This is a genomic window from Streptomyces camelliae (assembly GCF_027625935.1).
Classification (GTDB): Bacteria; Actinomycetota; Actinomycetes; order Streptomycetales; family Streptomycetaceae; genus Streptomyces; species Streptomyces camelliae.
This window is the reverse complement of the sequence record NZ_CP115300.1, coordinates 9,099,017-9,154,741: the sequence shown is the minus strand read 5'-3', so window position 1 is coordinate 9,154,741 and position 55,725 is coordinate 9,099,017. Positions and strand designations below refer to the sequence as shown.

Annotated in this window: 55 protein-coding genes and 9 pseudogenes (1 of these 64 running past the window's edge); 38 read left to right on the top strand and 26 right to left on the bottom strand. The window is 68.7% G+C overall.

Annotated features, from left to right (window positions below):
• Both O1G22_RS42155 and O1G22_RS42150 read right to left on the bottom strand, forming a co-directional pair.
• On the bottom strand, positions 1-231 hold the start of the coding sequence (locus O1G22_RS42155; RefSeq protein ID WP_270086140.1) for a response regulator. Its footprint begins 480 nt before the window's first position; 231 of the gene's 711 nt are visible here — the first part of the coding sequence; its start codon is at positions 229-231; its stop codon lies beyond the left edge, outside the window.
• Positions 228-1,382, bottom strand: a complete 1,155-nt coding sequence (locus O1G22_RS42150; protein WP_270086139.1) for a sensor histidine kinase — start codon at positions 1,380-1,382, stop codon at positions 228-230. The genes O1G22_RS42155 and O1G22_RS42150 overlap by 4 nt, the downstream gene beginning before the upstream one ends.
• A 162-nt stretch (positions 1,383-1,544) precedes the next feature.
• On the opposite strand from O1G22_RS42150, the gene O1G22_RS42145 reads away from it, so the two are divergent.
• The 4 genes and pseudogenes from O1G22_RS42145 to O1G22_RS42130 form a co-directional block, all read left to right on the top strand.
• Positions 1,545-2,267 (top strand): ABC transporter ATP-binding protein, encoded by a 723-nt coding sequence (locus tag O1G22_RS42145; RefSeq protein WP_270086138.1) that lies wholly within the window; start codon positions 1,545-1,547, stop codon positions 2,265-2,267.
• Positions 2,264-4,591, top strand: a complete 2,328-nt coding sequence (locus O1G22_RS42140; protein ID WP_270086137.1) for an ABC transporter permease — start codon at positions 2,264-2,266, stop codon at positions 4,589-4,591. The genes O1G22_RS42145 and O1G22_RS42140 overlap by 4 nt, the downstream gene beginning before the upstream one ends.
• A 303-nt stretch (positions 4,592-4,894) precedes the next feature.
• Positions 4,895-7,306 (top strand): ADP-ribosyltransferase domain-containing protein, encoded by a 2,412-nt coding sequence (locus O1G22_RS42135; protein ID WP_270086136.1) that lies wholly within the window; start codon positions 4,895-4,897, stop codon positions 7,304-7,306.
• Between the two features lie 460 nt (positions 7,307-7,766).
• Positions 7,767-8,279, top strand: a pseudogene (locus O1G22_RS42130) (Mu transposase domain-containing protein); the annotation flags it as partial.
• Between the two features lie 171 nt (positions 8,280-8,450).
• Here O1G22_RS42130 and O1G22_RS42125 read toward each other — a convergent pair.
• From O1G22_RS42125 to O1G22_RS42115, 3 genes are all read right to left on the bottom strand, one after another.
• Positions 8,451-8,603, bottom strand: coding sequence for a hypothetical protein (locus O1G22_RS42125; RefSeq protein WP_270086135.1), 153 nt, complete (start codon positions 8,601-8,603; stop codon positions 8,451-8,453).
• Positions 8,604-8,885: 282 nt separating this feature from the next.
• Positions 8,886-9,326, bottom strand: a complete 441-nt coding sequence (locus O1G22_RS42120) for a hypothetical protein (protein WP_270086134.1) — start codon at positions 9,324-9,326, stop codon at positions 8,886-8,888.
• Positions 9,320-10,237: an IS701 family transposase gene (locus O1G22_RS42115; protein WP_270086133.1), complete on the bottom strand. Its 918-nt coding sequence runs from the start codon at positions 10,235-10,237 to the stop codon at positions 9,320-9,322. The genes O1G22_RS42120 and O1G22_RS42115 overlap by 7 nt, the downstream gene beginning before the upstream one ends.
• Before the next feature lie 52 nt (positions 10,238-10,289).
• Between O1G22_RS42115 and O1G22_RS42110 the strand changes: the two genes are divergently transcribed.
• The 3 genes from O1G22_RS42110 to O1G22_RS45065 all read left to right on the top strand — a co-directional run bounded on the left by O1G22_RS42110 (position 10,290) and on the right by O1G22_RS45065 (position 12,591).
• Positions 10,290-10,694, top strand: coding sequence for a putative type II toxin-antitoxin system PemK/MazF family toxin (locus O1G22_RS42110; protein ID WP_023547126.1), 405 nt, complete (start codon positions 10,290-10,292; stop codon positions 10,692-10,694).
• 236 nt (positions 10,695-10,930) lie between these two features.
• Positions 10,931-12,055: an outer membrane protein assembly factor BamB family protein gene (locus O1G22_RS42105; RefSeq protein ID WP_270086132.1), complete on the top strand. Its 1,125-nt coding sequence runs from the start codon at positions 10,931-10,933 to the stop codon at positions 12,053-12,055.
• Between the two features lie 158 nt (positions 12,056-12,213).
• Positions 12,214-12,591, top strand: coding sequence for a transposase (locus tag O1G22_RS45065; RefSeq protein ID WP_428986463.1), 378 nt, complete (start codon positions 12,214-12,216; stop codon positions 12,589-12,591).
• Here O1G22_RS45065 and O1G22_RS42100 read toward each other — a convergent pair.
• Positions 12,489-13,640: pseudogene (locus tag O1G22_RS42100) on the bottom strand (IS30 family transposase). The gene O1G22_RS45065 and the pseudogene O1G22_RS42100 sit on opposite strands and share 103 nt — an antisense overlap.
• A gap of 86 nt (positions 13,641-13,726) precedes the next feature.
• On the opposite strand from O1G22_RS42100, the pseudogene O1G22_RS45060 reads away from it, so the two are divergent.
• Positions 13,727-14,341 (top strand): annotated as a pseudogene (locus tag O1G22_RS45060) (IS3 family transposase); the annotation flags it as partial.
• Positions 14,342-14,364: 23 nt separating this feature from the next.
• Positions 14,365-14,613 carry an integrase core domain-containing protein gene (locus tag O1G22_RS42095; RefSeq protein WP_270086131.1) on the top strand — a complete coding sequence of 83 codons (249 nt, stop codon included), beginning with the start codon at positions 14,365-14,367 and terminating at the stop codon, positions 14,611-14,613.
• Positions 14,614-14,630: 17 nt separating this feature from the next.
• On the opposite strand, the gene O1G22_RS42090 is transcribed toward O1G22_RS42095, so the two are convergent.
• Positions 14,631-15,116, bottom strand: coding sequence for a hypothetical protein (locus tag O1G22_RS42090; RefSeq protein WP_270086130.1), 486 nt, complete (start codon positions 15,114-15,116; stop codon positions 14,631-14,633).
• Positions 15,117-15,320: 204 nt separating this feature from the next.
• On the opposite strand from O1G22_RS42090, the pseudogene O1G22_RS44620 reads away from it, so the two are divergent.
• A pseudogene (locus tag O1G22_RS44620) lies at positions 15,321-16,871 on the top strand (tyrosine-type recombinase/integrase); the annotation flags it as partial.
• Positions 16,872-16,998: 127 nt separating this feature from the next.
• The gene (locus O1G22_RS42080; RefSeq protein WP_270086129.1) at positions 16,999-18,828 is read left to right on the top strand and encodes a tyrosine-type recombinase/integrase; all 1,830 of its coding nucleotides are present in this window, start codon (positions 16,999-17,001) and stop codon (positions 18,826-18,828) included.
• Positions 18,829-18,850: 22 nt separating this feature from the next.
• Here the strand turns inward: O1G22_RS42080 and O1G22_RS42075 are convergent, their stop codons facing one another.
• Entirely contained in the window at positions 18,851-19,600 is a 750-nt protein-coding gene (locus O1G22_RS42075) for a DUF6193 family natural product biosynthesis protein (protein WP_270086128.1), read from the bottom strand.
• 134 nt (positions 19,601-19,734) lie between these two features.
• On the opposite strand from O1G22_RS42075, the gene O1G22_RS42070 reads away from it, so the two are divergent.
• Positions 19,735-20,760, top strand: a complete 1,026-nt coding sequence (locus tag O1G22_RS42070; RefSeq protein ID WP_270086127.1) for a Mu transposase domain-containing protein — start codon at positions 19,735-19,737, stop codon at positions 20,758-20,760.
• On the top strand, positions 20,757-21,551 hold the full coding sequence (gene istB / locus O1G22_RS42065; RefSeq protein WP_270086126.1) for an IS21-like element helper ATPase IstB: 795 nt from the start codon (positions 20,757-20,759) through the stop codon (positions 21,549-21,551). Before O1G22_RS42070 ends, istB begins: the two co-directional genes overlap by 4 nt.
• A 55-nt stretch (positions 21,552-21,606) precedes the next feature.
• Here the strand turns inward: istB and O1G22_RS42060 are convergent, their stop codons facing one another.
• Positions 21,607-22,437, bottom strand: a complete 831-nt coding sequence (locus O1G22_RS42060) for a transglutaminase-like domain-containing protein (RefSeq protein ID WP_270086125.1) — start codon at positions 22,435-22,437, stop codon at positions 21,607-21,609.
• A 255-nt stretch (positions 22,438-22,692) separates the two neighbouring features.
• Between O1G22_RS42060 and O1G22_RS42055 the strand changes: the two genes are divergently transcribed.
• The 6 genes from O1G22_RS42055 to O1G22_RS42030 all read left to right on the top strand — a co-directional run bounded on the left by O1G22_RS42055 (position 22,693) and on the right by O1G22_RS42030 (position 27,338).
• Positions 22,693-22,968, top strand: coding sequence for a Ku family protein (locus O1G22_RS42055; RefSeq protein WP_270086124.1), 276 nt, complete (start codon positions 22,693-22,695; stop codon positions 22,966-22,968).
• 149 nt (positions 22,969-23,117) lie between these two features.
• Entirely contained in the window at positions 23,118-23,801 is a 684-nt protein-coding gene (locus O1G22_RS42050) for an ISAs1 family transposase (protein WP_428986462.1), read from the top strand.
• A gap of 68 nt (positions 23,802-23,869) precedes the next feature.
• Complete coding sequence (locus tag O1G22_RS42045) at positions 23,870-24,277, top strand: hypothetical protein (RefSeq protein WP_270086122.1); 408 nt, start codon at positions 23,870-23,872, stop codon at positions 24,275-24,277.
• Entirely contained in the window at positions 24,250-24,849 is a 600-nt protein-coding gene (locus O1G22_RS42040) for a thiol-disulfide oxidoreductase DCC family protein (protein WP_270086121.1), read from the top strand. The genes O1G22_RS42045 and O1G22_RS42040 overlap by 28 nt, the downstream gene beginning before the upstream one ends.
• Before the next feature lie 10 nt (positions 24,850-24,859).
• Positions 24,860-25,645: a TetR family transcriptional regulator gene (locus O1G22_RS42035; protein ID WP_270086120.1), complete on the top strand. Its 786-nt coding sequence runs from the start codon at positions 24,860-24,862 to the stop codon at positions 25,643-25,645.
• A gap of 454 nt (positions 25,646-26,099) precedes the next feature.
• Entirely contained in the window at positions 26,100-27,338 is a 1,239-nt protein-coding gene (locus O1G22_RS42030) for an undecaprenyl-diphosphate phosphatase (RefSeq protein ID WP_270086119.1), read from the top strand.
• A 101-nt stretch (positions 27,339-27,439) separates the two neighbouring features.
• Here the strand turns inward: O1G22_RS42030 and O1G22_RS42025 are convergent, their stop codons facing one another.
• Together O1G22_RS42025 and O1G22_RS44615 are read right to left on the bottom strand one after the other, a co-directional pair.
• Entirely contained in the window at positions 27,440-27,832 is a 393-nt protein-coding gene (locus O1G22_RS42025; RefSeq protein ID WP_270086118.1) for a nuclear transport factor 2 family protein, read from the bottom strand.
• A gap of 100 nt (positions 27,833-27,932) precedes the next feature.
• Positions 27,933-29,126 (bottom strand): FAD-dependent monooxygenase, encoded by a 1,194-nt coding sequence (locus O1G22_RS44615; protein ID WP_333492469.1) that lies wholly within the window; start codon positions 29,124-29,126, stop codon positions 27,933-27,935.
• A 429-nt stretch (positions 29,127-29,555) separates the two neighbouring features.
• Between O1G22_RS44615 and O1G22_RS42010 the strand changes: the two genes are divergently transcribed.
• Entirely contained in the window at positions 29,556-31,235 is a 1,680-nt protein-coding gene (locus O1G22_RS42010; RefSeq protein WP_270086682.1) for a chloride channel protein, read from the top strand.
• Between the two features lie 147 nt (positions 31,236-31,382).
• Positions 31,383-31,535, top strand: a complete 153-nt coding sequence (locus tag O1G22_RS42005) for a hypothetical protein (protein WP_270086117.1) — start codon at positions 31,383-31,385, stop codon at positions 31,533-31,535.
• 316 nt (positions 31,536-31,851) lie between these two features.
• Here the strand turns inward: O1G22_RS42005 and O1G22_RS42000 are convergent, their stop codons facing one another.
• From O1G22_RS42000 to O1G22_RS41985, 4 genes are all read right to left on the bottom strand, one after another.
• A complete protein-coding gene (locus O1G22_RS42000) occupies positions 31,852-32,388 on the bottom strand; it encodes a MarR family winged helix-turn-helix transcriptional regulator (RefSeq protein ID WP_270086116.1) in 537 nt (178 codons plus the stop codon).
• Between the two features lie 98 nt (positions 32,389-32,486).
• A complete protein-coding gene (locus tag O1G22_RS41995; protein ID WP_270086115.1) occupies positions 32,487-33,215 on the bottom strand; it encodes a class I SAM-dependent methyltransferase in 729 nt (242 codons plus the stop codon).
• Positions 33,212-33,715, bottom strand: coding sequence for a hypothetical protein (locus O1G22_RS41990; RefSeq protein ID WP_270086681.1), 504 nt, complete (start codon positions 33,713-33,715; stop codon positions 33,212-33,214). Before O1G22_RS41990 ends, O1G22_RS41995 begins: the two co-directional genes overlap by 4 nt.
• Before the next feature lie 2 nt (positions 33,716-33,717).
• Positions 33,718-34,911 carry a molybdopterin-dependent oxidoreductase gene (locus tag O1G22_RS41985; RefSeq protein ID WP_428986461.1) on the bottom strand — a complete coding sequence of 398 codons (1,194 nt, stop codon included), beginning with the start codon at positions 34,909-34,911 and terminating at the stop codon, positions 33,718-33,720.
• A 560-nt stretch (positions 34,912-35,471) separates the two neighbouring features.
• On the opposite strand from O1G22_RS41985, the pseudogene O1G22_RS41980 reads away from it, so the two are divergent.
• Positions 35,472-36,301, top strand: a pseudogene (locus O1G22_RS41980) (IS5 family transposase).
• Positions 36,298-36,726 (top strand): hypothetical protein, encoded by a 429-nt coding sequence (locus tag O1G22_RS41975; protein ID WP_270086113.1) that lies wholly within the window; start codon positions 36,298-36,300, stop codon positions 36,724-36,726. The pseudogene O1G22_RS41980 and the gene O1G22_RS41975 overlap by 4 nt, the downstream one beginning before the upstream one ends.
• Positions 36,727-36,744: 18 nt before the next feature.
• Here O1G22_RS41975 and O1G22_RS41970 read toward each other — a convergent pair.
• A pseudogene (locus tag O1G22_RS41970) lies at positions 36,745-37,056 on the bottom strand (IS110 family transposase); the annotation flags it as partial.
• Positions 37,057-37,414: 358 nt separating this feature from the next.
• Between O1G22_RS41970 and O1G22_RS41965 the strand changes: the two are divergent.
• The 4 genes from O1G22_RS41965 to O1G22_RS41950 all read left to right on the top strand — a co-directional run bounded on the left by O1G22_RS41965 (position 37,415) and on the right by O1G22_RS41950 (position 40,808).
• Complete coding sequence (locus tag O1G22_RS41965) at positions 37,415-38,341, top strand: alpha/beta hydrolase (protein ID WP_270086112.1); 927 nt, start codon at positions 37,415-37,417, stop codon at positions 38,339-38,341.
• A 12-nt stretch (positions 38,342-38,353) separates the two neighbouring features.
• Positions 38,354-39,238 (top strand): short-chain dehydrogenase/reductase, encoded by an 885-nt coding sequence (locus tag O1G22_RS41960; protein WP_270086111.1) that lies wholly within the window; start codon positions 38,354-38,356, stop codon positions 39,236-39,238.
• A gap of 6 nt (positions 39,239-39,244) precedes the next feature.
• Positions 39,245-40,126: an SDR family NAD(P)-dependent oxidoreductase gene (locus O1G22_RS41955; RefSeq protein WP_270086110.1), complete on the top strand. Its 882-nt coding sequence runs from the start codon at positions 39,245-39,247 to the stop codon at positions 40,124-40,126.
• 67 nt (positions 40,127-40,193) lie between these two features.
• Entirely contained in the window at positions 40,194-40,808 is a 615-nt protein-coding gene (locus O1G22_RS41950; protein ID WP_270086109.1) for a TetR/AcrR family transcriptional regulator, read from the top strand.
• A gap of 34 nt (positions 40,809-40,842) precedes the next feature.
• Here O1G22_RS41950 and O1G22_RS41945 read toward each other — a convergent pair whose 3' ends face one another.
• Complete coding sequence (locus tag O1G22_RS41945; RefSeq protein WP_270086108.1) at positions 40,843-41,028, bottom strand: DMT family transporter; 186 nt, start codon at positions 41,026-41,028, stop codon at positions 40,843-40,845.
• Positions 41,029-41,436: 408 nt separating this feature from the next.
• Positions 41,437-42,051 carry a TetR/AcrR family transcriptional regulator gene (locus O1G22_RS41940; RefSeq protein WP_270086107.1) on the bottom strand — a complete coding sequence of 205 codons (615 nt, stop codon included), beginning with the start codon at positions 42,049-42,051 and terminating at the stop codon, positions 41,437-41,439.
• Between the two features lie 88 nt (positions 42,052-42,139).
• Here O1G22_RS41940 and O1G22_RS41935 point away from each other — a divergent pair, with 88 nt between their 5' ends.
• From O1G22_RS41935 to O1G22_RS41925, 3 genes are all read left to right on the top strand, one after another.
• The gene (locus O1G22_RS41935) at positions 42,140-42,541 is read left to right on the top strand and encodes a nuclear transport factor 2 family protein (RefSeq protein ID WP_270086106.1); all 402 of its coding nucleotides are present in this window, start codon (positions 42,140-42,142) and stop codon (positions 42,539-42,541) included.
• 8 nt (positions 42,542-42,549) lie between these two features.
• A complete protein-coding gene (locus O1G22_RS41930; RefSeq protein WP_270086105.1) occupies positions 42,550-42,756 on the top strand; it encodes a heavy-metal-associated domain-containing protein in 207 nt (68 codons plus the stop codon).
• Between the two features lie 641 nt (positions 42,757-43,397).
• Complete coding sequence (locus tag O1G22_RS41925) at positions 43,398-44,192, top strand: NADP-dependent oxidoreductase (RefSeq protein ID WP_270086104.1); 795 nt, start codon at positions 43,398-43,400, stop codon at positions 44,190-44,192.
• A gap of 51 nt (positions 44,193-44,243) precedes the next feature.
• On the opposite strand, the pseudogene O1G22_RS41920 reads toward O1G22_RS41925, so the two are convergent.
• The 5 genes and pseudogenes from O1G22_RS41920 to O1G22_RS41900 all read right to left on the bottom strand — a co-directional run.
• Positions 44,244-44,530: pseudogene (locus O1G22_RS41920) on the bottom strand (transposase); the annotation flags it as partial.
• 159 nt (positions 44,531-44,689) lie between these two features.
• Positions 44,690-45,070 (bottom strand): NUDIX hydrolase, encoded by a 381-nt coding sequence (locus O1G22_RS41915; protein ID WP_270086103.1) that lies wholly within the window; start codon positions 45,068-45,070, stop codon positions 44,690-44,692.
• Positions 45,071-45,217: 147 nt separating this feature from the next.
• Positions 45,218-45,955: a flavodoxin family protein gene (locus O1G22_RS41910; RefSeq protein ID WP_270086102.1), complete on the bottom strand. Its 738-nt coding sequence runs from the start codon at positions 45,953-45,955 to the stop codon at positions 45,218-45,220.
• Between the two features lie 556 nt (positions 45,956-46,511).
• On the bottom strand, positions 46,512-47,939 hold the full coding sequence (locus O1G22_RS41905; RefSeq protein WP_428986460.1) for an IS1182 family transposase: 1,428 nt from the start codon (positions 47,937-47,939) through the stop codon (positions 46,512-46,514).
• Positions 47,940-48,079: 140 nt separating this feature from the next.
• Positions 48,080-48,643 carry a GNAT family N-acetyltransferase gene (locus tag O1G22_RS41900; RefSeq protein WP_270086101.1) on the bottom strand — a complete coding sequence of 188 codons (564 nt, stop codon included), beginning with the start codon at positions 48,641-48,643 and terminating at the stop codon, positions 48,080-48,082.
• Positions 48,644-48,758: 115 nt separating this feature from the next.
• On the opposite strand from O1G22_RS41900, the gene O1G22_RS41895 reads away from it, so the two are divergent.
• From O1G22_RS41895 to O1G22_RS45055, 3 genes and pseudogenes are all read left to right on the top strand, one after another.
• Positions 48,759-49,334: a DinB family protein gene (locus O1G22_RS41895; protein WP_270086100.1), complete on the top strand. Its 576-nt coding sequence runs from the start codon at positions 48,759-48,761 to the stop codon at positions 49,332-49,334.
• Between the two features lie 55 nt (positions 49,335-49,389).
• The gene (locus tag O1G22_RS41890) at positions 49,390-50,628 is read left to right on the top strand and encodes an IS256 family transposase (protein ID WP_270079380.1); all 1,239 of its coding nucleotides are present in this window, start codon (positions 49,390-49,392) and stop codon (positions 50,626-50,628) included.
• 53 nt (positions 50,629-50,681) lie between these two features.
• Positions 50,682-50,759: pseudogene (locus tag O1G22_RS45055) on the top strand (DinB family protein); the annotation flags it as partial.
• Positions 50,760-51,138: 379 nt separating this feature from the next.
• Here the strand turns inward: O1G22_RS45055 and O1G22_RS41885 are convergent.
• Positions 51,139-51,495, bottom strand: a pseudogene (locus O1G22_RS41885) (transposase); the annotation flags it as partial.
• Between the two features lie 226 nt (positions 51,496-51,721).
• On the opposite strand from O1G22_RS41885, the gene O1G22_RS41880 reads away from it, so the two are divergent.
• Both O1G22_RS41880 and O1G22_RS41870 read left to right on the top strand, forming a co-directional pair.
• Positions 51,722-52,114: a hypothetical protein gene (locus O1G22_RS41880; protein WP_270086099.1), complete on the top strand. Its 393-nt coding sequence runs from the start codon at positions 51,722-51,724 to the stop codon at positions 52,112-52,114.
• Between the two features lie 301 nt (positions 52,115-52,415).
• Positions 52,416-53,129, top strand: coding sequence for a transposase (locus O1G22_RS41870; RefSeq protein WP_270086718.1), 714 nt, complete (start codon positions 52,416-52,418; stop codon positions 53,127-53,129).
• A gap of 175 nt (positions 53,130-53,304) precedes the next feature.
• On the opposite strand, the gene O1G22_RS41865 is transcribed toward O1G22_RS41870, so the two are convergent.
• Both O1G22_RS41865 and coaD read right to left on the bottom strand, forming a co-directional pair.
• On the bottom strand, positions 53,305-53,490 hold the full coding sequence (locus tag O1G22_RS41865) for a hypothetical protein (RefSeq protein WP_270086098.1): 186 nt from the start codon (positions 53,488-53,490) through the stop codon (positions 53,305-53,307).
• Between the two features lie 96 nt (positions 53,491-53,586).
• Positions 53,587-54,006, bottom strand: coding sequence for a pantetheine-phosphate adenylyltransferase (coaD, locus tag O1G22_RS41860; RefSeq protein ID WP_270086097.1), 420 nt, complete (start codon positions 54,004-54,006; stop codon positions 53,587-53,589).
• 209 nt (positions 54,007-54,215) lie between these two features.
• Between coaD and O1G22_RS41855 the strand changes: the two genes are divergently transcribed.
• Genes O1G22_RS41855 through O1G22_RS41845 form a run of 3 tightly spaced genes read left to right on the top strand, consistent with a single transcriptional unit; the run spans position 54,216 to position 55,450 of the window.
• A complete protein-coding gene (locus O1G22_RS41855) occupies positions 54,216-54,461 on the top strand; it encodes a hypothetical protein (RefSeq protein WP_270086096.1) in 246 nt (81 codons plus the stop codon).
• Entirely contained in the window at positions 54,448-55,050 is a 603-nt protein-coding gene (locus O1G22_RS41850) for a hypothetical protein (RefSeq protein WP_270086095.1), read from the top strand. The genes O1G22_RS41855 and O1G22_RS41850 overlap by 14 nt, the downstream gene beginning before the upstream one ends.
• The gene (locus O1G22_RS41845) at positions 55,040-55,450 is read left to right on the top strand and encodes a hypothetical protein (RefSeq protein ID WP_270086094.1); all 411 of its coding nucleotides are present in this window, start codon (positions 55,040-55,042) and stop codon (positions 55,448-55,450) included. The genes O1G22_RS41850 and O1G22_RS41845 overlap by 11 nt, the downstream gene beginning before the upstream one ends.
• Positions 55,451-55,725 lie beyond the last annotated feature (275 nt).

Sequence of the window (55,725 nt, the reverse complement as noted above, 5' to 3'; positions counted from 1 at the left end):
GTCGCCGGGCCCGCCCGGGTTGTGCGCCAGGATGCGGCGGGTGGCCTCGATCCCGTCCACTTCGGGCATGCGGATGTCCATCAACGCCACGTCCGGCCGGTGTTCGGCGACGGCGGCGACCGCCTCCGCTCCGTCGGCCGCCTCCGCCACGACGTCGATTCCCGCCTCCCGCAGGATCAGCCGGAACCCGCCGCGGACCAGCGCCTGATCATCGGCGATGACGACCTTCATGCCGGCAGAACCGCCCGCACCCGCCAGCCGCCTTCCGCGCGCGGCCCCGCATCGAACTGTCCGCCGTACAGCGCCAGCCGCTCCCGCAGCCCGAGCAGCCCCCGGCCCCAGTTGCCGCCCGTGCCCGGACCGTTGTCGCTGACCGTGATCACGAGTTCGTCTCCCCAGTGGATCGTGACGGCGGTGGCCGCGTTCGCAGTATGTCGCAGAACGTTCGTCAAGGCTTCCTGAACCACCCGGTAGGCGGCGAGGTCCGCGCCCGGCGGCAGCGGCCGCGGGGTGCCGCTGACATCCAGCTCGACCGGAAGCCCCGCGGCGGACACCCGCTCGATCAGGGCAGGCAGCTTGTGCAGGCCCGGTTGCGGGTGCAGAGCGGCGCTCTCGCCGTCCCGCTGCGTCGGGCTGAGCAGCCCGAGCAGGTTCCGCAGCTCGGCCATAGCGACCCGGCCGCCGGCCTCCGCGGCCAGCAGCGCCTCCTCGGCCTCGCCCGGGGAGGTCTTCAGCATCTTGCGTGCCGCTCCGGTCTGGATCACCATCACGCTGACGTTGTGCGTCACCACGTCGTGCAGCTCGGCCGAAATCCGGGCCCGCTCGGTCTCGATCGCCTGCAGCGTGGCGGTCTCCTGCTCGTCCGCGGCGCGCCGTAGCCGCGCGGCGGAGTCGTTGAGCCGCCGGCGCAGTTCGCGAATACCGAGCCCGGCGATCACTGTGGGCGCGATGGTCAGCACCGCGGTGAGCCGGCCGGGGAACCTGGGCAGGGGGGAGTACGCGGTGGCGGCCAGCGTGACGACCACCACGCCGGCAATGGCCAGGTTCCGGTACTTGCTGTAGGCGATGGCACTGTAGGCGGCGAACACCGCCGCACCGAGGGCCACCGGCGGCACCGTCGCCTGCTGTACGACCATGATGGCGGCGATGATCACCAGCCAGGCCGCGATGGGGAACACCCGCCGCAGCGCGAGCGGCAGCGCGGTCAGCGCCACGAGGCCCAGAACCGGCCCATGGCTGGTGGTCTGCGCTGCTTCGAACACAGCGGCGACGGCCGCACCCACCGCGATCGCTCCGTCCAGCGCGATTCCCCAGCCGGACGGGGCGGTGCGAGGCTCGGCCTGCCGAAAGAACGCGAGCAGCGCCTTCATTGCCCCCGCCATAGGAATCATTGTTGCCGCCTCCCCCCTGCTGGGCATCATCCAGTAGGGGTAGCTTGCTTACATCCAGGGGATGACAGCGGTCCATGGTCAGCCGATTACGGTAGGCGATTTCGCCATCGCGAGCGACGTGCGAGGCGGCCCGGGCGACTTACCGTGCCCGGCATGGAGCCACTTGTTCACCTGCGGAACGTATCGAAGCAGTACAACGGGGCCGGGACGCCTGCGGTGACAGGAGTGAACCTGGCGATCGCGCAGGGCGAGGCGGTCGCGATCATGGGTCCGTCCGGGAGCGGGAAGTCGACGCTGCTCAACCTGATTGCGGCGATGGACCGGCCGACCACCGGCACGGTGCGGGTCGGCCGGGACCGCGTGGACAAGATGAACGAGACCGCCGCCGCCAAGTACCGGCGGCGCCAGGTCGGCATGATCTTCCAGTTCTTCAACCTGCTCGACGACATGACCGTCATGGACAACATCCTGCTGCCCGCCCAGCTCGCCAGGGGCCGGTCGGACTGCGCGCGACAGCGGGCCGACGAGCTGCTGGACAGGCTCCGGATGAGCCACCGCCGCGACGCCTATCCGGCGCGGCTGTCCGGCGGTGAGCGGCAGCGGGTGGCGATCGCCCGGGCCCTGGTCAACCGGCCCGCGCTGCTGCTCGCCGACGAGCCGACCGGTGCGGTGGACACCAGGGCCGGCGAGGAGATCGGTGCACTGCTGCTGGATCTGAACTCGGCCGGGCAGACGCTGATCCTGGTCACCCACAACCCGGAGCTGGCCGCCATGTACGCGAGCCGGGTGATCTCTGTCGCCGACGGCCGGATCAGGTCGGACTCGGCCAACCCGGCAGGTTCCGCGGGCGCACCGGGCATGGGGGTCCAGCGATGACCGCGGTCCTCCGCGCGGCCCTCAGCGGCCTGCGCGGACGCCGCCTGCAGGCGCTGATCATCGTCGTGGTCATGCTGTCGGCCACCGCGACCTCGACGGTCGCGCTGGGTCTGCTCGCCAACTCCCACGGCGCGTTCGACCGCGCGTTCGCGAAACAGAACGGCGCCCACCTCACCGTCACCGTGAACACCTCGGTCGCCGACGCCCACCAGCTTGCCGCGATGTCGCGGCTTTCCGGCGTGACGGCTGCGTCCGGCCCGTTCGGCGAGGTCGAGGTGAACGCGCGGGTCAGGGTTCCCGGAGTGCCCGGCTCGTCGACGAGGCCGCTCCGGATCGCCGGTCGGTCCACACCTGACGGTCCGGTGGACGACATCACGCTGCTCGACGGCCACTGGCCGGACCGCGGCGGGCAGATCGTGGTCGACCGAGGCAACGGGGTGTTCACCGGGTCGACTCTCGCCATCGGCTCAAAGACGCTGACCGTGGTCGGTACCGCTGACTCGATCACCCACACCGCCGCCGGCTGGGTGACGCCGTCCCAGATCGCCTCGCTCCGGAGTCAGGGGGGAACCGGGGAGGCTCAGATGCTCTACCGGTTCACCCACGCCGAGTCGCAGTCCGCGGTCGCCGCCGACATCGCCTCGGTACGGTCGGCGCTGCCGAGCGGCGCGGTGCTCGGCAGCGCGTCCTATCTGGACGTTCGGCAGGCGGAACAGGGCGGAATCCAGCCGTGGGTGCCGTTCATCATCGCGTTCGGCGTGATCGCGCTGGTGATCTCGGTGCTGATCGTGGTGAACGTGGTGGCCGGCGCGGTGATCGCCGGAACCACCCGGATCGGTGTGCTCAAGGCGATCGGTTTCAGCCCGGTGCAGGTCGTCGCCTCGTACGCACTGCTGGTGCTGGTTCCCGCCCTGGTCGGCTGCGCCGTCGGGGTCGTGGTCGGGAACCTGCTGGCGATTCCCATGCTCGCGGTGAACGCGCACGTCTTCCAGGTGGGGACGCTGAGCGTCCCGCTGTGGGTCGACGTCCTGGTTCCGCTGGCGGCACTCGCGCTGACCTCGGCCGGCGGGGTCCTTCCCGCGCTGCGGGCGGGAAGGATGAGCGCCGTCCAGGCGATCGCCACCGGCCGTGCCCCCCGGCCGGTCCACGGCTTCTTCGCGCACCGGGCCGCGGCGCGGCTGCGCTCACTCCCCCGGTCGATCACGCTCGGCCTGGCCGCGCCGGCCGCCCGGCCTGCCCGGACGGTGACGACCTGGGTGGTCATCGTCTTCGGAGCCGCGGCCGTGACGTTCGGCATCGGGCTGGGGTCGACACTCAACCGGGTCGGCGACGACTCGCCCTCCTCGCGTATGCCCGTGCAGGTGTCGGGCGGCACAGGCGGCCAGGCCCCCTCCCTGAACGACGCGCAGCAGCACACGGTCGAGTCGGTACTCAAAGCACAGGCCGGAACGCGGCACTACATGACCGAGACCGACGCCCAGTTCAGCGTGCCCGGCGCGGCACAGAAGGCGTCCGCCGTCGCTTACGGCGACACCCCGTCCTTGAGCGGGATTCCGCTGATCTCCGGCCGCTGGTACTCCGCCTCCTCGGGAGCCGCGGAGGCGGACGTGAACACTCGGTTCCTCACCGACACCGGCACCTCGGTCGGGTCGACGTACACACTGATCTCCGGCCGGCACCGGCTGACGGTCCGCATCGTGGGCGAGGTGTTCAAGACTGGCAGTCAGGCCAGCCTGTACCTGAGCCCGGCCACGCTCTCCCGCTTGGACCCGGGCGCGCAGCCGCAGTACTTCGACGTGGCCCTCAAGTCCGGCACCAGCACGCAGGCGTACACCAACAAAGTGTCCGCGGCGCTCGGCCATTCCTACCGGGCCACCTCGTCCCAGGCTTCGACCACCCAGTTCCTCGCCGTACTCACCTTGATCACGATGCTCACGGTCCTGATCACCGTGGTCGCCGGTCTCGGTGTGCTGAACACCGTGGCGCTGCAGATCCGCGAGCGAGCTCACGACATCGGCGTGTACAAGGCGATCGGCATGACGCCGCGCCAGACCCTCCTCATGGTGGTGTGCTCGGTCGCCGGCGTGGGCCTGGTCGCCGGAGTCGTCGGAGTCTCCGCCGGAGTCTTCCTGCACCATGCCGTGGTGCCGGTGATGGCGCACGCCGCGAGCTCCGGGTACCCGCAGTCCCTGCTGTCGGTGTACTCCCCGTGGGAGCTGATCCTGCTGGGACTCGCCGGGTTGGTCATCGCGATCGTCGGCGCGCTCGGCCCCGCCGGCTGGGCGGCGAAGGCCGGAACGGCAAACGCCCTGCGCGCCGAATAGACGGCCGGGGGCACATGCTGTCCACAGGGCGCCCGTCCCCCGGCCTCGACCCCTGGACGTGAGCCGAAGAAGGCGGGTGGGAGTAGCTCAGGACATGGCGACCAGCACCCGGCGTCACCACTCGGCCTCACCTGACGAAACCGGACAGAACGCAATCATGCAAAGACCCTGCGCCGGCACCCGGACGGTGCGGGCTCACTGGAGCATGACGGCAGGTCACCGGCCCCTTGTCGGGGCTGCGTTGTCAGTGGTGGGAGATACGTTCGAGGTCTTGGAACCGCTGTTGCACGACAGGAGTGGACGATGACCGAGAGCAGTGTGCTGCCCGCGCTCAGGGTGGTGCTGACGGACGTCAACGAGCGTGTGGTGGAGGCGTGGCGCGCCGCGTTCGCCGACACCCCCGGCATCGAGATCCGCAAGGGCTCGATCCTCGACGAGGACGTCGACGCCTGGGTCACCCCCACGAACTCCCGGGGCCGGATGGACGGCGGGGTCGACGCCGTCATCAAGCGTTACCTGGGGTCCGGCATTCAGGTGCGCGTCCAGCGGGCGATCCGCGACCGGTTCGCCGGACCCATGCCGGTGGGCAGCGCGGTCTGCGTCCCGTCCGGCGCGACCGTCCCGCGGTACCTGATATCGACGCCGACGATGGTGCGGTCCTCGCAGAACGTGAGTGCCACGCTGAACGTGGCGCTGGCGTGCGCGGCCGCTTTCCAGGCTGTCCACCGGCAGAACCGGAAGAAGCCGGGCAGCATCCGGTCCGTGGCGCTGGTCGGGATGGGGGCGCAGACCGGCCAGGTGCCGGCCCGGGTGTGCGCCAATCTGATGTGGACCGGCTACACGCTCTTCCACGACCACTGGTTCGAGGACGACGACGAGCTGCGGTCCACGATCATCTCCCAGCTTCACGGGATCGAGAACGTGCCCGTCGACCAACGGGTGCGCATCGTGCCGCCGGCGGCCATCACGCCCGTCGCCCCCGCGCCGGCGCCCGAAACTCCCGCTCCCGCTCCCTCCGCCGTCCCCTCCTCTCCTTCTGCCACGACGAGCGAAAGCGCCTCCGCCATGACCGGATGGACGACCGGCGTCCCCGCTCCGGGCCAGCCGCCGCAGCCCCAGCCCGATGCGAACGACCCTCTCGCCCTGACCGAGCTCTTCGTCGGCGGCGGGGAGGCCTGGCTCCCGCTGCTGAAGCCGGTCATCGAGGCGCAGCCGGACGCCGCACGGTTCATCGGGAAGGGCCGCAGCCACGAGGTGGTCCCGGTCCGCGAGCTGACGTTCCAGGCGCTCAAGCCGAACCCGCCGCACAAGTGGAAGGTCGTGGTCTTCGGTCAGAACCCGTACCCGCGGCCGGAGAGCGCCACCGGCATAGCCATGTTCGACAACACCTTCAGCGACTGGAAGGACAGCCAGTTCGGCCGGGTCGTCAGCATCCGGTGCCTCATCAAGGCGGCGGCGATGTGGAAGTACGGCATCGCCAAGAAGACCCCGATCGCCGACGTGCGGGCGCTGCTCAAGGAGCGGGACACGGTCCAGCCGCCGGAGTGGTTCCAGGCGATGCTGACGCAGGGCGTGCTCCTGCTGAACGCGTCGCTGACCGCGAGCGGCGACGGGGCAATGGGTACCGACCAGCACACGGCGTTCTGGCGGCCGGTCGCCGAGCGGATCGTCGAGGAGATCCTCAAGGCCAAGCAGGACGCGACCGAGGAGAACCGCGGGGTCGTGTTCGCGTGGTGGGGGGCGCACGCCCGCAGCCTGAAGCGGGTCGTCCTGCGGCTCCAGCAGAAGTACCCGGACGTCGAGGTCCGGCACCTCGACCACGCGAACCCGGCGGCACAGGGCGACATCTTCTGCGAGGGCGACCACTTCGCCCAGGTCAACGACGCCCTGTCCTCGCTGGGCGCGGACCCCATCGACTGGCTGCCGAGCAAGGGGTGGAACGGGCCGGCGGCCGGCACGGGCGGTGCGGACGGGGGTGTCGCGGCGCGCATGGGTGCTTTCATCGAGTCGACCATGAACCTGCACCAGCTGTACCTGGAACGCCTCACCAGCGTCAAGGACGAGGGCCTGGTCCTGCCCGCGATCACCGGTGTCTTCGGCACCCCGCTGATGGACTTCCAGGACGCCGTCGCCCCGGTCTCCGCAGCGCTGTCCGGGCTCGCCGGGCACATCCGGCGCTCCCGCGACTTCGGCAAGCGGCGTGCGGACCAGGCGGCCGGCGGCGGCCTGTCCGCCGACGCGATCGCCGCGCTCCACCTCTACACCTGTGAGTCAGCCTTCTACCGTGAGGTCAACAGCGTTCTACGCTCCCCCGACCGCACCAGAATCACGCCCTACCTGCCGTACCTGCGGCTGCTGTTCTCGGCGGTCTCGGAGCTGCCGGCCTACACGCAGCCGTTGTGGCGCGGGGTGTCGCTGGACCTTCGGGCGCAGTACCCGGTGGGCCGGACGGTGACCTGGTGGGGCGTCTCCTCGTGTACCTCCGAGTTGAAGGTGGCCAGGGCGTTCTTGGGCAGTCGCGGCAAGCGGACCCTCTTCGAGGTGACGCCGGCCCGGGCGGTCGGGATCAAGAGCTTCTCCGCCTTCACCGGCGAGCAGGAATACATCCTTACACCGGGTACCCAGCTCAAGGTGACGGAGGTGAAGAGCGAGCCCCGCGGGCTGTGCACGGTCCGGCTGAGCGAGGTCACGGACGCCGCTCCCGTGGTGTCCTGAACCACCCCCCGTTCCACGGTGGCCACGGTCGTGGTTGCCGGACGCTCGCGCCCGGCAACCACGTGGCACAAGCCAATACCGGTCCCGCCGCTGCCCCTGCTGCAACCTGGGGTTTCCAAATCCTGAGCGAGCGGCACGAGTGTGCGCGTGCCCCGAAGACGGCGTCTGCCTCGACGGCGGTGACGCATCTGCTGCTGGCCCATCGTCACCAATGGTCGCGGGCACGTTCCTCGGCCTTCTCGCCGTCGTGCCCGAACTCTGACCACCGCACGTGCCGAGCGCGGTGCAGCAGCTGTGAACGGGTGCGTTGGTGGCACTGGGCAGGCGTCAGCCAGGTTCAGGGGAGTAGTCCCTGTTCGCGCGCCGCCGCGGTTTTGATCACGGCTGTCAGGGAGAGACCAGGCCGCTGCCGCGACGCGCTCTCCCGGAGGTCGGCCGGCTGCCATGGATTCGACTCTTCAAAATCGCGAAGGCCGATCTCGTGCCGAAGGACGTCAACCTGCGCGACCACTACCAGACCTTCGGCGAACTGGAGGCGACCTGCCGCCAGTTCGGCGAGGAGGTCAACTCCCGCGTCCACAAGGCAACCAGGCGCCCATCGAGCGGCTCGCTGAGGATCAGCAGCCGCTGCACCCGCTGCCGAAGAGCCCGTTCGCCGCGGCGTTCGGCACCACCCGCCGGGTCGCCAGGGAGTCGACGATCTCCGTCGAGGCGGTCCGCTACTCGGTCCCGCACGAGCTGATCGACACACCCGGGTCTGGGCCCGTTTCCACGGGCTGATCGTGACCGCCGTCCACGAGCACGGACCGGCCCGCGAGGTCGCCGGCCACCAGCGCGGACAGCCCGGTTCCCCGGTCCTAAACGACACCCACGACCCACCCCGCGAGGACAAAACCGCCGACCGGCCCCGCGCACGACCAGCGCGGAGGAAGCCGCCTTCCTCGCCCTCGGACCCGGGGCCGCGTCCTTCATGCAGTGGGCCCCGCCGCCCGTCGTGGGCAGCGGGGCCTGTCGCTTGTGCCTCAGTCAGCTTCGGTCGGCTCGGGCTGCTCCTCGCCGCCCACCGCAGTGGTATTCGTGGCTTCCGTAGGCTCCTCGGGCGTGGTCGTGCTGTTGGCGCCCTCACCCACACAGCTCTGACTGCTTACCTGATGTAAGTGACTGGGCTCTCGACGTCGCCGTAGTAGTGGCCGTTCAGCCAGAACCCGGCGGAGATCACATACGCCCCCGCGGGCGCAGTGAAGTCGTAATAGCTCTGGCCGTGGGGGGCCAGCCCCGCCCATACACTCCCGTTCACGCTGTCAGAAGATGTGCATCCGAAGTCGTGGGCCCACACGTCGGAGCCGTAGTAGAGGGCGTGGGCGCAGTACGTCACGCTGTAGCCAGAGAGGTTCTGGAACGGGATATTTACCGAGATCGTGTGGCCGTCGGGCCCAACCGAGTAGTACGAGTCAATGAAGATACCGTCAGTGACATAATGATAGCTCCCCGTATCTCATGAGCGGCACGCGTACGCGCCGCCGTCGGCGTGGGCGCTTCCGGTGCCGGTGACTAGTACTCCAGCCGTAAATCGTGATCTTCACGTTCGAGCGGCTTGCCGCCGGTAGTGGCTGGTCTGGGATCGGGCCTGGTGGCGGCGTCGCCAGTCGGACCAGCCGAGCCGGTGGACCGGGTCAAAGGCGGGCCGGATGACGAGCGTGATGAACAGCCGTTGGATCTCGTTGCAGGTGAGCGGTATGAGGGCGTCTGGTGCGGGATCGCGGTCGTGTTCGTTCGCACGGACGACGGCGAGGAAGGCGTGCGCGGGCATGGCCAGGGTGACCCAGCGGGACCAGGACGGGTAGCGGCGGACCTGGTGCTCGTCCAAGGCCGCCAGGCCCTTGCCGGACTGGAAAAACTCCTCGACCCGCCACCTTGATCCAGCGACGCGCACCAGGGTGGTTAGCGGCACTGCGGCGGCCGGCGAGTAGCAGCGGTAGTACGCGAGTTCGCCGGTACTGCGGCTGCCGCGGATCAGCAACCGCCGGCTCCCGGGCCGGAGGTCGGTGAGGTCGATGACGGCCCAGTCGTAGAAGCGGAGGCCCTTGGCTCCGCTCCCTGCGGACAGCTTCCGCCAGGCCCTCTTGGGCACCTTCCTGGCCAGCGTGTCCGCGCGGAACTTCCCGGCGCCTGTGGTGGCTTCGTGCGAGCAGGCCGCCGCGAGGACGTAGCCGGTGCCGCGTTCTTCCAGCGCGGCGGTAGCGTCGGGTTGCCGCCGTAGACCTCGTCTCCCGCGACCCAGGCGGCCCGGTGGCCGGCGTCCAGGAATCGGGTGACCATGCGGGCGGCAAGCTGCGGTTTGGTCGCGAATTCGGTCTTGTCACCGAGTCCGGCGGCCCGGCAGCGGTCGGGGTCCGAGGTCCAGGAACGCGGAACGTACAGTTCCCGGTTTACCGCGGCGTGTCCGCGGCGGCCGGCGTAGACGAGATAGACGGCGACCTGCGCGTTCTCGATCCTGCCCGCGGTGCCGGTGTACTGGCGCTGGACACCGACGATGTCGGTGCCCTTCTTCACGTCGCCGGTCTCGTCGACCACCAGAACCGCCTGGTCGTCCCGCAGATGCTCCACCACGTAGGCCCGCACGTCGTCGCGGACCTGGTCGGCGTCCGACTTGGCCCGTCCGAGCAGGTGCTGCATGCCGTCCGGGGTGCTCTCTCCGGCCCACTCTGCGATGGTCCAGCAGTTTTTGCGCGGCAGGTCCGACAGCAGCCCGAGCATCAACCGCCCGACCCGACGTCGGGGTTCGACCCGTGCGAACCGGCCCGCGATCTGGGCCATCAGGCCCTCGAACGCCTCCTGCCAGCGGGCAGGGTCTATGCTGTGACCTGCGGCCACCGCATGATCTTCAGTCTTCACGCACCGATGATCAACGGTGGCCGCACCCGTCTCCACAGCGCGTCAGGGTCGCGCAGCGTCTGTCTGCCGTCATGTGTCTGGAGGACTTGTGCAACGTGGCGAAGTCTGGTGGGTCCAGTTCGACGAGCGGAGGTTGGTCGTACTGCTGTCGGGAGACGACACGTCCGGGATCCGGGTGATGCAGGTCGTCGCTCCGGCGGGCGTCGACATCAGCGGTCTGGGCATCGAAGTGACGGTCGGCGCCGGTGAAGGGCTGCCGTTCGAAGGCGTGCTGCGGCTCGCGTTCCCGCGTCCAGGCTTCACCCCGTGCACGTGGCTGACCACTGTGTCCCGGGACGACCTGATAGAGCGGGCGGCCGTCCTGTCCTCCGTGAAGCTCAGCGAGATTGACGACGCCCTCCGACTCGCTGAACAAGCGCAGGAACGGACCCCGGCCACGACCGCGAAGCTCAGCGAGATAAGGGATGCCCTCCGTCTCGGTGAACTCGGGTAGACGGAGAAGGAGCCGACGCCCGCGACGGCGTGGGCGATCTCGGACGAGATGATCGACGCTGGCCACCTGCTGCCTCGGCGCCCCTCACCACCGAGATCACGCTCTACGGCTGGAGTATTAGGCGGAGGCTGCGGGGAGAACATCGGCGCAGTGGTGTCGCGCACCCAGATCCGCCGCACGAGAACTGACCACACGTGATGGCCAGGAGATGAGGGGCGATGACGAGTTCAACGGCGATGCTGCAGGGCGGGCCGACCCGGAACGGGGTCTACCCCGAGGGGACAGTTCCCGAGGATTTCCGGCCCTGGCAGTTCCGGGCCGGAAGACACAAGGCCCTTCTGTCGCCGACCGTCTGTGACGGCACGGTGTACGTCTGCTCCCAGGAGGGCGTCTGCTACGCGCTGTCCGCTGTGACGGGAACCGTGCGCTGGAGCACCGCGACCGGAGAGCGGATGGGCTACACCTCTCCCGTGGTCAGTGACGGCGTTGTCTGTGTCACCGACGAAATAGGGACGCTGTACGCGCTCGGTGCCGAGGACGGTCAGGAGCACTGGCGCTACCGCCGTGGCAGTCCGGTACGACTCGTGGCTGACAACGGTGTGGTGTACGGGGTGGACTCCGCCTGGTTGTACAACCGCGGTGCCAACCCTTCGACGTTGTTCGCGTTGGACCTCGGCAGCGGTGAACTGCTCTGGAGAACCGACGTCTTCGACCGTTCCTTGACCCATCCTGCCCTCGCCGACGGACGGATCTTCCGCACCAGTGAAGTCGGCGACCTGACCGCATTCGACGCCGCCACGGGCGACCGCCTGTGGCGGGTAACGTGCGACAGTAGGTTGGTAAACGCGTCCAACACCCCGTGCGTCGGGGACGGGGTTGTCTACGCCGCCGTCCAGTCGACGCTGTTCGCGCATGCTGCGGAAGACGGTGAGGTCCTGTGGAGGCGGGCATACGAGGGACTCATCCGGGAAAGTGTCTCGGTCCTGGGCGACACCGTGTACTTCAGCACGAGGCCATACTCCGGCAGGAACAGTGCGGCCTCCTACGCCGTCGACGCGGCCAGCGGCGAAATCCGCTGGCAGTGGGCCAACCCCGACGGCGCCTCGGCCATCGCGCTCAGCGGCCCCTCGGGCTGGGTTGTCTCCGGCCGCGACATGAACTACCTGTATGCCATCGACCTTGCCACCGGCACCCGGCGCTGGAAGCGACGCCTGGGTCCCAAGGGCGGCACCGTGCCCGTCCTTTGGAACGGCATCGCCTTTCTCGCGACCCACCTGGACAGGCTGAACGCCATCGACGCGTGGACCGGGCAGATACCGTCCCGGTTCGTACCCTTTTCTCATGTCGTGGGTGGTCGGTGACTGGGGCCGTGAGTTGGCGGTAGGACAGTGGTCTTCCCGGGGGCGGGTCAGGGCAAGGAGAGCACGCTGTCCTTGGAACCGGTCAGTGAGCTGCACTGAGATTTGTGGAGTCCCTGAAGCCAGGGTTACGGTCCTGGCGAAGGAGAACCACCAGCACCATGGCAGCACCCCGTAAATACTCCGACGAGCTTCGCGAGCGCGCGATCCGTGAGGTCCGCGCCACCGGCCACCCGATCGCCCACGTCGCGAAGGACCTCGGCATCCACAAGGAAGCCCTGCGTGGTTGGGTCCGCCAGGCCGAGGCCGACCGCGGCGAGCGCGATGATCGGCTGAACAGCGCCGAGCAGGACGAGGTCAGGCAACTCCGCAAGGAAGTAGCGGAGTTGAGGCGGGCGAACGAGATCCTCAAAGCCGCCTCGGTGGACTCAATCGATCAGCGCAACAGGGCCGTAAGCCTATCGGCAGGTGTGTCGAAGCCGAGGGTCTTGCGAGGGCGCATGTTCAGCTTCTGCGCGATGACGTCAAGATCGTCTTGAGTGAGGTGGCCCATGCTGGTGCCCTTGGGTAGGTACTGACGCAGCAGGCGATTGGTGTTCTCGTTCGTGCCGCGCTGCCAGGGGCTGCGTGGGTCGGCGAGGAATACGTCGAGGCCGGTAGCCGAAGCGATGTCCTTGTGGCCGGCGAGTTCCATTCCGCGATCCCAGGTCAGGGTCTTGCGGAGTGCGGTGGGCAGGCTGCGCATCTTCTCGGACAGTCGCGCGGTGACCGTGGCCGCGTCGCGGCCGTCGAGCTGGACCTGCACCGTATAGCGGGTGGAGCGTTCGACGACGGTGGCGATCTGGGTCAGGCCGCGGCCCATGAGCAAGTCGCCCTCCCAGTGCCCCGGCACTGTGCGGCTGTCGGCTTCGGCAGGTCGTTCGCGGATGGAGACGGCATCCTTGATCTGCGAACGCCATTGCCCGGAAACGGTGTTGTGGACGTTTCGCCGGGTAGGGCGGCCCGATCGCAAGTGCTGCTGCAGTGCCTTGGCCAGCACCCCGCGGGCCTGCATGAACAGGGACTTGTAGATCGTCTCGTGGCTGATCCGCATCTCCGAGCCGGGCGGGTAGTTCTTCGCCAGGTGGCCGGCGATCTGCTCCGGCGCCCAGTCCTGCGCCAGCTTCTCTGCCACCAGTTCACGCAACGGCTGGTTCACGGCCAGCAGGCACGGTTTGGGTCGTCATGCGCGGTCCCAGGCCCGGTCCTCGGCGTCAACAGCCCGGTAGCACCGGGGCCCCTTGTTCCGAGCGATCTCCCTGCTGATGGTCGAAGCGGCTCGCCCCAGAGTGCGGGCAATCTCGCGCATTGAGTCACCGCGGGCCAGACCACGCGAGATCTGCTCGCGTTCCGCCAGCGTCAGATGGCAGGACCGCCGACGCCGAACCGGCGGGACATACCCGCCGTTGGACTTGAGGATCGTGAAGATCGATCCCGGAGGGCGTCCCAGTGCCCGGGATATCTCGCTGATCGACTCGCCGGCTTTCCAGCGGTCCCACAACTCCCGCTTCTGCGCATCCGACATCCCCGGACGCCCCAACCTCGCCATCCAACACCTCCAGCACCTGTTCTACCTGGGGTGTTGCGTTGATCAGTTGAGTCCACCACCGCCTTCTTCGCGAAGGAGAACGACCGGTGAACGCGTTGTACCGGTTCATCCATGCGGAGAAGGCGAACTACCCGGTCACCCTGCTGCGCCGGGTGCTGCACGTGGCCCGCTCCTCCTACTACGCCTGGCGCGAGGGCGAGGCCGCCCGCCGCAGGCGCCAGGCCGCCGACGACGCACTCGCGCACGAGATCACCGTGCTGCACCTCGCCTCCCGCCGTATCTACGGTGTCCCGCGCATCCACGCCGAGCTGCGCCGCCTCGGGCGGCGGGTGAACCGCAAGCGCATAGCCCGCGTGATGCGCGAGCGCGACATCCGCGGCGTCACCCGCCGCAAGCACCGCTCACTGACCCGGCCGGACAAGAAGGCGAAGCCGGCCCCGGACCTGATCGGCCGCGACTTTCACGCCGATACGACCGGAACCAAACTGGTCGGTGACATCACCTGCCTGCCCACCACCGAGGGCTGGCTCTACCCCGCCTGCTGGCTGGACCTGGCCACCCTCGAGGTCGTCGGCTACGCCATGGCTGACCACCACCGCGCCGAACTCGTCGTCGACGCCCTGGACATGGCCCACGGCCGGGGCCACCTGCAGCCCGGCTGCGTGATCCACAGTGATCGCGGAAGCGAGTACACATCGACCCAATTCCGGGACCACTATGGGAGTTGGGACTGCGGCAGAGCTGCGGGCGCACCGGATTATGCTTCGACAACGCCGCCGCTGAAAGCTTCTGGGCCCTGCTCAAGGAGGAGATCGGCACCCGGACCTGGCCCGACCGGGCCACCGCCCGCGCTGAGGTCTTCAACTTCATCGAGACCTTCTACAACCGCCGCCGCCTGCGCGAACACACGGTCTTCGGCTACCTCACCCCGGCGGAGACCAGGCAACGACACCAGCACGCCCTCGCGGCATAACGAACGAGTGTCCGAGATCACGGGGAAACTTCATCGAAGCCGTACCCCCGCAATCCGATATCCCGCCACTGCTCAAAAGCTGTCCGCAGCAGCCACTTCACCTGTCGGCGCGGCCAGCCCGCCGGGCGGACGGGATCCCGCCGCGAACCCGGCCCACTCCATTCCTGCTGGGCCGGTTCGACAGACCGCGTCGGCACCGGATTCCCCACCCCGTACCGCTGTGAGGCCCAGGTGTAAAAGGTGTTCAGCCCCGCGCGGTCAGTGTCGAACGACGTCGGCCGCACCCGCCCCGGGTTGCGGTCGTCCCTGATCCGCGACTGCTTGAAGGCATCGAAATCCTCCGGAGCTGCCTCGTCCCAGCGGGTTCCGTAGGCTTCGAGGAAGTCCAGCCACACCGCCAGAGAGAAGGCGTACCGCCGCCACGTACGCGGCCGCCGCGAGGCGACCGGGCCGATCCGGAAGAACAGGTTGATCTGCGCGTCCGCCGTACCGTCTGGCGCCAACAGGATCGGCGTGCCCTGGCGGGCCCCGTTCCTCCTCGCCCAAGTGTGTACGTCCCCGTTGGGTGTGTCGGTGAGTTTCGAGACCGTTGTCGGTCAGCATCGTGAACGCCTCGGGTTGAGGTGTACGAGTGTCGGTGAGTTTCGGCAACACCGGGGGGCTTGCGGTGGGAGCATGGGCATGCTCCGTGCTGCGAGGGGGCGTCGATGGCGCCGAAGTCGAAGGTCGAGCTGTATGCGGCGATTCGCAGGGACTGCCGTGCCGGGTTGTCGAAGCGGGCCGTGATGCGCAAGTACGGCGTCGGCCACCCGACGGTGCAGAACGCTTTGGAGTCGGCTTGGCCCCGGCCACGTAAGAAGCTGCCGCCGCGGCCGACGCGTCTGGACCCGTACAAGCCGTTGGTCGACCAGATGCTGCGGGCCGATCTGGACGCCCCGCGCAAGCAGCGGCACACCGCAAAACGCGTCTTCGACCGGCTGCTTGAGGAACATCAGGCCCATGGCATCTCCTACGGCATGGTCCGTGACTACGTCGCGGTGCGCCGGGGTGAGATCCGCGCGATGGCCGGCCGCGGCCCGGTTGAGGCGTTCGTGCCGCAGTCGCACCGCCCCGGCGTCGAAGCGGAGGTCGACTTCGGTGATGTGACGGTGCGTCTGGCCGGGCAGACGGTGGTCTGCTACCTGTTCAGCTTCCGCCTGTCGTACTCGGGCAAGGCGGTGCACCGGATCTTCGCGTCCGGCGGGCAGGAAGCATTCTTCGAGGGCCACGTGCACGCCCTCAGCGTCCTGGGCGGTTATGTGGGTGACAACTCTTCCGCGATCTCGCGCTGCCCGTCAGGATGGTCGCTCCCGTCGAGGAGATCGGATGGCCTGGCAGCCGCAGTTGGTACGAAGCGTCGATGCCGGGGCAACCCCACGGCATCGCTCGGGCACGCCCTGGTCGACGACTACCTGGAGTTCGTGGCGGCACGCTGCCGGCCGAACACTCTGCTGGCCACCGCCTACGACCTGAAGGTCTTCTTCTCAGTGGTGCCCAAGGAGCCGGCCGACGTCGTCACCGCGGACATCTTCGCGTTCATCACCGCGCAGAAGAAGCCGCGGCGGGGACCGAAGGTCGTCCGGCTCGAAGACGGTGAAGCAGGACTCTCGGCTCGGACCGTCAAGCGCCGACTCGCCAGCATCTCCGGGCTGTTCGGCTACCTCATGACCCGCGACGACCTGGCCGTTGATCGCAACCCGGTGCCGACGGGGCTGGCCAACCGCCGCCGCAGCGGCAGCCGCGGGGCGCCGCTCCTGCGCACGCCCCGAACCCTCCCACGCGTTCTCGGCCCGGCTGAGGTCGAAACGGTGCTCGGCGCCGTGAACACCGCACGGGATCGGGCCATGGCCCTCGCGATGCTGCTTGGCGGGCTTCGCCGCTGCGAGGTCCTCGGCCTGCGGCTGGGCGACCTCTCACCAGGCGAACGTCGGGTCTTCATCAGCGAGGGCAAGGGCGGCCACCAGCGCTTGATACCCGTCTCCGCGCAGTTCTTCAGCGCGGTCGGCGACTATCTGGACCGCGAGCGTCCGCCCGTCGACCACGATCGAGTGTTCGTGGTGCTGCGCGGGCCCACACATGGCCGACCGCTCTCCGCCGATAGTCTGGACGAGATCCTCGACGGTGTCCGGAAGCGCACCGGCCTACCGAGGCTGACCTGTCATCAGCTCCGCCACACCTGCCTGACCAGGCTGCGGGAGGCGGGCATGGCCCTGGAAGCGGTACAGGCCCAGGCCGGACACCGCTCCATCGAATCGACCCGGATCTACCTCCACCTGGCGACAGCTGGCTCGTCGAGCAGTACCTCCAGGCGAGTGCCGCTATCGACGCCGACCGGGCGAGCAGCTGATGCGCCGGGCCCGCGCCGCCGCTCTGCCGATCGTGCACCCGGACCTCGTCCAGTTCTACCTCGCCCACCGGGCCGCGCAGGGCATGAACACCGATCACAAGGTCCGCTGGGGCGCCCGCGCTCTGCTCGCCGCGGGCTCCGACCTCAGCGACTTCTGCCGCCTGCCGCTGCAACGCCAGCTCGCCTTCAACCACGAGACCCACCGATTCATCAGCTGGCTCTCGGTCACCGGACGTCTGCAACCCGGGGCGGACTACCTGGTCGCCCACCGCCCACGGCTGGGCATCGTGCTCGCTCGCACGGAGCCGGAACTGCACCTGAGGTTCATGGAGACGGCCCGGTCCCTTGGTTTTCGCGACGCGCTGGCCATGACCCAGTTCAACCTGCTGGCCCACTTCATGGCCCTGTTCGGCAAGCAGCCACACGAGCTGCAGCAAAGCGACTGGAACGAGGGACGCCGCCTGCTGCTGGAGGCGGCCCGCCGCATCCCCAACCGCGGCGTCAAGGCCCTGTCGACCGTCCTGTTCAACCTTGAAGCGACGCTCTTCCACTGCGAGTTGACCGACCAGCTCCCGCGTCGTCGCTCACCGGACCGGGCCGACATGCGGGCCCGGGAGTGGTCCCGTGTCCCCGCCGGAATGGCGGACACGATGCAGCACTACCTACGGCAGATCGCCGGAACAATGCGGCCGGGAACCGTGAAAAACGCCGAGCTGACACTGCGGGAATTCGCCCTCCTGGTCGCGGCCGAAGAAACGGACGTCACCTGCGTCGCCGAGCTCAAGCGGCGGCACGTCGAACGCTATCGGCAGTGGCTGCTGGAGCGGCCGGCCGCCCGCGGGGGCCCCCTGCACCGGCACACCGTCCGCGACCGGTTGAGTAAACTACGCGGCTTCTTGCGTCGCCTCGACGAGTGGGACGCCGCCGACCGGCCACCCCGCCAGCTGGTGTTCGACAGCGACTTCCCGATCGCGGACGAACCGCTGCCCCGCTTCCTCGACGACGCCGCGGCCGCCAAGCTGCTGGCAGCCGCCCGCAAGGACCCCGATCCGTTCATCCGGCTGGCCATCGAGATCCTCGCCCGTACCGGGATGCGCCGCAGCGAGATGCTCGGCCTCACCGTCGACGCGGTCGTCCAGATCGGCTCTGCGTACTGGCTTCGCGTCCCGGTCGGCAAGATGCATACCGACCGCTACGTCCCCCTGCATCCGCAGCTCAAGACGCTGCTGGACGACTGGCTGCTGCACCGGCCCGAGGGCCTGCGATCGAACCTGCTGTTCACCGACCACGGCCGTCCCGTCAACGCCTCCCGCATCGAGGCCGCGGTCCGCAAGGCCGCTCAGCAGGCCGGACTCGGCCGGGTCACTCCGCACCAGCTCAGGCACACTCTGGCCACCCAGGCGATCAACCGGGGCATGTCCCTGGAAGCCATCGCCGCCCTCCTTGGCCACCGGTCACTGTCCATGACACGTGTGTACGCGCGGATCGCCGACCGGACCGTCGCCGACGAGTACTTCGCCGTCTCGGAGAAGGTCGAGGCACTCTACGACGCCCCGCGTCACCTGCCAGCCGACGCCGAGGGAACGGAGATGGCCAAGCTCCGCCGGGAGATGCACCGCCAGATGCTGGGCAACGGCTACTGCGCTCGCCCTGTCGAGATGGACTGCCACTTCGAGTCGATCTGCGAGTCCTGCACGTTCTTCGTCACCACGATCGAGTTCCGGCCCACTCTCGAACGCCAGCGGGATGATGCGGCAGCCAAGGGACAGGTGGCCCGCGAGCAGATCTTCAACGGACTCCTCAGCCTACTCGACGGCGAAGCCTCCTGATGTCCTGTCTCCGGTGAACCGATCAACGACTGCCGTCGCGGACCGCCCCAGATGTGACGGGGCCAGGGCGGTAAGGAAGATGGCGCACGGCCTCCGCCACTGCCTCCTGCGCCGTGGTGGTTTGGGCGAGGGCGTCCGCGCCCGTGAACTTCATGCTGACCGTGTACCGGTCGACGTCATGCGCGAGCAGACACGGCCCGAAGATGGTCAAGTGCGGGCGGGTGGTGGTCGAGAAGCGCAGCGTCCAGTGGCTCGTAAACGGGTAGAGACCTCGTAGTGCCGGCTCGGCATATGCCGCCTCGACCAGCGCGTGATAGGCGTCCCCAGGCCACTCCAATTCCCTGGCCTCGGTCCGCAGATGCTGCCACTCGGATTCCGTCAGGCGCACCGGATCATGATCGGGCACCTCGAAGCGGCCGGTCAGGTGCACGAACGGAGCTGCCTTCCGGATGTCACTCAGAGCGACACCGTCGTGCCACGCCTGCGCAGCCCTGGCGACCTGCGCCAGATCCTCGGTGTCCCCGTCGATGAGTGCCATGTTTTGGAACGACTCCTCACCTCGGATCGACCAACGCCGCTTGATCGCCCACGAGCTGACGAACAGAGCCTCGCGGTCCGGCAGCGTGCTCGCGACGGTGGCATGGCTCAGCGGGCTGGAGGCCGAGGCCATGGCGGGGATGGAGAAACCGCCCTCTTCCGCCGCTGCTCGGAGTGCCGCGCCGAGGCTGCCTTGGGCGGCGATGTCGGGATACAGAACGACTGGGTTGGCCACAACCTCTGATTGTGCCGGAAGGGCGTCCAAGTGCGTGAGACAGGGCACCTGACCCGTCCTCAGCATGTCCAGTGGCTTGACATCGAGACCCGCATATTAGAGGGGCGCCGACCGGCAAGGTCCGCTACGACAACTTGAAGGCCGCGGTCGCCAAGGTGATCGGGTTCACCCGGGAAAGACGCGAGAACGACCGGTGGATCACCTTCCGCGAGCACTACGGCCTGGACAGTTTCTACTGCCGCCCCGGCCTGACCGGCGCCCACGAGAAGGGTGGAGTGGAAGGGGACGTCGGCTACTTCCGCCGCAACCACCTGGTCCCGGTCCCCGAGGTGGACTCCCTGGCCGAGCTGAACCTGCTCGTCGACCAGTGGGACGAACAAGACGATGCCCGCCGCATCCGGATGCGGCCCCGCACCATCGGAGAGTACTTCGCTGTCGAACAGCCCCTGCTGAAGCCGCTGCCGGACGAGCCGTTCGACACCAGCCGCACCTTCGCCCTGCGGGTGGACCGGCACAGCCGGATCTCGGTCCGCACCAACTGCTACTCGGTACCGGTCCGCTTCATCGGCCGCCGGGTCCGGGCCTTGCTGCACGCCAACGAACTGGTCGTCTACGACGGAGCCACGGAGATCGCCCGACACGAACGGCTGATCGCCAAAGGCGGGGAACGGCTGGTCCTGGACCACTACCTGGAAGCCCTGGTGCGCAAGCCCGGCGCCCTGCCCGGGGCGACCGCGCTCGAACAGGCCAAGGCTGCCGGGAAGTTCACCCCGGTCCATGATGCGTGGTGGGCCGCGACCTGCAAGGTCCGGGGCGACCGCGACGGGACCCGGGCCCTGATCGACGTGCTCCTGCTGGGCCGGCGGATCCCGCACGAGCACCTGGTGGCCGGACTCGCCGCCACCCTGCGGGTCGGTACGCTGACCGCGGACGCTGTCGCGCTGGAGGCCCGCAAGGCCCAGGAAGCCGACGACGCCGACACCACCCTGCCCGAGCCGGAGCCGCGGCGGGAGCCGACCGTCACCTTCCTGACCGCGCGGCGGCTGGCCCATCTCCCGCCCGACACCCGGCCGCTGCCCTCGCCGGCCCCCTACGACCAGCTCCTTGGCCGCCGCACACGCGGCACCACCGCTGCCAGCAAGGGAGAACAGATGCCATGAACGCCACCAGCCGCCGCCAGATGAGCGAGCAGGCGGCCGAAACCGCCGTGGTCGGCGCCTGCCGGATGCTCCGGCTACCCACCATCCGCGGGAAGTTCCCGGACCTGGCCGAGCAGGCCGCCCGCGAGCAGATGTCCTACCTCGCCTTCCTCGCCGAACTGCTGCTGGCCGAGTGCGACGACCGAGCCCGGCGCCGCTCCGAACGCCGGATCAAGGCAGCTGCCTTCCCCAGGCAGAAGTCGCTGCGGGAGTTCGACTTCGACGCCAACCCCAACATCGATGCCGGCGTCGTCCACACGCTTGCGACCTGCGAGTGGTTGAAGAAGGGACAACCGCTCTGCCTGATCGGCGACTCCGGCACCGGCAAGTCTCATTTGCTGATCGCGCTGGGCACCGAGGCCGCGATGGCCGGGTTCCGGGTGAAGTACACCCTGGCGACGAAGCTCGTCAACGAGCTGGTCGAGGCCGCAGACGAGAAGCAGCTGACCAAGACGATCGCCCGCTATGGCCGTGTCGATCTTTTGTGCATTGACGAACTCGGCTACATGGAGCTCGACAAGCACGGCGCTGAATTGCTCTTCCAGGTTCTGACGGAGCGTGAGGAGAAGAACAGTGTCGCCATCGCCTCCAATGAGGCTTTTGGCGGCTGTACCAAGACGTTTACCGATCCCCGGCTCTGCTCGGCCACCGTCGACCGGCTGACCTTCAATGGCACGATCATCGAGACCGGCACCGACTCCTACCGCCTGGCCCAGTCTCGGGCCAAGGCCGAACAGGCTGCCATGACCTGAGCAAGGTGGGGACCGACGCGGTGCGCGTTGCCCAGTGCCCGGTCCTCGCCCTGGTTCAAACGAGCACGTGCTGCGGAACGGCCAGATCCTCATGGGAGAACAGACGTGTCAAGGCAGGTGGATCGTCCTTGGCGCAGGTGTCGGCGACCACATCGATCAACTGGTCGTAATCCGGACCGGTCTTGCCCTCATAGGCCGCGGTCATGCGACCCCACTCGTCCCAGTTGAGTGTCTCCTGCTTGCAGAGCGCGGCGAGGTCGCGGACGGCGTTGCCGCTGATCTCATGCGGTCCCCAGGCGTGATCGGTGCCGGCCACCCCGAACAGGGCCGGGTCGATCAACCCGTTGCGATAGTGGAGCCAGGCTTCGCCCCCGGTGAGGAATTCGTCCGGGGCGAGGTCGTCGGGGCGGTCGACGTAGTTCTTGCCGAGGTGCTCGGTGTCGACCCGCACCCAGCGGTTGTGGTCTTCATCCCAGTACTCGGTGATCCAGTGATCGACGCCGCGGTTCTTGAGGAAGTAGGTGCCGAAACCACACCGGGCTCGGGAGGCGATGCCCCGCGCCCGCAAGATCGCGCAGGCGATGGTGGCGAAGTGACGGCAAGTGCCGATCACCCGTGTCTCGGGTGTTCGGGGCTGGTGAAGCGGCGCAGGGTCCAAGGCGGTCAACGCGCTGATCAGCTTGTCAACCGGCCTGATGTTCTTCTCGGAAATCCGGTCCTCGGGCACCCCCAGCGCCGCGGCGTCCGCGGGCTGGATGACCAGGCCCTGCACGGCGGCACAGACGCCCACGGGGTCCTCCGGCAGTCCCTCAATGAGCCGGAGCTGGGCCGAGTCCAGGCTCGTTAAGGGCCCAGGTCGAGAGTAGTTGAGCACGTCATCGGTCATAACCGGGCATCGTAAGGGCCAGGGCTGACACCGAGACCGGGCTCAGCCACTGGCGGGCTCTCGTGTTGCTAGAACTCACCTACAATTCTGCGGCTGAGCCGCCTCAAGCGTTCCCCGAACTCACCGTCAGGCGTTGCTGCTTCCCACCGACACAATCATCCCCGTGCACACCGAGGTACTCGTCCGTGGCCGGGCAGGTCAGCTCCCTCCGGAAGTCATAAAAGTCGACCGTCCAGGAACCCGGTCCTTTGTCCAATGCAGCACTCTCTCCGCCCAGAACCGACAGTTCGAGAAAGGCTAGAGAACCTGTGGCAAGACGAACTGCGCGCCCCCGGAGACCTCGCACCCTCCACCCCTGTCACCGACCGGGAGCTGGAGCTGGCCGAACTGCTGATCCGGGAGCTCGCCGGCATCAATGTGGGCGAGGTGCACGACGACTACGCCCACGCCCTTGAGCAGCTCGTGGAAGCAAAGATCACCGGTGGTGAGATCGTCGAGCCGCCGGAGCCTGCCCCCCCCCGCTGGACCTGATGGCGGCACTGGAGAAGAGTGTCCGGGCTGCCGAGCGGGCACACGAGCGCCCGCCAATACGGCCTCGGTCATAACCCTTGTCCGGCCAGCCGTCGATCTCGCTTGCAACGGCCGGGCGGTCTCGACCACTGCTCGGCAGGCCTTATTCGGTGGGGCCGCCGACGCCCCCGCCGCCGTGCTCACCGCCCTCGGAGGCCCCGCGCCGCGAACCCTCCGGTCCCACCGCCCCGGCCGAAGCCACCGTGCGCCGGGTCCTGCAGCGCGTCGACGGCGACGCCCTCGACGCGGCGATCGGCTCCTGGCTCCCCGCCCGCGACCCGCACCGCCCCGGCCCTGCCAAGAATCCAGGCGGGCAGCAGCGCCGCTCGCTGGCCGTGGACGGCAAGACCGTTCGCGGCGCCCGCCGCACCGACGGCACCCAGGTCCACCTGCTCGCCGCGATGACCGCAACCGGCCTGGTCACCGCCCAGCGCGAGGTCGGCGCGAAGGCCAACGAGATCACTGTCTTCCGGCCGATGCTCGCCGAGCACGACCTGACCGACACCGTCGTCACCTTCGACGCCCTGCACTCCCAGACCACTCACGCCCGCCTCCTGGTCGAGGAGAAGAACGCCCACTACATCGCCGTGCTCAAGGCGAACCAGCCGCTGCTGCACCAGCACCTGAAGCAGCTGCCCTGGCGGGACGTCCCGCTGGTGGGCAAAACCCGCGCCACTGGACCCCCACTTCTAACCGCCCGGTGCACCGCCCCGGCGGGACGCCGGATCCCTCTCCCGCCAGTGATGCGGAGGGGCCATGCCCGAGTACCCCGGGGACACCTTCCTTCTGGTTGAACACGTTCAAAAATGGGTCTACAGTCGCTCCGGACAGTGTTTTGAACGCGTTCAAGAGGGGTGGGAACATGGACCTCACGGTCATCGCCTACGTCATCTATCTGCTGGTCAGCATCGGTCTGACGGTCTGGGTGGCACGCACGCTCGGCCGAGCCGGGCGGATCTTCCTCGGCGACGTGCTGCACGGCAACGAGAAGCTCGCGGACGCCGTCAACCACCTCCTAGTGGTCGGCTTCTACCTCGTGAACCTCGGCTTCGTCGCGCTCTACCTAAGCCGCAGCAGCACGATCGACACCGCGCGCGGAATCTTCGAGGCCCTGTCGACGAAGCTGGGCGTGGTGCTGCTGGTGCTCGGCGTCATGCACCTGGCCAATGTGTTCGTGCTCAACAAGATCCGCCGGCGCGGAGTGCTGGACCGCGAGCAGGTACCGCCGCTCGGCCCGCAGGAATGGATCGCTCCGTCGGCCGGGGCGTGAGCGCGGTGCCGGCCGTCGCGGAACCGGGCCGGGACGCCAGGCGCGTCCCCGTCCGCCGGCTCACCGTGCTCTACGACGCCGAGTGCGCACTGTGCACCTTCCTGCGCGACTGGCTGGTGCGGCAGCCGAAACTGGTGCCACTGGAGCCCGTGGCCGCCGCGTCGCAGGAGGCCCGGCGGCGCTTCCCCGGCCTCGACCACCGGGCCACCCTCGACGAGATCACGGTCGTCGGGGACGCCGGGCAGGTCTACCGGGGCGCGGCCGCCTGGATCGTCACCCTGTGGGCGCTGCGCGAATACCGGCCGCTCGCCCACCGGTTGTGCACACCGTCCGGCGTCAGGTTCGCCCGGGGCGCCGTGCTCGCCGCCGCGAAGTGGCGCGGGGTGCAGGGGGGCCGGACGCAGCGGGGCGGCCAGGCCTACCGACCGGGTGACGAGGTCTGGAGGCCGCCGGGTGGCGGGGTCGAGAGGGGCGGCGCGGAGCGCCCCGTCGAGGGGTGGGCGTATGACCCTCGGTACGGATGGATGTACTCCCCACCCGGCTGCTCGGGCGGGAGGGGCGCCACTGGCTAGCCTCTCGACCGTGCCTGCGAAGAACGACCGCCCGAGCCCGAAGGGCGACGACCCGACGAGCGACCGCCCCGACGAGGGCGGATCCCTCAGCAAATCCGAGCAGACCCGTGCGCTGATCCTGGAGACGGCGATGCGGTTGTTCCAGGAGCGCGGCTACGACAGAACGACGATGCGGGCCATCGCCAAGGAGGCCGGTGTCTCCGTCGGCAACGCGTACTACTACTTCGACGGCAAGGAACACCTGATCCAGGGCTTCTACGACCGGATCGCCGCAGAGCACCGGGCGGCGGTCAGGGCGGTGCTGGAGCAGGAGACCGACCTGGAGGCGCGGCTCGCGGGCGTGCTGCGGACCTGGCTGGACGTCGCCACCTCCTATCACGAGTTCGCGGTGCAGTTCTTCAAGAACGCCGCCGACCCGGACAGCCCGCTCAGCCCCTTCTCGCCGGAGTCGGAGCACGCGCGCAGGGAGACCATCGACGTCCATCGCGAGGTGCTGGCCGGGTCGAAGGCGAAGGTGCCCGAGGAACTGCGTGACGTTCTGCCGGAGTTGATGTGGCTCTCCCAGATGGGCCTCGTCCTGTACTGGATCTTCGACCGGACCGAGGGGCGCCAGCGCAGCTACCGGCTCGCCGAGCGCGGTGCCCGGCTCACCGCGCGCGGGGTGGCGCTGGCCCGCTTCCGCGTCCTGCGGCCTCTCGTCCACGAGATCCACGAGGTGTTCACGGACTTCCTGCCGGGGATGACCAGGGCACTGCCGGATCCGGGCAGGAAGTCCCGCAACGACCCGGTCAGTTGACCGCGTCCACCTCGCCCTCCGCGAGCTCCAGGTCGTACACCAGCGGGCGCTCCGTCACCACCACGTGCCCCGCGCGGAGGCGTGGGACGGCGCGGCGACCGCCACGAGGTAAGGGCCGGGGGGCCGAGGGTTCGAGCTGACGCGCGAGGTCCTCGACGCCACCGGCATCGAGCCGGATGACGACCCGGGCCGCCTGCCTCGACCACGACCCGTCAGGCCTCCGACATGCTCTTCACCGTGGACGCCCGGTACGCCGCTGTGACGGTCGACGCAGTCAAGCGCCGGCGGAAAGAACCTCGGCAGGCCATGGTGGCTGCGGCAGGCGCAAACTAACAGGGGATGGCTCCGACTCCCGGTGCGAGTCGAGTCGGTTGGGACGGAACGGGGGACAGTGAGATGCACAGGTGGGAGACGGCACGGCGGGCGCGCAGGCGTCGCACTGACCATCTGCGGGGTGGTGCTCACGGGATGTTCTGGCGGCGGCCATGGATCCGGCGCGAAGGCCACGACGAGCCCGACCGAGGCAGCTACCACGTCCGTACCGGCCGGTGCCGACGAGATCAGCGGGACGTCGTTCCGGGTCGACCCCGCGCGCATGCCGAAATCACGGTCGGCCGCCCTGGAGTTGCTGAGGGCCGTTACCGCCGGACCGGAGAGTTTCGGCCCCGGCTATGTGCGGCGCACCCCGTACGAGAGCGACCCGGCCGACTGGCCGGTGCTCGGCACCGACTGCGTATGGCAGCAGCAGCCGCTGCCCGCTGACGTGCTGGGCAGTCTCAGCCGGTACGGCAGACTTCCGGCGACCGGCGGCAAGAGCGAGGTCCACACCGCGGCGACCGTCACCCTGCACCGCACCGCGACCCCCGCCCTCCTGCGCGGGCACTGGAAGCAGGACCTCGATGTCTCCGCCGAGGGCTCCCTGTACCTCAACGAGCTGGTCGGCCTTCACCTGGCCACCGCTCTCGCGCTGGTCGTCTTCTTCTGGCGGGACTGGGTGCGGGTGATCGGGGGGCTGTTCAGCTCAGTCAGGGAGCGGCGCATACAGACCGTGGACCAGCGGCTCGCCTGGCTGCTCATCGCGGCGACCATCCCGGTGGCCGTGGCCGGTGTCGCCCTCGACAAGGTCTTCCGTACGACACTTGGCAAGCCCGTGCCGAGCGCGATCTTCCTCGCCCTCAACCGCATCGTCCTCTTTGTCACCGAGCAGTTGCGGCGTGGCGGGACAGGAAGGAGGCGGGCGGGAGTCTCCCCCGCGGAGGACGAGGAGCACCTGAGCCCGGACGAGCTGTCGGACCGCCGTATCACCGGCATGACCATGCGTCAGGCCGTGTCGATCGGCGCGGCCCAGATCCTTGCTCTGTTCCCGGGCATCAGCCGCTCGGGCTCGACGATCAGCGCGGGCATCTTCAAGGGCCTGGGCCACGAGGACTCCGCCCGCTTCGCCTTCCTCCTGGCTACCCCCGTCATCGGCGGCGCCCTCCTCAAACTCCCCCCGCTCCTCGGCCCCGCCGGCAACGGCCTGCGCGGCCCCCTGCTGGCGGGCAGCGTCGCCGCCTTCATCGCCGCGTACCTCGCGACCCGCTTCCTGGTCCGCTACTTCGAGAACCGCACCCTCATCCCGTTCGCCGTGTACTGCAGCCTCGCGGGCCTTGGCAGGCAGCCTGGCCTACTTCACCGTGGGATGACCGCCTGAACCGCCGCACCAGGCCTTTTACGCGACTTTGATGCCGCCCTGACGCACCACCACACGCTGTCCGGGCAGCGCGATGCCAGCCTGGACGAGAAACCGGAGGGTCAGAGTCCGGTGCCGCCACTGGGATATGCCGCGCCGAGTGCTTCCGCACGGTCCGCGTATTCGGTGACGCGGATGATCAGGCCGTCGGCCAGGTCGTAGACCTGGTACACCGTGGGCGGTGGCCCGGGCGCGGGTCCGGCGCCCGCGAGGTGCAGGCCGAGGACGACGGCCGCCGGATAGGTGAAGGTCTCGTCGACCGTCGCACGCAGTCCGTCGGCGCCCGGGCGGGCGAAGTGGCTGAGCACACGGGAGCGGCCCCGGCAGACACTGCCGCCTTCTTCGGGTGGTCCGCAGGCCACGTCCGGATGCAGCAGTCCGGCCAGTGACTGCCAGTGGGCGGCTTCGACGGCTCTGCGTAGGCGGGCGGTCATGGTGCTCGGGCTGGCGGACATCGGGACCTTTCCGTGACGCGTGGCCGGCGACACCCCGAACGTGTTCATGGTCTGCGTGGTCTTGCTCCCTCCTGGACGGCGCCGGAGCCACGGTTCCCGGTCACCCACGACGGAATCGAGGCGAGTCGGCGCAGGGGCGGCCCCTGTCTCCCCGTGAGGGAGATGCCGGCGAGGCGTTGCGCACCGGGCAGGTTGGAGAGCCGTAGGGCGGTCCGGCGGAGCCGCAGGTGTCGTGGTGATTCGGGTACGAACCAGCGGGCCACTCGCCGGGCGGCACGCTGCTTGTCCGTGATGACGGGCCGCCAGAGCCGTTCCTAGCCGTGCAGTGCGTCCTCGATGTGGGAGGTGCGGGCGAGTTGGTCGGCCAGGACGTATGCGGCGCCGATCGCCAGGGAGGCGCCTTGTGCGGCGAGGAGGGAGACTGCCTGGCAGGCGCCACCGACCAGGACGACCCGGCCGCGGCTCCAGGCCGGGAGGGTCGTCTGAGCGACATGGTCGTAGTAAATCCGGGAAGACGGCGGGCAGTTCGCCAGGACGCGAGGTACGAGCCAGCCGAGCGTGCCGTACTCGTGGCGCAGCGCGCCGCCTGCACGTCCCTGGAGCGAGGGGCGTCGGTGGCGCGGTGCACGGCGAACACGGCGACCGTGCTGTCGCGCAGCGCGTACAGCCCCATCTGCCGGCCGACAGTGTCAGTGAGGCAGAACCGGTCGCCGACTTCTGCGTGCGTCTCGGGGTCGTTGAACGTGAACGCGGCGGTGTGGTAGCCGAGATGGTGGACGTACCGCGCCTTCTCGCCGAAGGCCAGGGCGCGCACGGTGGAGTGGATACCGTCGGCGCCGACGAGCAGGTCGGCGTCGATGCTGTCGCCGTCGGTGAGGGTGACGCGCACTTCTTCCGGCCGGACGTCGACGCGGGCCGGCCCCACGCCGAAGCGCAGACGCACCGCGAGGGACAGCCGCTCCCGCAAGGCGAGTTCGAGGTCGGGCCGCATGATGCTCAGCAGGCGCCCGTCCAGAAAGCGGGCGAAGTGGTCGTAGCGGAGCCCGACCCGGCACTCGCCGTGTTCGTCCAAGAGGGCCGCCTCGGAAACCTGATAGCTCAGCTTCTCCAGGGAGGGCAGCATGCCCATGGCCTCGGCCGCGTCGTATCCGGCCCCGAAGAAGTCGATCATGTAACCGTCGGTGCGGGGCCGCAGCTCCTTCTCCAGGACGACGACGTCCCAGCCGAGCACGTTGTGCAGCCGGCCGGCCAGCGCGAGTCCCGCGATCCCGGCCCCACAGATGACGACCCTCATCGGTGTGCACCGCCTCTCTCCGTCACCTAATTTTTGCACCATGCAACGCTAGTGGGTCAAGAAGGCCCACGGGCAATAAATGCTCACCGGAGTGGACCGACGACCGAGTGAAGGTCAGCTGCCTTCGCCACGGATGCGAGGACTGGGCAGGCGGCATGCTGCACGCAGTGCTGGCTGCCCGAACCGAGGGAATGCAGGCGAAGGCACCGCTGGCGCGGACGGGAGCGGTCGCCGAAGGTCATTCAAGCCCAAGGGGCGGACAGATGGTGCACACCCTTGACATCTTTTGCATAATGCAAAAGTAAGGAAGGGGAATCGATGAGCGGCATACCGGCAGCAACGGACAGCGGGCAAGGGGCGGGCACGACGGCAAAGAGCCTTACACCGGCGCCGGCGATCGCGAGCCTGCAGAACGCCCCTTGGGGTGTGATGGCGCTGGCCGTGGTGGTCGGCGCCGGAGCGGGCGTCGGTTCGGTCGTCTTCCGCTGGTGCATCAAGACCTTCACCGGTCTGCTGTCCGGTCACTCCGACTACTCCTCCTCCCCCGGCGCGAGCAATCCGCACGTGCCGTGGCTGGGCCCGTACTTCGTGCTGCTCACCCCGGTGATCGGCGGCCTGCTCTACGGCCCGCTCGTGAACCGGTTCGCCAAGGAGGCCCGTGGGCACGGTGTGCCCGAGGTGATGCTGGCCGTGGCCCAGCGCGGCGGGCGGATCAGCCCGAAGGTCGCCGTCGTCAAGACGCTGGCCTCCGCGCTGACCATCGGTTCCGGTGGCTCGGTGGGCCGCGAGGGGCCGATCGTGCAGATCGGCTCGGCGCTCGGCTCCACCCTCGGTCGTGTGACGAGGGCGACGGAGGGCCGCACGAAGCTCCTGGTCGCCTGTGGTGCGGCGGGCGGCATCGCGGCCACCTTCAACGCTCCCCTGGCCGGCGTCTTCTTCGCCATGGAACTGATCCTCGGCACTCTCAGCGCGGAAGCCTTCGGCGCTACCGTGCTGGCCAGCGTCACCGCGAGCATCATCGGACGCGCGTCCTTCGGCGACGTCGCCTTCCTGAACCTGCCCGCGTTCCACGTCGACCACCTTGCCCAGTACGGACTGTTCGCCCTGCTCGGCGTGGTCGCCGCCGTGGTCGGGATGGGCTTCGCCCGCTTCCTGTACCTGGTCGAGGACGCCTGCGACTGGCTGTGGCGCGGCCCGGAGTGGCTGCGCCCCGCGGTCGGCGGACTGGCGCTCGGCCTGGTGCTGTTGGCCCTGCCGCAGATGTACGGCGTCGGCTACCCCGTGCTGGAGAAGGCCACGGAGGGCGGCTACGCGGTCGGCTTCCTGCTCCTGCTGCTGGTCGGCAAGATGCTGGCGACCAGCCTGACCATCGGCATCGGCGGCTCCGGCGGTGTCTTCGCGCCCAGTCTGTTCATCGGCGCGATGCTCGGCTCGGCGTACGGCATCGGCGTCCATGACTTGATACCCGGCACGGCCGGCGCGGTGGGCCCGTACGCCCTGATCGGCATGGGTGCGGTGTTCGCTGGCGCGGCCCGGGCGCCGATCACTGCCGTGGTCATCCTGTTCGAGCTGACCGGCGAGTACTCGATCATCCTGCCCCTGATGCTGGCGATCGTGCTGGCCACCGCCACCAGTCGTCGGCTCTCCCGCGACACCATCTACACCCTCAAGCTGCGCCGCCGCGGCATCGACCTCGAAGGCCCCGCCTCCGGGGCGGCGATCGGCGCCCAGCACGTCGGCACCGTCATGGAACCGCTCCCCTCCGCCCTGCCCGCGATCACGTCCCTGAGCGATGCCGCCGACCTGCTCAGCCTCTCGGGCCACGGCGCCCTCCCGGTCGTGGACGACACCGGCCAGTACGTCGGCATCGTCACGGCGCAGATGGTGGCAGAGGCTCTCGCGGAACAACCGGAAAGCGCCCCTGCACTCGTCGGACAGCTCGCCGCGCCGCCCGCACCGGTCACCGCCGACCAGCCCCTCGCACAGGCACTGCACATCCTGCTGTCGGCCAACGGGACCGGAGTACCCGTGGTCGACGCCGAGCAGGGCAAGCCGGTGGGCTGGCTCAGCCACCAGAGCGCGTTGCGCGCGGTGCACGCGACCGCCTGAGCGCCCACCCGGGCTCTTCACGGCCTGGCGGTCAATGGCCGGCTGGTCCGATCCGGCTGGAAGGAGCGGATGCGACAGCCACGGACAGACCAATACGGACTTTCTTTGCATACTGGAAACGTCGCCATGCGAGAGGGGGTGACTGCCATGTCCTATCCACGTCGCTCGGCCGAATTCCGCGTGCCGGCATCGACCGGGATGAGGGCTGGCCGCGAGGTGGCGATCACAAGCAGCCCGGCAACCGTCGTCGACGGGCTCATGCTGCTGGCCGGCATCTACACGGCGGTCTCGCCCTGGTGATCCACTTCTACAGGACGAACCCGTATCTCACGGCGAACAACCTGATCATGGGTCTCGGCGTCGCCCCTGGTCGCTCTCGGAACCCCCCTCGCGCGCCAGCGGATGCACCGATTCGCATGGACCCTGGTGCCGCTCGGCTTCTGGCTGATCCTCTCCCCGGCGGTCGTGACGGCGTGTCGGCCGGGATCGTGTGGAGCAACACGTGTACGGGCGGCGCAGTGTGCCTGCTTGGTGTGATCGCCGCGATACGTGTTCCCGACGCATCGGGGTAGGCGCCACGGGCCCCGGCCATGCCATGACCGGCTGCTGTGCCGGGTCAGGCGTCGTGCGCCATGGCTCCGTCCACGATCCAGCCGAGGGGGTGTGGCTCGGGGTCGTCCGCCGCCGGGGCCAAGGGCTCGCCTCCCGCCTCGTTGAAGGCGTTGAGGGCCTCGACGAGCGCGAGGCGCTCGATCGGGCGGAGTCGTTCGACGATGCCGGCGATCTCGGCGCGACGCCGGGCGGTGACTTCCTCGACGGTGTGCCGGCCTTCCTCGGTCAGCCGCAGCAGAGTCTCGCGGCGGTTGGCGGGATTGGCCTTGCGGTCGGCGAGTCCGGCGGCGATGAGCCGGTCGACCATGCGCATGGCGGTGGAGGGCGCAACCTGGAGCAGCTCGGCGAGCGCGACCAGCTTGGTCTCTCCCCGGGTGGCCAGCACCACCAGCATCCGGAACTGCGGGAGGGTCACGCGCTCCTCGACCTCGGCGAGGGAACGGGCGGAGACCGCTACCAGCAGCCGGGACGCGGTCAGGACCGCCCGGGTGACCGCATCAACGTCGTCCATGGTTCCCGCAGGGGGCTCGCGCTCCGGCATGTGTCCTTTCTACCTTGCCGCAGCCGCCGCCTTCTCACTCGATGCGAACAGACTTTCCTCCCGAACGACTGTGGTAGCAGTGCAGCAGCATGGCGGCGTCATCGTGGAGCGGCCCGGTCGTCCGACGCGTCCGTCACTGCGGGGCCCGTGTCAGGGCGGTCACAGGACGATCCCTGGTGAGAGAGGGTGGCAAAGCAGCGGTGCCCGCTCGTCCACTGATCGGTGACGCTGAGAGCAAGGCTGGCGGCGATCCTGCGGAGCGCTCGTCGCCCGAGCCGTGCCCAAGGAAAGAGCGGACCACTCCGGCCGTGGAGGTCCTCGAACCGGGCGCTGCACCGCTGCTCGACGTCGTCGGGGTCGACCTCGACGACGAGGCGCCCGGTGGGGGCGACGAGGCCGCCGCAGCGGCGCAGCAGGCCACGAGGATCGCCACCGATGCCGATGTTGCCGTCGATGAGCAGCACCGTCTGCCAGCCTCTCTCTGCCGGCAGCCGGTCGAAGACCGATCGGCGCAGTGCGAGCCCTCCCAGAGAGGTGGTCAGTGCGACCGCGCGAGGCGCGATGTCGACCCCGAGGGCGAAGACTCCCCGGCTCAGGAGTGCCCTGCACATGCGGCCCGGGCCGCAGCCGACGTCGAGGACGGGGCTGATGCAGCGTTCCAGCACTGTCTTGTCGGCCGCCGTGGGCTGCTCGTGCCAGCGGTGTACCGGCATCCGGATCCGGCGCCCGTCGGATAGCCGTAGGTACACCGGTTCTCGGCCGGGTCGCAGGACGAGCGCGTAGGGCTCCCCGTCGGCGTCGTACAGCTCGTCCTCGTCCGTTGTCACGGTGCTGCGCCATGCCCTGCGGCCCGTCGGCTCCTGTCGCCGCGGCCTGCCCGCCTCAGGCGGCGCAGTCTCATCGCGAAGGCCACGGCGGAGGCCGCGAAGAATAGGCCGATGATCGCCAGCCATCGGCCGAGGTAGACGCTGTCGGACAGAGCGGTGTCGCCGGGGTAGGGGACCGCCAGACGGAAGATGAGGGGGAACCAGACCAGCAGGAGCAGACCTGACAGGAAGGCGGGGACACGCAGGTAGTTGATCCACGGCACCCTCGGTCCGTCGGCGGCTCGGTGCCGCAGCACGGAGAGGGCCGACAGGCCGGCCAGCGAGTACAGGGGCAGCAGGATGAGGTCGTGGAGGATCGCCGCACCGACGAACCAGATCGCCTCCTCCCATGGCCGGACGGCGAACAGGCTCACCATGGCGTAGCCGGTCAGGGCGAACGAGGCGACCAGGACGAGCAGATGCAGGGGGCCGGAGCCGTACCAGCGGACGATTCGTGCCATGGTCACGCCCTGAAGGTGAGCCGGTGGACCCACTTGGTGTTGGTCACGCCGGGGTTGGCCGGGACGATGATGCGGGCCGGGTAGCCGTGGTCGAGTGAGAGGGCCGCGCCGTTGACGCGGAGGGCGAGCAGCGCTCGGGGGTCGTGGATCTGGTTGCCGCGCAGCACCACCCGGGTGAAGGGGCCGGGGGGTTGGATGGACTGGACCAGGACGCTTGCGGCGTCGGGCATTCCGGCCAGAGCGGCGAGGTCGGCCAGCCGCAGGCCGCTCCAGTACTGGTCTTCGGTGGACCATCCCTCCACGCAGGCGATCGGCAGTGCGGCGGCGTGCTGGGGCATCGCCAGGAGCTGCTCGTGGGTGAAGCCCCGTGGCGCTCCGTGTCCGACAACCTCCAACCGCCAGTTGGGTCCGACGAGCGTGGGGGTGATGCCCACTTTGGCCGCCGTCTTGTTGATCTGGAAGCTGTTCGGGCCGCTGCCCGGTTCGCGGTTGTGCGGCGCGAGCAGCGCGGTGGCGCGCAGCCGGCCGCCGATGCTCTGCCCGGCGGTCACGACGAACAGGAGCAGCGATCCCGCTCCCACCATGCCCACCGCGCCGCGGCGGGTCATCGTGGTCAGGGCGGGAGAGGCTGCCACCAGGCCGTCCGGATCGGGGGGTTCGGGCACGGTGTGGGCGAGGTCGGAGCGCAGTTCGGCGCCCAGGCTGAGCGAGCGCAGGGACCGCGTCATCCGGCCGAGTCTGAGGCACACGTGCACGACGAAGGCGGCGATGAACACCCAGGCGCCGTAGAAGTGCAGGCGGTAGAACGAACCCGGGAAGACGTAGTAGAGCTGGATGTTGACGATGCCGGTGACGAACTCGAAGATGACGCCGCCGACGAGCCTCAGCAGGGACAGCCGCTCCAGGCCGTGGGCGATGGAGCGCACCGGCAGCCATTCGAACAGCTTCGGGATCACCGACCACAACTTGGCCAGCAGCACCGGCACCAGCACCACGCCCAGCGTCACGTGCACGCCCTGGAGCAGCCGGTACAGCCAGTACGGATGGGTGGGCCAGCCGAAGAGATACAAGCCCAGAACACCCATGTCGGGAGTCTCGTCGTTGAAGGGGCTCAAGTCGGGGTTGTAGGAGGCGTAGGAGAGCAGTCCGGTGACGAACAGAACCGGAATGCCGACCAAGAGGACCAATCCGAACACCGAGGTCAGCCAAGGCCCGCGGATCGGACTGCGCCAGAATCCAGGACGGAAAGGTCCCGGGGGCGGGGGCAGCTGCCCCACACGCTGTGCCGTTGCACGAGTCCGAGCACGGCCCGCAGCCGCGGCGGCAGCCACAGCGCCACGTACGCGCTTCAGCCGCTGCAGCGCCGACTTCCCTTCCAGTCTTGGACGTCGCGACCCACCGGTTGGGGCTGAACCCGACGACCGTCCGCCACTTGCCATCGGCCGTCTCCTCCAGACTTCGAGCCGCGCTCACAAAAGGACGGCCCTCAATGCCACGCCCTATGCCGGACAAACAGGACACCTACAAGCTGGCACGGGTCAGGTGGGCTGTCCGAGCCTGAGATGCAAGTCGGTGCCCGTCTCCAGCCGAACGGCGGAACCACTGCAGCGGTGATCTGCCGACCCCTGCGCCTCATCGTCGCGTCGCCCTCATCGGAGGGCGGAATGAAAGGTTATGTCCGTTCTGTCGTCGCCTGAACGTGTGGCCTTGCCGCCTCCGCCGGGTCGCGGGGCTGGCGCCGTGCTGAGCTGGCTGCGTGAGCGACCGCAAGTCCTACAAGAGCGACTTATCCGACGCACGCTGGGCGCTGGTCGAGCCGGTGATCACCGCATGGAAGGCCCAGCACCCCTCCGTCAGCGGACATGAGGGCCGCTACGCGATGCGGGAGATCGTCAACGCGCTGCTCTACCAGTCCCGGACCGGCTGCCAGTGGGAGTACCTTCCGCACGACCTGCCGCCTGCTGGGGCGGTGAAGTACTACTTCTACACGTGGCGTGACGATGGCACTGACCAGGTCATTCACGACCTTCTGCGCTGGCAGGTCCGCGAGAAGAGGGGCCGATTAGCCGACCCCAGCCTGGTGGTGCTCGACACCCAGAGCCTGCACGCGGCGGCCGGGGTGCCGGCCGAGACGACGGGACGCGATGCGGCGAAGAAGGTGCCGGGACGTAAGCGGGGGCTTGCCGTGGACGTGCTGGGTCTGGTGATCGCCGTGGTGGTGCTGGCCGCCTCCGTCCACGACAACGCCTTCGGCACCGCTCTGCTCGACAAGGTCGCAGCCGGTAGCGGCGGCACCGTGACGAAGGCTCTGGTGGATCAGGGGTTCAAGAAGACCGTCGTGGACCACGGTCAGCGGGTGGGCATCGACGTCGAAGTCGTCGAGCGCAACCCGGCCGAGACCGGGTTCGTCCCGCAGCCGATCCGCTGGCGGGTGGAGCAGACGAACGGGACCTTGATGCTGCACCGCGGCTGGTACGCGACTACGAGCACCGACCTGCCTCGGCCGAGTCCCGGGTCTACTGGGCGATAAGCGACGTGATGGCCCGTCGGCTGACCGGCAGTGCGACCTCCTGGCGCGGCGCATGACCAGCGGGGAGCTGACCCTGGGGGCGGTGCTGGTACGTCTGGAGGAGCGCGAGCGGGAGATCGCCGAGCAGGCCGAAGAGACCCGTGAGCAGATCACGCGGCTCGCCGCCGTGCTGGATGAACTCGGCCGGGCCGCCGAGGAAGTGCGGATCACCCGCAAGAGGCTGCTGGAACTGCCCGACCCCGGCCCGCCCGCGCCGTCGGCGTCCGCCCCGGAGCTGCCGGACGGGGCGGCCTACCAGGAGATCATGACGGTGTTCGCCCAGGCAGACGGTCCGCTACGGGCACGGGGCGTGTGCGAGGCGATGGACCTGGACCCGGCTCCGAACAACATCAACAACGTCCGTTTGAAGCTCAAGCGCCTGACCGGGCGCCACATCCTGACCGAGCCAGAACCGGGGCTGTTCACCCTGCCATGTCCGTAGTCGTCAGGCGAGGGCCGAGCGGATCGGCCGCAGATCACGGCGCATTCGGGCCTGGTCCGCGATGACATACGCGTCCCGGGCGTCGGTCTTGCCCTCGCCGCGGTAACCGTCGGCGGCCCGGTTCACCAGGTGGCCAGGCAGGTAGAGGACCTCCTGGCCGTGGTTGCGCAGGAGGGCGAGCAGCAACGCCGGTTCGCCGCCGGTCATGTCGATCGCCCAGGTCACCGGGCTTCCGTCCGCCAGGGCCAAGACAGCGCCGATGAACGTGAGCAGCTCGGGCTCGTCGTTGGCCACACGCCGCGACAGCAACATGCTGCCCTCGGCGTTCCAGGTCGAGGCCGTGGAAGCACACTCGGACCGTCGGCCGTTCTTTGCCTAGACCACCGACCGCCCTGTGGGCCGACAGCGTTCGGGTCGCATGCGCGTCGCGACGTCCGCCAAGGACATGCCGGCCCCGTCTCCGAGGGGCACGCCGGCCTCGCTGTTCCGCCGGTCATCGTCCCTTTCGCCGACCAGTCGGTCAGCGCGGCGCTGACGTAGGGCGTGGCTCAGGACCCAGCGGAGACGTGACGTGTTCGTTGCCGCCGACTTGCTTTACAGCCCCGCAATATTGGATTAACTTCCAATGTTGGAAGCACTTACAAATATCCCGCGAGCCCAACGATGCGAGCCGTGTTACGGAGGTCCGATGACCGACCGATTGAATGTGACGTTTCCTTCAGGGCCGGACGAGTGTCACGCCTGGCTGTACCTGCCCGAGGGCGGGAGTCGGCGTCCCGTGATAGTCATGGCGCACGGCCTGGGCGGTATCCGGGAAATGCGCCTGGATGCCTATGCCGAGCGTTTCACCGCCGCGGGATACGCCTGCCTGGTCTTCGACTACCGACACTTCGGCGCCAGCGGGGGCCAGCCCCGCCAACTCCTGAGCATCCGCCGGCAGCTTCAGGACTGGCAGGCGGCTGTGGCCTTCGCCCGCTCCCGGCAGGAGGTCGCCCCCCGGCGCGTGGTGCTGTGGGGCACCTCTTTCGGCGGCGGCCATGTCCTGGCGACAGCCGCCCAGGACCCGGCCGTCGCCGCCGTCATCGCCCAGGGCCTGTTCACCGACGGTGTCGCCTCTGCCCTAGCGATGCGCCCGGACACCTCGGTGAAGGTGATGGCCCGCGCGGTCCGTGACGTGGTCGGCGCCCGCCTTGGGCGCCCTCCCGTCATGGTCGCGACGGCGGGGCCGCCCGGATCCGCCGCGTTGATGACCGCTGCGGACGCCGAGCCCGGCTACCTGGCCCTCGTGCCCAACGACGCGCCCTTCTCTAACCAGGTTGCGGCGCGGTTCGCCCTGGACATCCTCCGCTACCGGCCGGGCCGCCGGACCGCGAAGATCGCATGCCCGGTGCTGTTCTGCGTATGCGAGCACGACAGCGTGGCCCCCGCGCGGCCGACCCTGCGCCATGCCCGCAGGGCGCCGCGCGGCGAGATCCGCCTCTACCCCGACGGCCACTTCGACATCTACCTCGGCGAGCCCTTCGAACGCGTTGTCACGGACCAGCTCGCCTTCCTGGCGCGGCACGTCCCCATCGGCTCCGCACCTGGTGAAGCCCCGGGACCCACGACACCCTGAAAGAGGTACGAGATGCCCACCTACCCGATTGCGGGGAAGACCGTCTTCATCACCGGCGCAGCCGGAGGCATCGGTGCGGCCACCGCCCGCACGCTGCACTCGCGCGGAGCCAACGTGGTCCTCGCCGACCGGGGCATCGACGCCACATCGGCCCTCGCCCGCGACCTCGGCGGCGACAGGACACTGGCGCTGTCGGTGGATGTCACCGATCGCGCCGCACTGGCCGACGCGGTGGGCCGTACGGTCGACCGGTTCGGCGGCCTGGACGTCGTCTTCGCCAACGCGGGGATCGCGGCCGATCCGCCGGCGACGATCGCTACCATCGACCCGGCCATGTTCGAGCGCGTCGTCGAAGTGGACCTGCTGGGCGTCTGGCGCACCGTTCGCGCCGCACTGCCGCACGTTATCGCGGCGCGCGGGCACGTCCTGGTCACCGCTTCGGTGTACGCCTACTTCAACGGCATGACCAACGCCCCCTACGCCATGTCGAAGGCCGGCGTCGAGCAGTTCGGCCGCGCCCTGCGCGCCGAACTCGGCATCCACGGCGCCAGCGCCGGGGTGCTCTACCCCGGCTGGGTCCACACGCCCATCGCTGGAGCAGCCTTCGGAAGCAACGACATCACCACCCGCATGCGCGAGATCGCCTTCCCGTCCCTGCTCGGCAAGGCCATCGCCCCCACGCGCGTCGCGGACGCCGTCGTCCGCGGCATCGAGAACCGCTCGGCCCGTGTCATGGTCCCCCGCAGGTGGGCACCGTTTTCGGCCCTGCGCGGCGTCCTTAACCCCGTCACCGATCTCATCGCCGAACGCCACCCCGAACTGCGCCGACTCCTGCGCCGACTCGATGAATCCGCCGGCCCCACAGGCAAGTCCCCGCAGACCGACTCACCGAGGTAGGCCGTCATGACCCGTTACGACCTGGCCGGGCGCACCGTCGTCCTCACTGGTTCCACCGGCGGCCTGGGCGCTGCCCTCGCCCGGGCCCTGCGCGGGCGCGGCGCCAACCTCGCGCTGCTCGACCTCAGCCTCGCGGCTACCACGGCCCAAGCCCAGGACCTGGGAGACGAAACAGTCGCCCGTGGCTGGCACGCCGACGTACGCGACCTCGCCGGCCTGCAGCAAGCCATGCACGAGGCCGCCACGCACTTCGGGCGCCTCGACATCGTCATCGCAGGCGCCGGGATCGACACCATGGCCCCGATGGCGGCCATCGACCCGTCGGCCTACGAACGTGTCATCGACGTCAACCTCAACGGGGTCTGGCGCACCTTCCGTGCCGCACTCCCCCACGTGCAACGCCACGAGGGCTACCTGCTCGCCGTCTCGTCCATGGCTGCCTTCGTGCACTCGCCGCTCCAGATCTCCTACACCGCGAGCAAGGCCGGCGTGTGGGCGCTGTGCGACAGCCTTCGCCTGGAGGTTCGCCACCTGGGTGTCGGTGTCGGCAGCGCCCACCCCACGTTCTTCCGCACTCCGATGATGGACGACGTGACCGCGGACCCGGCCGGGCACGCCCTCTGGGGCGGCAACTCCAAGGGGTTGTGGAAGATGGTGCCGCTGGAGAAAGTCATCGCCGGCATCGTCCGCGGCATCGAGCGCCGTGCGGACCGCGTCGTCGTCCCCAGGTCCCTCACCCTGACCGCGAACGCTCCCGGCCTGTTCCGGCCGATACTCGAACGTGTCGGTTTCCGCTCTCAGACGGTCCAGCGCGCCCTCGGCCTCGCCTCGGCGTCGGGCTGGCACGACCCGGCGGTGCATGAGCGCCATCAGGCCGGTTCCCGCTGAAATCCGGGCTGAAGGAAGCGGCCCAGAGGGTCCGGCCGTTCGAGCACCTCGTAAAGTAGCGAAGACCATGACAATCAAGGTCACACGCACGACACGTCGGGCCGCCGCAACCCGTGCGGCCATCGTCGACGCCGCCGAGGAACTGCTGGCCTCCGGAGGCCCCGACGCGGTCACCTTGGAAGGCATCGCGGAACGCGCGGATGTCGCCGTGCAGACGGTGTACAACCGCGTGGGCGGCCGCGCGGCCGTTCTCATCGCCGTTGCCGAGCGGGCACTTGAGGACAACCGGACCTACATGGACGACGCCTACGCTGCCCCGGGCACCCCCGCGGAACGCATCAGGGCCGCCTCGGCCGCGTACGTCCGCTTCGCCGCCGAGCGCCCGCACCAGTTCCGCCTGCTGGCCGAGCCGCCGGACGAACCCGCGGCCCTGGAACGGGTCGCCGCGCTCGTCGACGAGCAGAACGCCAAACTCGCCGCCGCCCTGGCCGACGGGGTGGCCGACGGCTCGCTCGCCGCCGACCTCGATCCCGTCACCACCGCCACCGCGTTGTGGGCGGCCATGAACGGCGTTCTCGGCCTCTCCTGGCGCGCGGACCGACTCCGCGCTGACGCCTCCCAATTGACGGAACTCGTCACAGCTGTGGAAAGGGTGGTTCTCCGCGGACTGCTCGCCCGCTGAAGTCCGCCCGGGGCCGACCTGTGCCCGGAGCCGGTCAATGCGCACCGCCGAGGTTGAGGATCACGACCCCCGCGATCACCAGGGCGACCCCGGTCACCTTGGCCAGTGTCAACGGTTCGTTTAGGAACAATGCGCCGACGAGCACGATGAGGGTGGTGCCCAGACTCGACCAGACCGCGTAGACGATGCCCACCTGCAGACCACGGGCGATTGCGGGCACGGGGCGTGTGCGAGGCGATGGACCTGGGCGCCTGACCGGGCGCAACATCCTGACCGAGCCAGAGCCGGGGCTGTTCACCTGCCACGTCCGTAGTCGTCAGGCGAAGGCTACTTCATCCACAACGACGAAACGGACATCAGCTCACATCCCGCCCTCTCAGGAGTGGTCTGTTCCTCCACGGCCGCGCATAGCGAGTTCGTCGAAGGGGCAGGGCTTGGCGGGAGATACGGCCTGGCTCCTTCGATCGCCGGCCTCGCGCCCGCCTGCGTCAGCCGGGATCCCGCCTTGCGGCAATCGGTACCGTCGGGCCGGCCGTATTCCGGCACCGGACACGGAACCGCACACGCGCTGGCTGACGGCGTCGCCGGACAGGCAGGACAGACCGCCGCCGGCAGCCACGAGCGGCGCTCACCCGCGCGCCCTTGAGGTACCCCCCTCGCCGATCGCATCAAGCAGACGGAGCAGGCTCTTCCGAAGCGCATCCTGCGCGGCCGTCTCGGACATCCGGCCCTCATCCTGTTCCTCACTCGCGAGATGCCCGAGACGGACGGTGGCCGCGACCAGCCAGTCGACCGGTAGCCGGTCATCGAACTCCCCCGTGTCCCGGCCTCGCAGGATCACTTGTTCAATGCGGTCGGCGACCGTTCTGTGCTGGTCTCGTTCGGCCTGCGGGCTGACGGGCAGGGCGCTGATCTTCTGCAGCAGTACCGGGTAGCGCCGGGCCGCCCTCATCCCGGCATCGAGAAGGCGCATCAGCACGTCCGCAGCGGGTCCGGTTTCGAGGTCGACCGCGTCCATCGCGGCGACGGCTTCCTCGGTGATGCGGTCGACGACGGCCAGCAACAACTGCTCCCGCGAGGGGAAGTGGGCGTACACGGTCTGCCGCGTCACGCCGGCGGCGACGGCGACCGCTTCCAGGCCGGCATCGGGATCGGCATCGAGAACCCGAGGCGCGGCCTCCAGGATGGCCGCCCTGCTGCGGCGGGCGTCAGCGCGAGGCTTCCGAGGCGGAGGCGACGTCATCTCTTACACCTTGTCAAAGTTACCGAGAGATGGAATTCTTACATAGTGTAAAAATTAGTGCGTGAGTCCCACACCGGCGGGAGCACCCATGACCCCACTCCACGGCACCGATCCCAAGGAATTCATCGCCGACTTCTTCACCTCCTTCGCTGAGGAGTTGCTGCGGAGCGACGAGGACCCGGCAGTGATCGTCGACCGCTTCCACACCCCGGACATCGTCCAGGTCGCCGACGGCCACCGGATCGACCGCGACAAGCTCATCGCGCACACCCGCCCGGTCCGCAAGAACCGGCCCACCATCCGGATGGAGGTGCACGAGGCCATCGCGGACGACGAGCGGATCGCCGCTCGCTACACCCTGCGCTCCTCCCAGCGTGGCAAGGACCTCGTCACCGAGGTGCACTTCTTCGGCCACTTCACCGCCGACGGACGCATGCGCCGAGCCCACATGGCCACCCGCTCCGTACCCGCCCTCGACAGCACCGAGTAAGTGCCGACGTGACCGAGACCAGCTACTCCGTCACGGGCATGGTCTGCGCACACTGCGCGGCATCCGTCACAGACGAGATCGAACACATCCCCGGGGTCATCACCGTGACGGTGGACGTCGACGCCGGAACGGTCGTCGTGACCAGCGACAGAACTCTGGACGTCACGGACGTCCGCGCCGCGGTCGAGGACGCGGGCTATGAGCTGACAAGCTGAGATACCAGGCGTCGAGAAGCCCCTGGCCTGCGGGCCCGACCGGTGATCGACACACCTTCACCGGATCAGCTCGGCTTCGCCAGCATCGCGGTGAACGGGCGAATGATCGTCCTGTCTGCCGACCGAAGGCACAGAGCACGCCTTCGGGATCCCTGGCGAGGAGAACATCCGCTTTTTCGACGCGTTGCCGAACGTCGCCGTGGATCGTGTCGGACAGGCTGCCGGACCGCTTGGAGCCGCCGCTGCCGTAGCGTGAGCGACGCTTTCGCTCCGCGAACCCGAAGACGTACGCCCTGACCCGACTCAAGGTCCAGGTGCAGATCTATTCCACGATTGGCCCAGTCGGTCACTCTTCAAATGGACCACATGTCCGGGCCACTGGCTGCATAGCCTCGACACCGATGCGGCTGGGACCGCGATCGGCCTGTGTAGGGGATCTTGAGGTCGACACTGGTGCCTGTTTTGGGTTTCCGGCCTGTACCTGCCGGTCGGCCGGACTGAGCGAGAGGACGAAGATCTGCTGTGAAGGCGTGCGGAGTGTCCGGGGCCGAGAAGGAAGTCGCCCTGCTGGAGTTGCCCGAACCGTCCTCTCCCGGGCCCGGTCAGATCCTGGTGTCGGTCGAGGCGGCCGGGGTCGGCCCGTGGGACGAACTACTGAACGGCGCTGGCTGGGACGTGGGGCTGCGCCCCCGGCGGCGCTGGGAGTGGAGGGCGCGGGCAAGGTGCTGGCCGTCGGCGCGGGTGTCACCGGGTTTGCCGTGGGCGACCGGGTGCTCGCACACGAGGCCCCGCTGCCCGGGGGAAGCGGCTTCTGGGCCGAACGCGTTCTGGTCAACGCGGATCATGCGGCAGCCTGCCCACCCGGGCTGGACGCCGTGCACGCGGCGGCGCTGCCGGTCAACGGGCTCACCGCGTTGCAGGCCCTGGAGAAGCTGGGCCTCGGCCGAGGGCAGCGGCTCCTGATCACCAACGGAGGCGGGGCCACCGGAGCCCTGTCCGTCCAGCTCGCCGCGGCCAGGGGTATCGAGGTGACCGCGACCGCGTCTGCTGCCGCCGCAGAGCGCCTGCTCGGTCTGGGAGCGACGGAGGTCGTCGACCACCACGATGCGAACTGGCCGGCCCAGGTACGCGGCGGGTTCGACGCCGCCCTCATCATCGCCACCGGCGCGGCGGGCGCCGCCCTGCCTTTGGTGCGAGACGGCGGCCGACTGTGCTCCCTGACCTCGGACGCGCCTGCGGAGGAACGAGGCATCACGAGTTGGGACCTCTACGTCGAGCCCAACGCCACGCAGCTTCTCCGGCTGGCGGAGCAGGCCGCCGCGGGAACCTTGAAACTCGCACCGGGACCCCTGCCGCTGAGCGAAGGACCGGCTGTGTTCGCCCGCGTGGTTACCGGACGGGCCGGCGGAAAGAAGATCGTGCTCACCCGAGCATGACCCGACCGGGCACCGCCCGCTCCCGACGCTGGGCCGCAGTGCCCGCCAGGCGCGATCGAGAACCTGGTCGCGGTAACTGTCGTGGTGTGGCCGCGGTCGGCGACGAGCGAGTCGGGCTTGCAGCGCGGACGGCGCACCCGGCCGCGGACCGGCGGGATCGCGTCGGGCAGAGGCAGGAGCTGGGTGACGTCGTGGCGGTTGCCGCCGGTCAGCAGGGTCGCAAGCGGGTGCCGTGGCCATCCGTGATCAAGTGGCGCTTCGAGCCGGCCAGCACCCGGTCGACCGGCGACAGACCCGTACGGCTCCCCCTTTAGGGTCCTGACGTGCGAGGAGTCGACCACGCGTACCCCGTCCCGAACTGGCACGACACCTGCGACTCGGACCGAACACCACCGCCGGAACAAAACGCTCGCTCACCCGCCGCCGGCCCATACGGCGGTCGCCGAAGAAGCCCCTGCTCGCCCAGTCAGTGCGATCAGCCAGCGGACTCCGGGCCGTCACTCTTCCCGAACTTCGCTCCAGCGCCGAGCATCCAGTTCCTGCCACGACATCCCAAGCTCGATGAGCCCGGTCTCCTCGGCCAGCTCCTCCGGGCTGATCCTTCCGCGGTGAGCCTCGATCGCACGGCCGATCTTGCCTGCCCACAACTTGGCGTCCACGAATGGCCGCTGTTCGTACACATCGACCAGTGCAGCCACATGTTCGCCCGAACACGCGGTCAGTCGCCGCTTCCCGTCCAGTTTCGGATCACGGCCATGGATCACCGACGAATCCGGCACCAGCGCGGAAACCTCGGTCCCGTCGGAGATCTCCTCCCCACACAGATCACGTAGCTCCGGCAGGAACGAATCCTCGTCTGGTTCATCCCTGTCGGCCACTCTTCCTTCCTACCTCTCAACCACGACCGCTGAGCGTTGCGACCCTGGCAGCACCGTCCGCACCCCACCCAGGCTGCGATTCCCGCAATGGGAGCAGGGGCGGGCCCCTGCTCCCAACCGACGCCGTAGCCCATGCCGCTCCCGTGCCTACCGGTGTTCGGGATTCTCGTAGTCGCGGCGGCAGCCGGCGTCCCAGGCGGTGCGCTGGTTGCCGTAGGCGGGGATTCCGCCGAGGTCCTTCAGCGCCCGGGCGAGGTGAAGCAGGTTCCAGGTCATGAAGGTGGTGTTGCGGTTGGTGAAGTCGTTCTCCGGGCCGCCCGAGCCGGGATCGAGGTAGGAGGGCCCGGGACCGGCCTCGCCGATCCATCCGGCATCGGCCTGGGGAGGGATGGTGTAGCCCAGGTGCTGGAGGCTGTAGAGGACGTTCATGGCGCAGTGCTTGACGCCGTCCTCATTGCCGGTGATCAAGCAACCGCCGACGCGGCCGTAGTAGGCGTACTGGCCTGCTTCGTTGAGCAGGCTGGAGCAGGCGTAGAGGCGTTCGATCACCTGCTTCATCACGGAGCTGTTGTCGCCGAGCCAGATGGGTCCTGCCAGGACGAGGATGTCGGCTGCCAGGACCTGCTGGTAGAGGTCCGGCCAGGCGTCCGTCTTCCAGCCGTGCTCCGTCATGTCGGGCCACACACCGGTGGCGATGTCGTGGTCCACGGCGCGGACGACATCGACGTGCACTCCCTGCGCGTCCAGGATCGCTGTGCTCCGGTCGATGAGCCCCTGAGTGTTGCTGGTCTCCGGCGAGCGCTTGAGGGTGCAGTTGATCACCAGGGCACGCAGGTCGTCGTACCGGGCCAGCGGTGCGTCGGTGGCGGGCGACGAAGCAGTCACACGGTCCTCCAGAACCCTCTGCGCAGCTCGATGCTCGGCGGCGCATGTCCACATCCGGCTCCAGCGTGTGGGACGCCGGAGGCAACCGCCACCCCGACGCCGCCGAACGGCCGCGGCATGCCCGCTCCATCGCCACCACCCGCAGCGGCCCGCTCAGTGTCCAGGCCCCACCAGCTCCCACAGCGGTGCCCGCTTGGTCCCACACTCGCCCTATGAGCCCCCGGACGTCGCTGCAAGAGCAGGCAGTCGAGGGCAGCAGGGCATTTGATCCAAGCGACACGGCTGGTCCAGGCAACGTCGACGACGTACTCGGCGCCAGCACACTGAACCTGCACGGAATTACTCAGAGCCGACCGGCAAGACGAGCGCGCTTCGCGCGCGGATTGGTTCACTGGCCGCCATGGGCAAATTCTCCGGTTGTCCGGCCAGCGCTGAACCTTCTTCGTATGCTGCCGCAACGGTGCCCTTCCGGCCGGCGCTCACTGCTGGAGCTCGGGTCGCCGTCAGCCGCGAAGAGAGGCTGTGGGGATGTGGTGCGGCTGAAAGGCCTGGCTGATCAGCTGGCGAAGGCGGCGAGTCCGGTGGTTCCAGCGTGTCGGAAGATCTTGCGGAGGTTATGGCAGGCGACCAGCAGGCGCCACTCGCCGCGGGCGCCGTCTTCGCCGCGTAGGAGGAGCTGGCGGCCGTTCTGGCAGGTCATGATCTGGCCGAAGACGGGTTCGACGATGGCCTTGCGGCGGCTGTAGGCGACCTTGCCGGGCTTGGTCCGTAGCTTGCGGGCCATCCGCTCCTTCAGCGTGGCGTTCGCCGGGATCCGTCCGCGCGGCGCGGGCGGGACCTGTTCGTCGTGGGCGAGGCGGCCGGTGGCCATGAACGTGTTGGTCCTGCAGGCGAGTTGGCGGTTTTTCGCGGCTTCGAGGTTGGTCTCGCAGCAGTATCCGGCGTCGACCAATGCCTGCTTGGGGTGGATGCCGGTGTTCTGGGCGGACTGGTCGAGCATCATGGTGTGGTTCAGTGCGTCCGATGGGTTGGTCGTCACGTCGGCGGCGGTGATGACCTGGTGCTTCTCGTCCACGACAGCCTGGGCGTTGTATGCCTGGATGTAGGCGCCGTCGCTGTTCTTCATGATCCGCGAGTCGGGGTCGGTGAAGTTGGCCTGGGCCTTGGGCTTGGGGCGGGCCTTCGCGGCGGCCTGGTCCCCTGCGCCGGTGACGGCCTGCTCGTCGTTGGTGCCGCCACGCTCCTGGCGGCGGCCTTCCTTCTCCTCGGCGTGGCGGCGTGCCTTGTCGGCGGCCTCGGCCTCGATCTGCGCGCGAGCGGCCTGCAGTTTGGCCAGGCGTTCCTCCCGGCGGTCGAGTTCGGCGGGCAGGTCCACGTCCTTACCGTCGGGGCCGAAGGTCTGGTCCTCGGCAGTGTCGGTGGCCTCGGCGTCGGCCAGCAGTGCGGCGGCCTGGGCCTCCAGTTGGGCGATCTCGGCCTCGACGCGCTCCTCCTTGTCGACCAGGCGGCCGTAGCTCATCGCCTTGTGCTTGGAGGCGTTCGCTTCGAGCTTGGTGCCGTCCAGGGCGACGCGGCCCATCTTGACCATGCCGAGTTTCTGCGCGAGGTGCAGCGACTGGGTGAACAGGCCGGCGAGCGCGTCCAGGTGGCGGCGGCGGAACCGGGCGATGGAGCGGAAGTCCGGGGCCTGGTCAGCTGCCAGGAACCGGAACGCGACGTCGTCGGTGCACTTGCGCTCGATCGCCCGCGAGGAACGGACGCCGGTGGTGTAGCCGTAGATCAGCAGCCGCAGCATCAGCCGGGGATCGTAGGGCGGGTAGCCGCGCTTGTCGGTGTACTCCGCAAGCACCGGCGAGGGGTCGAGCACCTCGTCGACCAGATCGGCGACGAACCGGGCGAGATGGTCCTCGGGCAGCCAGTCGTCCAGCGAAGGAGGCAACAGTAGGACCTGGTGCGGGTCGAAGGCCCGAAACGTCTTGTCCACCGCCGCCGGACCCGAGACCGCTTCTTCCCGGTCGGCTCGACCTCGAACAGTCCATCCCCGCCACGCATATGGCGATCATCCCGCATGAAAGGTCGCGGGCTGCCGGCGGGGTACCGCCGGGTCTTCGTGCGTAGCAGTGGTCAGCCTTGCCGGCGGAAGTCCAGCATGTAGAAGACCTTGTCGTAGCGGTGTTCGCCGACGGCGACGAAGTCAGGCAGACGGCCGTATTCGGTGAAGCCCAGCGACCGGTAGAGGTGCAGGGCATTGGCGTTGTCGCCACGGGCGTCCAGGGTGAGGACCTCGATACCCGCCTCCCGGGCGTCAGCGATCAAGGCAGCGATCAGCGCCCGGCCGACACCACGGCCATGCGCAGCAGCATCTACCGCGATCTTCTCCAGATCGGCGTGTGGCCGATGAGTCGGTCGGGCGTAGCGGAGCCAATACCCCAACCCGACCAGCTGACCGTCGAGGTAAGCGGCACGCAGGGCCGCATCCCCGGCCTGCACCGCAGAGACGACGTGGCCGAGAAGTTCCGCCACCTCATCCCGCGAGGGTGGATCGACCCAGCCCAGCGCGGCACCCCCACTGACCAGGTCCGCCAGGATCTGGTGGGCCGACTCCGCAAACCGGACCTCCAGCTCCGGATCCGAAGTCAGCTCCATGACGTCAAGGATGGCAGGCTCAGTGGTCATACTGCTGGTCATGATCGGCAGCATAGCCAGTACAAGGCCGAGCCGAGACCCCGCACTCCAGCCCCGAGTGTCTCCGAGCCGTTACTGACCCACGCTCCTAGGTCTCCGTTGTATGTAGTGTGCGGAAATGACAAGAAGCGAGCGGCTCGCGGAGCAACTGGACTGGTACTGGCACAAGAACCTGCGGCCGCGGCTGGACGGTCTTACCGATGAGGAGTACTTGTGGGAGCCGGTGCGCGGCTGCTGGAGCATCCGCCCACGTGGCACGCCGGCCGCACCGATGTCTGAAGGTTCGGGGGAATGGACGATGGACTCCGCGTCCCCTGCCCTGGTGCCGGCGCCGGTGACCACGATTGCCTGGCGGCTGGCGCACATCATTGTCTCGTGCCTGGGCTATCGGGTCGGATGGTACTTCGGCGGCCAGGACGTCGACTCCGAGACATTCGCCTACGCGGGGACCGCTGACGAGGCGCTGAAACAGCTCGATGAGATGTACGGGAGATGGAACGCGGGGGTCCGCGAGCTCTCGGACACTGACCTGGACAATCCGCCCATGGTGGGTCCTGAGCGGTGTCCCATGGAGAACAGGGTCCTGCACGTCAACAGGGAGCTGATCCATTCACGGGGTTGCGTCCTGGGAAGTGGTGTACGGGTTCGACCTGATCCGGGGGTTTGCTCCCGCGTCGGGGTGACGCCCGCATAGATGAACGGCCACCGGCTGATCTTCGAGATGTCGAGTCACGAAGGAGATCAGCACGATGACCGCACCCGACAGTCTGCCCCTGCACGCCCTCGCGGAGGACAACCTCGCAGCGGCGAGTCCCGATCTGCTGCGCGCGATGGTCAAGACGTTCGCGGACGCGCTCATGTCCGCCGAGGCCGATGCCCTCTGCAATGCTGAATACGGGCAGGTCAGCGACGAGCGAGTCAACCATCGCAACGGGTATCGCCTTCGCGAGTGGGACACCCGCGCGGGCACCGTCGAACTCGCCGTTCCCAAGCTGCGTCAGGGCAGTTACTTCCCGCACTGGCTGCTGGAGCGTCGCCGCCGGGCTGAGCAGGCCCTCATCAGCGTGGTCGCCACCGCCTATCTGCTCGGCGTCTCCACCCGCCGAGTGGAGAAGCTCGCCGAGAGCCTGGGCGTCACCCAGCTGTCGAAGTCCCAGGTCAGCGCCATGGCCAAGCATCTCGACGAACAGGTCGCCGCGTTCCGCAACCGGCCCCTGGACGCCGGCCCCTACGCGTTCGTCTGGGTGGACGCGCTCACGCAGAAGGTTCGCGAGGGCGGCCGCATCATCAACGTCCACGCGCTGATCGCGGTCGGCGTCAACGCCGATGGGCACCGTGAGATTCTCGGCCTGGACGTGGCCACTGCCGAGGACGGCGCCGGCTGGCTGGCCTTCCTGCGCTCCCTGATCGCCCGCGGCCTATCGGGCGTCCAACTGGTCATCTCAGACGCGCACATGGGCCTGGTCAACGCGATCGGGGCCACCCTGCCCGGCGCGAGCTGGCAGCGATGTCGTACTCACTACGCCCGCGCGTTGCTGAGCCAGGTGCCCAAGTCGGCCCAGCCGTGGGTGGCCACGCTGCTGCGGACCGTCTTCGAACAACCCGACATCGATGCAGTCCAGTCCCAGATGCGGCACGTCCTGGACGCATTGGAGGCCAAGTTCCCCAAGGCGGCAGCCCACTTGGACGCCGCTCAGGGCGATGTGCTGGCGTTCACCGCGTTCCCGCGCGAGATCTGGCGGCAGATCTGGTCGAACAATCCGCAGGAACGGCTCAACAAGGAGATCCGCCGCCGCACCGACGTGGTCGGCATCTTCCCCGACCGCACCGCCCTGATCCGCCTGGTCGGCGCGGTGCTGGCCGAGCAGAACGACGAGTGGACCGAAGCCCGCCGCTACATGGGACTCGACCTGCTGGCCAAGGCCCGCCTCCACCCGATCGAGTCAGAAACCGACGACACAGTCATCCCGACGGAACTCACCGCATAGCCTCAAAGAAGAGATCACCGAGTGGCCGTCGATACACCACTCCCGCGGACGTGACCCATCACGGCGCCGAGATGTCCTTGCTGCGCGACCTCTACCGCTGGCAGGACGGAGCCGTACCGCGCCGAATGTGACCTTTCGGTAACGACGATCGAGCTTCGGAAGCCTACGTGGACTCCGTAACGCTCCGTGGCTGCGAGCTTCACTGACCGTCTCGCCCCGGCCCCATGACCGACGCCAAGAATGCGACCTCGAATCCGTCGGAACCAAACCGCACACGGCCGAGGATCGCAGGTGGCAGGGGCCAAGTTCGTGGTGCCAGCGCCTCAGAAATCGCGAACTCAGGCGCTTCAGCCGGCGACTACATCGGAGACAGCACCCGAGCCGAAATCGCCTACGCCCGGTCGCTGGGCAAGCCCGTGCGGTTCACGCACCCCGAAGTCGACCCTGACGCCTGACCGCCCACCGCCACCTCGACAACCAGGGCCGGCAGCCCGCTGCCTAATGCTGAAGTCAAGCCACCAGACTGAGTTGAGGTCGGTCCTGGTAGGGCCGGCGGTCACGCAGGATGGCGTAGAGCACATTGACGCGGCGTCGGGCGAGGGCGATGAGCGCCTGGTGATGTCGCTTTCCCTCGGCTCGCTTGCGGTCGTAGAGGGCCCGAGACGGCGGGTGGTTCGGCATCGCGCAGAAGGCCGCCTGGTAGAAGATCCGCTTGAGAGCCTTGTCACCGCCGGTCGCGCTGCGCGAGTAGCGGATCTTTCCGGACTGGGTGAGCACGGGCGCCAGGCCGGAGGCGGCAGCGAGGGCATCGCCGCTGGAGAAGCGGCGGATGTCGCCGACCGCGGCCATGAATTCGGCGGTGAGGGTGGCCCCATCCCCGGCAGGCTGCGGATGAGGGCCCCGTCAGGGTGCACGCCGACCAGCTCCTCGATCTCGGCCTGGAGAGCCAGGAGCCGGTTCTTGCCGGCCAGGAGATGATGAAACGGCGGGATGTACGGGATGTGGCTGGCTCAGCCGGTGGTGCCACAGCCGATATGTACGCCGCCTCGCCGACGTCGCTCTCGGAGATCGGCCACTGCACATAGATTTGTCCGTGCGCCGCATGTACTGCGAAAACCCAGCGTGCGCGAAGAAGACCTTCGCCGAGCAAGTGCCAGGGCTGACCGTGCGTTACCAGCGACGCACTCCACAGCTGCAACGCCTGGTCGAGGACATCGGTGTGATGCTGGCTGGGCGAGGCGGTTCGCGCATGCTGCGGACCTTGAACATCAGGCTCTCGCGGTGCACAGTCTTGTCCCAGCTGATGCGGGTGTCACTTCCGCCGCTGATCACGCCCCGTGTGCTGGGGGTGGACGACTTCGCTCTCTACGGTGACGCCTACGGCACCCTCCTGGTCGACGCCACCACCCGGCTGCCGCTCACGCTCTGGGAAGGACGCGACGCGGAACGGCTTGGCCGGTTGGCTCCGCGAGCATCCAGGTGTTGAGGTCGCCTGCCGCGACGGCTCCCTCACCTACCGGCAAGGCATCGCCGCCGGCGCCCCAGATGCCGTGCAGGTCAGTGACCGCTTTCACCTGTGGCAGGGCCTCTCCCGCCGAGTTCAGGACATAGCCTGTGCCCACCGCGGATGCCTGCCCGCAGCACTGCCCCCGATCAGCGAGAGCGGTTGCGCACCGGTCGATGAGCCCGTCGAGAACGCCCTCGCGGACACCCGGGCCGGGCGCCACGCCCGGAGGCTGTTCGAGGCCGTGCAGGCCCTGACCCATTCTGGCCGGAGCCACAGCTCCGTGGCCCGCGAACTCGGCCTGAACCGCCGCACCGTCAGCAAGTACGCCCGGGCCAGTACCTGGCAGGAGGTGGTGCGCCGTCCGCCCCGCAAGCCCTCCACCCTGGACCCCTACCTCGGCTACCTGCAACAACGATGGGACGAGGGACAGCACAGCGCGAAGATCCTGCACGAGGAACTCCAGGCCAAGGGCTACCTCGGCCACTACCAGCGCGTGAAGATGGCCGTCGCACCCCTCAGGCGGGGCCTGCCCCTGGACGAACCACGCGAGCGACCGCCATCCCCGCGCGAAGCCGCCCGCTGGATCACCACCCACCCGCACCGCCGCACCCCGCATATCAACGACCGCCTGCCCCGGCTCCTCGGCCACTGCCCTGAACTCAGGACCGCCGACGACCTGGTCCGCCGGTTCTCCGACATGCTCGACGACCACGACGCGACATCCTTGCCGGAGTGGCTGGACGACCTCGCGAACACTGGGCTGATCCCGCTGACCGGCCTTGCCAGAGCCCTGCGCGAAGACCGGCATGCCGTTGCCCAGGGGATCACCAGTCCCTACAGCTCCGGCGTCAACGAAGGCCGCATCACCGACGTCAAGGTGCAGAAACGGCTCATGGCCGGACGCGCGGGCGTCCCCCTTCTCCGCCACCGCGTCGTCCTGATCGCCCACCTCCGCCGACGCTACGCGGACCGGCCGATCGCCTCTCCGAGATGATCTACGGCTACGAAAATCTTGCCAGAGCCACTTCAGCTCGTACGCCGACAGAGGTCATCAATATCGGTCATGCCCGTGATGCTGTCAGAGCCCACTGACATGTCGACGGACAGGACCGCCGGGCGGACCGGTGGGCGACAGGACGTTCAGAGAAGCTTGTGTCAGATGCTCACTCCTACGACCAGATCCAGCCCAACGGGCACGGCTCGTCGACATCCGCGACAACCTCATTGCCCGCATCTCCGAGGCGCGGCGCGAGGGCTGGCTCGGCGAAGTCGAAGGACTCCAAGTCAGCCTCGCCGGAGCAGAGGAGAAACTCGACCAGCTCGACCGCCGCCCCGCCGACCACGGCACCGTCCACCTTGGCATCCCCTCGGTCGCCATTCCCCGCCGGTCCCCTCCACCAGCAGCAAACTGACCACCATGCCAAGACAACACGGGCCTTGACGCCGGAAGTTCAGAGAAGGTCCTGTTGACTCACCGCAGTGACGAGAGTGGATGAGATGTGGGCCAGGGCGGGGTCTGCAGCGATGAAGAGCGTTTCGACTCCGGCCAGTTCGTGGTTCATGCGGGCCATCGGCATCTCGTAGTCCAGGTCAGAAACGCCGCGGACTCCGCGGATGACGACATCGATTCCGACTCGGCTGCAGTAGTCGACCAGCAGGCCGCCGGTGTGGGAGTCGACCGTGACGTTGCTCAGGTCAGTTGCTGCCGCGCGGAGCCGGTCCAGCCGTTCCGTGACGGGGAAGCGTCCGGTCTTGTTCGAATTGAACATCACGCACACGACGACCTCGTCGAACAGGAGGGCAGCGCGCCGGAGTATGTCCTGGTGCCCTTGAGTGACCGGGTCGAAGGATCCTGGGAAGAGGGCTCGCATGATCGGAAAGAGTAACCGGCCGCCTCTGGTAGTGAAGTGCCAGGGCAGCCCAATCACCAAGATCAAGCGTGACAGGGGGAAGAACGTCCAGCGGGACGGGACAACCGCAACGTCACAGTCGCTCACCGCCACGTGGGACACGCTCTTAGTTCAGAGAAGCCTGCGTCCGCTGCTCGCTTCTCCGGCCGGACCCGGCCCAGCGCGGCCGGTTGGAGGAGATCCGCGACAACCTCGTCGCCCGCATCTCCGAGGCCGAGCGCGAGGGCTGGCTCGGGGAGGTCGAAGGGCTCCGGGTCAGCTTGGCTGGAGCCAAAGACAAGCTTGCTCAGATGGACCGACGAGCTTCCGGCAGTACGGCGATCTACCTCGGCATGCCGCACATAGTAGCCGCAGCTCAGCCCACCCAGGCGGAGGGAACGGCTTCGCTGCCACAATCACTGGATGACCAGCAATGACATCCGGTTCGACTGCCGGCACCGTGGCGACGGCGGCCCGCTCGCGATCGTCCCCCTCATCGACGGAGCACTACTCACCGAGCTGATCGACGGGTTCGAGATCGCCGCCGGGATGCAGCCCGCAGGCGACGCCTACGGCGGTCTGATCCCGGAGTTCTTCCGGTTCGGCCCGATGCAGGACCACTTCCTCGGACGGTCCACCAACGCGATGGGGCCGAAGACACCCGTTCTCGGTTGTGAATGCGGCGAGTGGGGATGCTGGCCCCTCATGGCCCGCATCACCCCGACGGCCGACTTCGTGACCTGGGACGCCTTTGAGCAACCGCACCGCAAGACCCGCAACTATGTGGCATTCGGTCCGTTCCAGTTCGACCGTCACCAATACGATGACACTCTGCAAGCCCTGAGCGCGGTGATCGGCTCCGACGTCCACGACACGTGCGCACGAGCGCCACCAGGCGCGGCTGCAGGGCTAAGGGATGGGGAAGCGGTTCATGGAAAGGTTCGAGACAGAGAGTCTGGCGCTCATGCCTGGCCAGAAGGTGCAGGCCAGGGTCCTCAGCCATCACCCATGGGGTGTGCTCGTTGAGATCGTTGGTTACGAGAACGCTGGTCTGTCGGCCTCTATCGACATGATCCAGCAGTTCTCCCAGACGACGAGCAGCCATGACGAACTACTCGCGCTCTTTCCACCCATCGGTTCACAGATCGATGCGGTGATCGAGCAAATCCACCGCTGGTATCCGCCGGTATCAGTGCGGCTCACCATCCGACCTGCCGACCTGGAGTCGCTCGTCTGGAGCTGCGACTTCTGTGGTGAACCGATCACGTTGGGCCCAGGTGGAGACGCCCTCGTCCTGGACTCGCGCAGCAGTGACGGTCCAGGAAGCCACACCATCATCTCCCACCGGCACTGCCTGGCCGAGCGCATCCGCCCGGAGAACGGTGGAGAGCGGGCGCGAGCATTGAAGATCGGGAAGATGTGCTGAAGTCGTGAGGCCCGCGCCTGCCGGCATGGATGAGCTCGACGGTTCATTCGGCGGGAACCAAGCGATAGTTCAGAGAAGTCACTAGGCCAAAGCTGATGGCGCCTGACCATATGGTTCGGGGCATCGGTGGACCTCCGTGGTTGCCCCGAGCACCATCTGTAGGATCTCCCCTCTTGTATCGGAATTCACGCCGGCGTCGGATGGATGTCGGATCCGACACCGTGGTGAGACACCGCAACCCCAGTGGCGGGCACCGACACCCTGCGCGGGCACTT

Bases quoted from the DNA above. Each gene is read 5' to 3' on its own strand.
- O1G22_RS42150 (WP_270086139.1), bottom strand. From the start codon at position 1,382: ATGGCGGGGGCAATGAAGGCGCTGCTCGCGTTCTTTCGGCAGGCCGAG.
- O1G22_RS42145 (WP_270086138.1), top strand. From the start codon at position 1,545: ATGGAGCCACTTGTTCACCTGCGGAACGTATCGAAGCAGTACAACGGG.
- O1G22_RS42140 (WP_270086137.1), top strand. From the start codon at position 2,264: ATGACCGCGGTCCTCCGCGCGGCCCTCAGCGGCCTGCGCGGACGCCGC.
- O1G22_RS42135 (WP_270086136.1), top strand. From the start codon at position 4,895: ATGACCGAGAGCAGTGTGCTGCCCGCGCTCAGGGTGGTGCTGACGGAC.
- O1G22_RS42105 (WP_270086132.1), top strand. From the start codon at position 10,931: ATGCTGCAGGGCGGGCCGACCCGGAACGGGGTCTACCCCGAGGGGACA.
- O1G22_RS45065 (WP_428986463.1), top strand. From the start codon at position 12,214: ATGGCAGCACCCCGTAAATACTCCGACGAGCTTCGCGAGCGCGCGATC.
- O1G22_RS42080 (WP_270086129.1), top strand. From the start codon at position 16,999: ATGCGCCGGGCCCGCGCCGCCGCTCTGCCGATCGTGCACCCGGACCTC.
- istB (WP_270086126.1), top strand. From the start codon at position 20,757: ATGAACGCCACCAGCCGCCGCCAGATGAGCGAGCAGGCGGCCGAAACC.
- O1G22_RS42060 (WP_270086125.1), bottom strand. From the start codon at position 22,437: ATGACCGATGACGTGCTCAACTACTCTCGACCTGGGCCCTTAACGAGC.
- O1G22_RS42055 (WP_270086124.1), top strand. From the start codon at position 22,693: ATGCAGCACTCTCTCCGCCCAGAACCGACAGTTCGAGAAAGGCTAGAG.
- O1G22_RS42045 (WP_270086122.1), top strand. From the start codon at position 23,870: ATGGACCTCACGGTCATCGCCTACGTCATCTATCTGCTGGTCAGCATC.
- O1G22_RS42040 (WP_270086121.1), top strand. From the start codon at position 24,250: ATGGATCGCTCCGTCGGCCGGGGCGTGAGCGCGGTGCCGGCCGTCGCG.
- O1G22_RS42025 (WP_270086118.1), bottom strand. From the start codon at position 27,832: ATGTCCGCCAGCCCGAGCACCATGACCGCCCGCCTACGCAGAGCCGTC.
- O1G22_RS44615 (WP_333492469.1), bottom strand. From the start codon at position 29,126: ATGAGGGTCGTCATCTGTGGGGCCGGGATCGCGGGACTCGCGCTGGCC.
- O1G22_RS42010 (WP_270086682.1), top strand. From the start codon at position 29,556: ATGGCGCTGGCCGTGGTGGTCGGCGCCGGAGCGGGCGTCGGTTCGGTC.
- O1G22_RS42005 (WP_270086117.1), top strand. From the start codon at position 31,383: ATGTCCTATCCACGTCGCTCGGCCGAATTCCGCGTGCCGGCATCGACC.
- O1G22_RS42000 (WP_270086116.1), bottom strand. From the start codon at position 32,388: ATGCCGGAGCGCGAGCCCCCTGCGGGAACCATGGACGACGTTGATGCG.
- O1G22_RS41990 (WP_270086681.1), bottom strand. From the start codon at position 33,715: ATGGCACGAATCGTCCGCTGGTACGGCTCCGGCCCCCTGCATCTGCTC.
- O1G22_RS41975 (WP_270086113.1), top strand. From the start codon at position 36,298: ATGACCAGCGGGGAGCTGACCCTGGGGGCGGTGCTGGTACGTCTGGAG.
- O1G22_RS41965 (WP_270086112.1), top strand. From the start codon at position 37,415: ATGACCGACCGATTGAATGTGACGTTTCCTTCAGGGCCGGACGAGTGT.
- O1G22_RS41960 (WP_270086111.1), top strand. From the start codon at position 38,354: ATGCCCACCTACCCGATTGCGGGGAAGACCGTCTTCATCACCGGCGCA.
- O1G22_RS41955 (WP_270086110.1), top strand. From the start codon at position 39,245: ATGACCCGTTACGACCTGGCCGGGCGCACCGTCGTCCTCACTGGTTCC.
- O1G22_RS41950 (WP_270086109.1), top strand. From the start codon at position 40,194: ATGACAATCAAGGTCACACGCACGACACGTCGGGCCGCCGCAACCCGT.
- O1G22_RS41940 (WP_270086107.1), bottom strand. From the start codon at position 42,051: ATGACGTCGCCTCCGCCTCGGAAGCCTCGCGCTGACGCCCGCCGCAGC.
- O1G22_RS41935 (WP_270086106.1), top strand. From the start codon at position 42,140: ATGACCCCACTCCACGGCACCGATCCCAAGGAATTCATCGCCGACTTC.
- O1G22_RS41900 (WP_270086101.1), bottom strand. From the start codon at position 48,643: ATGACCAGCAGTATGACCACTGAGCCTGCCATCCTTGACGTCATGGAG.
- O1G22_RS41895 (WP_270086100.1), top strand. From the start codon at position 48,759: ATGACAAGAAGCGAGCGGCTCGCGGAGCAACTGGACTGGTACTGGCAC.
- O1G22_RS41890 (WP_270079380.1), top strand. From the start codon at position 49,390: ATGACCGCACCCGACAGTCTGCCCCTGCACGCCCTCGCGGAGGACAAC.
- coaD (WP_270086097.1), bottom strand. From the start codon at position 54,006: ATGCGAGCCCTCTTCCCAGGATCCTTCGACCCGGTCACTCAAGGGCAC.
- O1G22_RS41850 (WP_270086095.1), top strand. From the start codon at position 54,448: ATGACCAGCAATGACATCCGGTTCGACTGCCGGCACCGTGGCGACGGC.